General features: G+C 36.9%; 61 protein-coding genes and 1 riboswitch (1 of these 62 cut by a window edge). Of the genes, 17 read left to right on the top strand and 44 right to left on the bottom strand.

All coding sequences use genetic code 11. The annotated features are described in order from the left end of the window. The 7 genes from F1560_RS07550 to F1560_RS07520 form a co-directional block, all read right to left on the bottom strand. Positions 1–1144, bottom strand: partial view of a dihydrolipoamide acetyltransferase family protein gene (locus F1560_RS07550; protein ID WP_149474024.1) — the 5' portion only. 113 nt of this gene lie to the left of the window's left edge; 1144 of the gene's 1257 nt are visible here — the first part of the coding sequence; the start codon lies at positions 1142–1144; its stop codon lies off the left edge, out of view. Between the two features lie 20 nt (positions 1145–1164). Then, entirely contained in the window at positions 1165–2148 is a 984-nt protein-coding gene (locus F1560_RS07545) for an alpha-ketoacid dehydrogenase subunit beta (RefSeq protein WP_149474023.1), read from the bottom strand. A gap of 18 nt (positions 2149–2166) precedes the next feature. Then, a complete protein-coding gene (locus F1560_RS07540) occupies positions 2167–3162 on the bottom strand; it encodes a thiamine pyrophosphate-dependent dehydrogenase E1 component subunit alpha (RefSeq protein ID WP_149474022.1) in 996 nt (331 codons plus the stop codon). A gap of 110 nt (positions 3163–3272) precedes the next feature. After that, positions 3273–4694: a dihydrolipoyl dehydrogenase gene (gene lpdA, locus F1560_RS07535; protein ID WP_149474021.1), complete on the bottom strand. Its 1422-nt coding sequence runs from the start codon at positions 4692–4694 to the stop codon at positions 3273–3275. A gap of 15 nt (positions 4695–4709) precedes the next feature. Next, entirely contained in the window at positions 4710–5795 is a 1086-nt protein-coding gene (buk, locus tag F1560_RS07530) for a butyrate kinase (RefSeq protein ID WP_149474020.1), read from the bottom strand. A 159-nt stretch (positions 5796–5954) separates the two neighbouring features. Continuing rightward, positions 5955–7049, bottom strand: coding sequence for a Leu/Phe/Val dehydrogenase (locus tag F1560_RS07525; RefSeq protein ID WP_149474019.1), 1095 nt, complete (start codon positions 7047–7049; stop codon positions 5955–5957). A 175-nt stretch (positions 7050–7224) separates the two neighbouring features. Beyond that, a complete protein-coding gene (locus tag F1560_RS07520; RefSeq protein ID WP_149474018.1) occupies positions 7225–9276 on the bottom strand; it encodes a sigma-54 interaction domain-containing protein in 2052 nt (683 codons plus the stop codon). Positions 9277–9420: 144 nt separating this feature from the next. Between F1560_RS07520 and F1560_RS07515 the strand changes: the two genes are divergently transcribed. Further along, complete coding sequence (locus F1560_RS07515) at positions 9421–9663, top strand: DUF2627 family protein (RefSeq protein ID WP_149474017.1); 243 nt, start codon at positions 9421–9423, stop codon at positions 9661–9663. A gap of 109 nt (positions 9664–9772) precedes the next feature. Then, positions 9773–11119: an aspartate kinase gene (locus F1560_RS07510; protein WP_149474016.1), complete on the top strand. Its 1347-nt coding sequence runs from the start codon at positions 9773–9775 to the stop codon at positions 11117–11119. Positions 11120–11274: 155 nt separating this feature from the next. On the opposite strand, the gene spo0A is transcribed toward F1560_RS07510, so the two are convergent. From spo0A to F1560_RS07390, 24 genes are all read right to left on the bottom strand, one after another. Further along, on the bottom strand, positions 11275–12054 hold the full coding sequence (gene spo0A / locus F1560_RS07505) for a sporulation transcription factor Spo0A (RefSeq protein ID WP_149474015.1): 780 nt from the start codon (positions 12052–12054) through the stop codon (positions 11275–11277). A gap of 249 nt (positions 12055–12303) precedes the next feature. Next, positions 12304–13560 carry a SpoIVB peptidase gene (gene spoIVB, locus F1560_RS07500; RefSeq protein ID WP_149474084.1) on the bottom strand — a complete coding sequence of 419 codons (1257 nt, stop codon included), beginning with the start codon at positions 13558–13560 and terminating at the stop codon, positions 12304–12306. Positions 13561–13778: 218 nt separating this feature from the next. After that, positions 13779–15479: a DNA repair protein RecN gene (recN, locus tag F1560_RS07495; protein ID WP_149474014.1), complete on the bottom strand. Its 1701-nt coding sequence runs from the start codon at positions 15477–15479 to the stop codon at positions 13779–13781. A gap of 66 nt (positions 15480–15545) precedes the next feature. Next, complete coding sequence (gene ahrC, locus F1560_RS07490) at positions 15546–15995, bottom strand: transcriptional regulator AhrC/ArgR (protein ID WP_149474013.1); 450 nt, start codon at positions 15993–15995, stop codon at positions 15546–15548. Between the two features lie 118 nt (positions 15996–16113). Next, positions 16114–16935, bottom strand: coding sequence for a TlyA family RNA methyltransferase (locus F1560_RS07485; protein WP_149474012.1), 822 nt, complete (start codon positions 16933–16935; stop codon positions 16114–16116). Positions 16936–17033: 98 nt separating this feature from the next. Then, on the bottom strand, positions 17034–17918 hold the full coding sequence (locus tag F1560_RS07480; protein WP_149474011.1) for a polyprenyl synthetase family protein: 885 nt from the start codon (positions 17916–17918) through the stop codon (positions 17034–17036). 3 nt (positions 17919–17921) lie between these two features. Further along, a complete protein-coding gene (locus F1560_RS07475; RefSeq protein WP_149474010.1) occupies positions 17922–18152 on the bottom strand; it encodes an exodeoxyribonuclease VII small subunit in 231 nt (76 codons plus the stop codon). Beyond that, positions 18142–19497 (bottom strand): exodeoxyribonuclease VII large subunit, encoded by a 1356-nt coding sequence (gene xseA, locus F1560_RS07470; protein ID WP_149474009.1) that lies wholly within the window; start codon positions 19495–19497, stop codon positions 18142–18144. Before xseA ends, F1560_RS07475 begins: the two co-directional genes overlap by 11 nt. Continuing rightward, positions 19487–20347, bottom strand: coding sequence for a bifunctional methylenetetrahydrofolate dehydrogenase/methenyltetrahydrofolate cyclohydrolase FolD (folD, locus tag F1560_RS07465; protein WP_149474008.1), 861 nt, complete (start codon positions 20345–20347; stop codon positions 19487–19489). Before folD ends, xseA begins: the two co-directional genes overlap by 11 nt. Positions 20348–20363: 16 nt before the next feature. Next, positions 20364–20744, bottom strand: coding sequence for a transcription antitermination factor NusB (nusB, locus tag F1560_RS07460; protein ID WP_149474007.1), 381 nt, complete (start codon positions 20742–20744; stop codon positions 20364–20366). 136 nt (positions 20745–20880) lie between these two features. Continuing rightward, positions 20881–21276, bottom strand: a complete 396-nt coding sequence (locus tag F1560_RS07455) for an Asp23/Gls24 family envelope stress response protein (RefSeq protein ID WP_149474006.1) — start codon at positions 21274–21276, stop codon at positions 20881–20883. A gap of 24 nt (positions 21277–21300) precedes the next feature. Further along, complete coding sequence (accC, locus tag F1560_RS07450; protein WP_149474005.1) at positions 21301–22659, bottom strand: acetyl-CoA carboxylase biotin carboxylase subunit; 1359 nt, start codon at positions 22657–22659, stop codon at positions 21301–21303. A gap of 13 nt (positions 22660–22672) precedes the next feature. Next, positions 22673–23158, bottom strand: coding sequence for an acetyl-CoA carboxylase biotin carboxyl carrier protein (gene accB / locus F1560_RS07445; protein ID WP_149474004.1), 486 nt, complete (start codon positions 23156–23158; stop codon positions 22673–22675). A 390-nt stretch (positions 23159–23548) separates the two neighbouring features. Beyond that, positions 23549–24115, bottom strand: a complete 567-nt coding sequence (locus tag F1560_RS07440; protein WP_149474003.1) for a SpoIIIAH-like family protein — start codon at positions 24113–24115, stop codon at positions 23549–23551. Between the two features lie 11 nt (positions 24116–24126). Then, positions 24127–24753, bottom strand: coding sequence for a stage III sporulation protein AG (gene spoIIIAG, locus F1560_RS07435; RefSeq protein WP_149474002.1), 627 nt, complete (start codon positions 24751–24753; stop codon positions 24127–24129). Beyond that, a complete protein-coding gene (gene spoIIIAF, locus F1560_RS07430) occupies positions 24750–25382 on the bottom strand; it encodes a stage III sporulation protein AF (protein ID WP_149474001.1) in 633 nt (210 codons plus the stop codon). Before spoIIIAF ends, spoIIIAG begins: the two co-directional genes overlap by 4 nt. 11 nt (positions 25383–25393) lie before the next feature. Further along, positions 25394–26572: a stage III sporulation protein AE gene (spoIIIAE, locus tag F1560_RS07425; RefSeq protein WP_149474000.1), complete on the bottom strand. Its 1179-nt coding sequence runs from the start codon at positions 26570–26572 to the stop codon at positions 25394–25396. Positions 26573–26608: 36 nt separating this feature from the next. Then, positions 26609–27001, bottom strand: a complete 393-nt coding sequence (gene spoIIIAD, locus F1560_RS07420; RefSeq protein WP_149473999.1) for a stage III sporulation protein AD — start codon at positions 26999–27001, stop codon at positions 26609–26611. Positions 27002–27036: 35 nt separating this feature from the next. After that, complete coding sequence (gene spoIIIAC, locus F1560_RS07415) at positions 27037–27237, bottom strand: stage III sporulation protein AC (RefSeq protein WP_095306968.1); 201 nt, start codon at positions 27235–27237, stop codon at positions 27037–27039. A gap of 22 nt (positions 27238–27259) precedes the next feature. Continuing rightward, positions 27260–27772, bottom strand: a complete 513-nt coding sequence (gene spoIIIAB, locus F1560_RS07410; RefSeq protein WP_149473998.1) for a stage III sporulation protein SpoIIIAB — start codon at positions 27770–27772, stop codon at positions 27260–27262. After that, positions 27717–28694, bottom strand: coding sequence for a stage III sporulation protein AA (gene spoIIIAA / locus F1560_RS07405; RefSeq protein ID WP_149473997.1), 978 nt, complete (start codon positions 28692–28694; stop codon positions 27717–27719). The genes spoIIIAB and spoIIIAA overlap by 56 nt, the downstream gene beginning before the upstream one ends. Positions 28695–28922: 228 nt before the next feature. Beyond that, positions 28923–29480, bottom strand: a complete 558-nt coding sequence (efp, locus tag F1560_RS07400) for an elongation factor P (protein WP_149473996.1) — start codon at positions 29478–29480, stop codon at positions 28923–28925. A gap of 23 nt (positions 29481–29503) precedes the next feature. Then, entirely contained in the window at positions 29504–30565 is a 1062-nt protein-coding gene (locus F1560_RS07395) for a M24 family metallopeptidase (protein WP_149473995.1), read from the bottom strand. A gap of 107 nt (positions 30566–30672) precedes the next feature. Next, positions 30673–31182 (bottom strand): YqhR family membrane protein, encoded by a 510-nt coding sequence (locus tag F1560_RS07390; protein ID WP_149473994.1) that lies wholly within the window; start codon positions 31180–31182, stop codon positions 30673–30675. A gap of 289 nt (positions 31183–31471) precedes the next feature. Between F1560_RS07390 and F1560_RS07385 the strand changes: the two genes are divergently transcribed. Next, positions 31472–31849, top strand: a complete 378-nt coding sequence (locus tag F1560_RS07385; RefSeq protein WP_149473993.1) for an SA1362 family protein — start codon at positions 31472–31474, stop codon at positions 31847–31849. 99 nt (positions 31850–31948) lie between these two features. Here the strand turns inward: F1560_RS07385 and F1560_RS07380 are convergent, their stop codons facing one another. The 3 genes from F1560_RS07380 to F1560_RS07370 form a co-directional block, all read right to left on the bottom strand. Beyond that, the gene (locus tag F1560_RS07380; protein ID WP_149473992.1) at positions 31949–32842 is read right to left on the bottom strand and encodes a patatin-like phospholipase family protein; all 894 of its coding nucleotides are present in this window, start codon (positions 32840–32842) and stop codon (positions 31949–31951) included. Positions 32843–33105: 263 nt separating this feature from the next. Continuing rightward, entirely contained in the window at positions 33106–33528 is a 423-nt protein-coding gene (gene mntR / locus F1560_RS07375) for a transcriptional regulator MntR (RefSeq protein ID WP_095306978.1), read from the bottom strand. Positions 33529–33679: 151 nt separating this feature from the next. After that, a complete protein-coding gene (locus F1560_RS07370; RefSeq protein ID WP_149473991.1) occupies positions 33680–36241 on the bottom strand; it encodes a vitamin B12-dependent ribonucleotide reductase in 2562 nt (853 codons plus the stop codon). Positions 36242–36598: 357 nt separating this feature from the next. Here F1560_RS07370 and F1560_RS07365 point away from each other — a divergent pair, with 357 nt between their 5' ends. Continuing rightward, the gene (locus F1560_RS07365) at positions 36599–36976 is read left to right on the top strand and encodes a rhodanese-like domain-containing protein (RefSeq protein ID WP_149473990.1); all 378 of its coding nucleotides are present in this window, start codon (positions 36599–36601) and stop codon (positions 36974–36976) included. Between the two features lie 41 nt (positions 36977–37017). Here F1560_RS07365 and gcvPB read toward each other — a convergent pair whose 3' ends face one another. From gcvPB to gcvT, 3 genes are read right to left on the bottom strand one after another with little or no spacing between them, the layout of a single operon-like run. Beyond that, a complete protein-coding gene (gcvPB, locus tag F1560_RS07360; RefSeq protein ID WP_149473989.1) occupies positions 37018–38475 on the bottom strand; it encodes an aminomethyl-transferring glycine dehydrogenase subunit GcvPB in 1458 nt (485 codons plus the stop codon). Then, on the bottom strand, positions 38468–39817 hold the full coding sequence (gene gcvPA, locus F1560_RS07355; RefSeq protein WP_149473988.1) for an aminomethyl-transferring glycine dehydrogenase subunit GcvPA: 1350 nt from the start codon (positions 39815–39817) through the stop codon (positions 38468–38470). The genes gcvPB and gcvPA overlap by 8 nt, the downstream gene beginning before the upstream one ends. Before the next feature lie 13 nt (positions 39818–39830). Then, positions 39831–40946: a glycine cleavage system aminomethyltransferase GcvT gene (gcvT, locus tag F1560_RS07350; RefSeq protein ID WP_149473987.1), complete on the bottom strand. Its 1116-nt coding sequence runs from the start codon at positions 40944–40946 to the stop codon at positions 39831–39833. Between the two features lie 179 nt (positions 40947–41125). Continuing rightward, a riboswitch (glycine riboswitch) is annotated at positions 41126–41214 on the bottom strand. 137 nt (positions 41215–41351) lie between these two features. Here gcvT and F1560_RS07345 point away from each other — a divergent pair. Together F1560_RS07345 and F1560_RS07340 are read left to right on the top strand one after the other, a co-directional pair. Further along, positions 41352–43019, top strand: a complete 1668-nt coding sequence (locus F1560_RS07345) for a DEAD/DEAH box helicase (protein WP_149473986.1) — start codon at positions 41352–41354, stop codon at positions 43017–43019. Further along, positions 43006–43785, top strand: coding sequence for a YqhG family protein (locus F1560_RS07340; protein ID WP_149473985.1), 780 nt, complete (start codon positions 43006–43008; stop codon positions 43783–43785). The genes F1560_RS07345 and F1560_RS07340 overlap by 14 nt, the downstream gene beginning before the upstream one ends. Positions 43786–43808: 23 nt before the next feature. Here F1560_RS07340 and F1560_RS07335 read toward each other — a convergent pair whose 3' ends face one another. Beyond that, positions 43809–43994, bottom strand: coding sequence for a YqzE family protein (locus F1560_RS07335; RefSeq protein ID WP_149473984.1), 186 nt, complete (start codon positions 43992–43994; stop codon positions 43809–43811). 142 nt (positions 43995–44136) lie between these two features. Here F1560_RS07335 and comGA point away from each other — a divergent pair, with 142 nt between their 5' ends. The 9 genes from comGA (at position 44137) to F1560_RS07290 (ending at position 49089) form a co-directional block, all read left to right on the top strand. Next, positions 44137–45144: a competence type IV pilus ATPase ComGA gene (gene comGA, locus F1560_RS07330; RefSeq protein ID WP_149473983.1), complete on the top strand. Its 1008-nt coding sequence runs from the start codon at positions 44137–44139 to the stop codon at positions 45142–45144. After that, positions 45110–46159: a competence type IV pilus assembly protein ComGB gene (gene comGB / locus F1560_RS07325; RefSeq protein ID WP_149473982.1), complete on the top strand. Its 1050-nt coding sequence runs from the start codon at positions 45110–45112 to the stop codon at positions 46157–46159. The genes comGA and comGB overlap by 35 nt, the downstream gene beginning before the upstream one ends. A 15-nt stretch (positions 46160–46174) precedes the next feature. Continuing rightward, a complete protein-coding gene (gene comGC / locus F1560_RS07320) occupies positions 46175–46486 on the top strand; it encodes a competence type IV pilus major pilin ComGC (RefSeq protein ID WP_149473981.1) in 312 nt (103 codons plus the stop codon). Then, positions 46470–46907 carry a competence type IV pilus minor pilin ComGD gene (gene comGD, locus F1560_RS07315; protein WP_187773657.1) on the top strand — a complete coding sequence of 146 codons (438 nt, stop codon included), beginning with the start codon at positions 46470–46472 and terminating at the stop codon, positions 46905–46907. The genes comGC and comGD overlap by 17 nt, the downstream gene beginning before the upstream one ends. Further along, on the top strand, positions 46894–47238 hold the full coding sequence (locus F1560_RS07310; RefSeq protein WP_187773656.1) for a type II secretion system protein: 345 nt from the start codon (positions 46894–46896) through the stop codon (positions 47236–47238). The genes comGD and F1560_RS07310 overlap by 14 nt, the downstream gene beginning before the upstream one ends. Beyond that, positions 47186–47635, top strand: a complete 450-nt coding sequence (gene comGF, locus F1560_RS07305) for a competence type IV pilus minor pilin ComGF (protein ID WP_149473978.1) — start codon at positions 47186–47188, stop codon at positions 47633–47635. Before F1560_RS07310 ends, comGF begins: the two co-directional genes overlap by 53 nt. After that, a complete protein-coding gene (locus F1560_RS07300) occupies positions 47610–47981 on the top strand; it encodes a hypothetical protein (RefSeq protein ID WP_149473977.1) in 372 nt (123 codons plus the stop codon). Before comGF ends, F1560_RS07300 begins: the two co-directional genes overlap by 26 nt. Before the next feature lie 92 nt (positions 47982–48073). Continuing rightward, positions 48074–48772, top strand: coding sequence for a helix-turn-helix transcriptional regulator (locus tag F1560_RS07295; RefSeq protein WP_149473976.1), 699 nt, complete (start codon positions 48074–48076; stop codon positions 48770–48772). A gap of 74 nt (positions 48773–48846) precedes the next feature. Beyond that, the gene (locus F1560_RS07290) at positions 48847–49089 is read left to right on the top strand and encodes a DUF2626 domain-containing protein (RefSeq protein WP_149473975.1); all 243 of its coding nucleotides are present in this window, start codon (positions 48847–48849) and stop codon (positions 49087–49089) included. A gap of 77 nt (positions 49090–49166) precedes the next feature. On the opposite strand, the gene F1560_RS07285 is transcribed toward F1560_RS07290, so the two are convergent. Further along, on the bottom strand, positions 49167–49949 hold the full coding sequence (locus F1560_RS07285; RefSeq protein ID WP_338112807.1) for an MBL fold metallo-hydrolase: 783 nt from the start codon (positions 49947–49949) through the stop codon (positions 49167–49169). Positions 49950–50158: 209 nt separating this feature from the next. Between F1560_RS07285 and F1560_RS07280 the strand changes: the two genes are divergently transcribed. Beyond that, positions 50159–50332 (top strand): DUF2759 family protein, encoded by a 174-nt coding sequence (locus F1560_RS07280; protein WP_149473974.1) that lies wholly within the window; start codon positions 50159–50161, stop codon positions 50330–50332. A gap of 201 nt (positions 50333–50533) precedes the next feature. Here the strand turns inward: F1560_RS07280 and F1560_RS07275 are convergent, their stop codons facing one another. From F1560_RS07275 to F1560_RS07265, 3 genes are all read right to left on the bottom strand, one after another. Beyond that, on the bottom strand, positions 50534–52468 hold the full coding sequence (locus tag F1560_RS07275; RefSeq protein WP_149473973.1) for an LTA synthase family protein: 1935 nt from the start codon (positions 52466–52468) through the stop codon (positions 50534–50536). 402 nt (positions 52469–52870) lie between these two features. Continuing rightward, a complete protein-coding gene (locus F1560_RS07270) occupies positions 52871–53842 on the bottom strand; it encodes an ROK family glucokinase (RefSeq protein ID WP_149473972.1) in 972 nt (323 codons plus the stop codon). 3 nt (positions 53843–53845) lie between these two features. Beyond that, positions 53846–54052 carry a YqgQ family protein gene (locus F1560_RS07265; RefSeq protein WP_149473971.1) on the bottom strand — a complete coding sequence of 69 codons (207 nt, stop codon included), beginning with the start codon at positions 54050–54052 and terminating at the stop codon, positions 53846–53848. A gap of 202 nt (positions 54053–54254) precedes the next feature. On the opposite strand from F1560_RS07265, the gene F1560_RS07260 reads away from it, so the two are divergent. Next, on the top strand, positions 54255–55106 hold the full coding sequence (locus F1560_RS07260; RefSeq protein ID WP_149473970.1) for a hypothetical protein: 852 nt from the start codon (positions 54255–54257) through the stop codon (positions 55104–55106). Positions 55107–55145: 39 nt separating this feature from the next. Here F1560_RS07260 and F1560_RS07255 read toward each other — a convergent pair whose 3' ends face one another. Beyond that, complete coding sequence (locus tag F1560_RS07255; RefSeq protein ID WP_149473969.1) at positions 55146–56693, bottom strand: rhomboid family intramembrane serine protease; 1548 nt, start codon at positions 56691–56693, stop codon at positions 55146–55148. A gap of 422 nt (positions 56694–57115) precedes the next feature. Next, positions 57116–57671, bottom strand: a 556-nt coding sequence (locus F1560_RS07245) for a 5-formyltetrahydrofolate cyclo-ligase (protein ID WP_246811916.1), incomplete at its 5' end; no start/stop codon positions are given.

The raw sequence follows: 57671 nt of genomic DNA, 5'->3' as shown, positions 1-57671 counted from the left end.
GGTTTACCATATCACGCGCTGCAAACATATCATTGATTATAACTGGACGCTTCACAATCGATTCTACCTGTAAGATAGCCGCCTGTGGGTGGTTAATAACGCCCATCGAAGAAATCGATCCAAATGAACCAGTATTGTTAACGGTAAACGTACCTCCTTGCATATCTGCTGCGGTTAATTTACCGTTCCGCGCTTTCATTGCAAGTTCATAGATATCTCTAGCAATCGCCTTGATTGTTTTTTCATCTGCATGTTTAATAACTGGCACAAAAAGCTCATTCTCTTTTGCAACCGCAATTGAAAGGTGAATATCCTTTTTCTGAATAATTTTATCCCCAGCCCACATGCTGTTTAATTGTGGATATTCCTTCAAGCCCTGCGCAACTGCTTTCACAAAAAAGGCAAAATAAGTTAAGCTAAATCCTTCCTCTTTTTTGAAAGAGTCCTTCACAGCATTACGATATTTCACGAGTTCACTAACATCTACCTCAACCGTCATCCAAGCATGAGGAATCTCCTGTTTAGATTTGACCATATTGTCAGCAATCACTTTACGAACACCTTTGACTGGAATTTCAAGATCACCAGCTTGGGTTGCTACGAATTTTTCATTCGGTGTTTCGACGCTCTTGCTGGATGAACGCTGAATCGTCTCCTTATTTTCAGCTGTAGTCGTAGCTTTTGGAATTTCACCAGAAGCAATTATTTTTTCGATGTCTTTTCTTGTAATTCTTCCTCCGCGACCGGATCCTGTTACTTGATCTAATTCAATATCGTTTTCCTGCGCTAATCGTAGCACTGCAGGAGAGTAACGTTTTTTCATCGATTCATCTACTTCAGTTGATTTGGATGGCTCTGCCTCCGTCGATTTATTTTCACTCGCTTCGTTGCTACTAGCAACTCCCTCTGTATCGATATAACAAATTAGTTCCCCAACAGCAACCGTATCGCCCTCGTTCGCAGTAAGCTCCTTAACTACACCTGTAAAGGAGGATGGGACCTCTGCATTTACTTTATCTGTCATTACTTCAGCAATTGGATCATACTTGTTTACTTGATCTCCAACTTTAATGAGCCATGTACTAATTGTTCCTTCCGTTACACTTTCGCCGAGCTGAGGCATTGTAATTTTTTCTGTAGCCACGTTTCATCCCTCCTTCTTCATTAATATTCTGCTAAATCACGCATTGCTTTTTCTACTTTATCCGGGTTCATCATAAAATATTTTTCCATAGTTGGCGCATATGGCATCGATGGTACGTCTGGCCCTGCTAGTCGATTTATTGGTGCATCTAAATCAAAAAGACAATGTTCGGCGATAATCGCTGCAACCTCTCCAATGATACTACCTTCTTTATTATCTTCCGTAATAAGTAAAACTTTTCCAGTTTTTTTAGCCGCTTCAATAATTGCCTCTTGGTCAAGCGGATAGATCGTTCGCAAGTCAAGAATATGCGCATTAATACCATCTTCAGCTAGCTTTTCTGCTGCCTGTAAAGCAAAATGTACGCATAAACCATAGGTAATGACTGTAATATCTTCTCCTTCACGCTTTACGTCCGCTTTGCCAATCGGAAGCACATAGTCATCTTCAGGAACTTCACCCTTTAGTAAACGATAAGCTCGTTTATGTTCAAAAAATAGAACAGGATCGTTATCGCGAATAGCCGCTTTTAAAAGTCCTTTCACATCATAAGGAGTGGAAGGCATTACAATTTTAAGTCCTGGCTGATTCGCAAATATAGCTTCAACCGATTGCGAGTGATAGAGCGCTCCGTGGACACCTCCGCCGTAGGGAGCGCGGATTGTCATTGGTACACTCCAGTCATTATTTGATCGATAGCGCATCTTTGCTGCTTCAGAAATAATTTGGTTTACAGCAGGCATAATAAAATCAGCGAATTGCATTTCTGCAACAGGTCGCATTCCATACATGGCCGCTCCAATCCCAACACCTGCAATAGCTGATTCTGCTAAAGGAGTATCTAAAACGCGAGCTTCACCAAATGTTTCATATAAACCGTCAGTTGCTCGAAAGACGCCTCCTTTTTTGCCGACATCCTCACCTAGAATAAAAACCTTCTTATCGCGCTGCATTTCTTCTCTTAATGCAGTTGTTACTGCTTGAATATAAGACATTACTGGCATATTTGGTTCCCCTCCCTACTACTTTTCTTCATAAACATATTTAAGTGTATCTTCTGCTTGTGCATAAGCCGCATTTTCAGCAAAATCAGTAGCTTCATTTATGATTTTGGTGATCTCATCATTCAAACGTTGTTCAACCGAGTCCGTCAGTATCTCATTTTCTTTTAAGTAGCTTGCAAACGTAATAACGGAATCATTTTTCTTAGCCTCTTCCACTTCGCCTTTCTCACGATACGTACGATCATCGTCATCACTTGAATGTGCAGTTAGACGATAGCAGACAGCTTCAATTAATGAAGGACCTTCACCACGAGTTGCACGATCGCGAGCTTCTTTTATTACTTGATATACAGCTAAAGGATCGTTGCCATCAACGGTTACTCCAGGCATCCCATAGCCCTGTGCTCGATCTGCAATGTTATTACTTGCAACCTGGCGATCATATGGTACTGAAATGGCATACTTATTATTCTCGACCATCGTAATGACCGGCAATTTATGCACGCCAGCAAAGTTCAACCCTTCATGAAAATCACCTTGGTTAGAGGAGCCTTCTCCTAACGTAACAAAGCTGACAAAATCTTTCTTTTCCATTTTCGCAGCAAGAGCGACTCCTACGGCATGTGGTACTTGAGTCGTAACAGGAGAAGATCCTGATAAAATCCGATTTTTCTTTTGGCCGAAATGCCCCGGCATTTGTCTTCCACCAGAATTAGGGTCATCTGCTTTAGCAAATGCTGATAACATTAATTCCTTTGCAGTCATTCCAAATGCAAGGACAACACCCATGTCTCGATAATATGGTGCAATATAGTCTTCTTTTCTATTTAAAGCAAAAGCTGCACCAACCTGTGCTGCTTCTTGTCCTTGGCAAGAAATTACAAATGGGATCTTTCCAGAACGGTTTAATAGCCACATGCGTTCATCTAATTTTCTTGCTAAGAGCATTGTTTTATACATTTCCAAAACTTGTTCATCCGTTAAATCTAGTTCCTGATGTCTTTTTTTTGTCATCCTTTTTCCCTCCCTATTTTTCTGGTAATCATTCTGCTATTAACAGTCAAACTTACAGGATGTATGTTGATTAAATTCTCGCTACTCATAAATCGAGAACTAGGTTCTTGTTACCCGTGAATCTGTTCACCTTCTACAGCAAGTGCTGCTTCACCAATAATTTCTGATAATGCTGGATGCGGATGAACCGCTTGAGATAATTCCCATGGTGTAGCGTCCAGGACTTTAGCAAGACCAGCCTCTGAAATTAAATCTGTAACATGAGGACCAATCATATGAATTCCTAAAATGTCATCTGACTTTTTATCAGCGACAATTTTCACGAATCCGTCTGATTCTCCAAATACTAACGCCTTTCCAATTGCCTTGAATGGGAATTTCCCGATTTTAACATCATACCCATTTTCTTTTGCTACTCTTTCAGTTAGTCCAACACTTGCAATTTCCGGACTTGAATAAACACAAGTCGGAATATTTCTATAGTTAAGTGGGTATGTTTGCTTTCCTGCCATGTGTTCAATAGCGACAATTCCTTCACGAGAAGCAACATGTGCGAGTTGCATCCCTCCGATAACATCGCCAATAGCATAAATATGTGATTCTTTTGTTTGGAAGTAATCATTCGTTTGAATAAAGCCATTGTCGAGCATAATATCTGTATTTTCAATTCCTATATTTGTCGTATTGGCTTCTCTTCCAACCGAGACAAGCATCTTATCAGCTTGGAGTGACTGTTTGTTATTGTCTATTTCTACATCGATAGAAACGCCTTGATCGGTATGTAAAGTCTCTGTTAGTATGTTTGCCCCTTTAAGAAACGTAATGCCTTTTTTCGTAAGAAGTCGTTCAGCCTCTTTTGCTATTGCTTCGTCCTCTGTTGGTAGAATTTGATTCAGATACTCAATTACCGTAACCTGAACACCAAAATCTGAGAGCATCGATGCCCATTCAATACCAATCACACCTGCACCTACAATAAGAATAGATTCTGGTAAGCTTTCCATTTGCAGTGCTTCATCTGAGCTCATAACGAAATGACCATCAATTGTAAGGCCTGGTAATGTCTTAGGCTTCGAACCTGTAGCAATTAATACGTTTTTCGGAACGATCATTGTGTTTTCTTCACCACTTTCATGCTCAATAGAGATGGTGCCTGGCATTGGTGAAAAAATGCTTGGTCCAAGTATACGTCCGAATCCAGTAATAACATCGATTTTTCCCTTTTTCATTAAACCTTGTACGCCTTGATGCAATGTGTCAACAATAGACTGCTTTCTTTCCTGTACTTTTATAAAATTTAACGCTGTATGTTCAGTTTCTACGCCAAACAGACTTGCTTCAAGTGTTTGTTTATATACTTCTGCACTGCGTAATAATGCTTTGGAAGGAATACAACCTCGGTGAAGACACGTGCCGCCAAGCTCACCCTTTTCAACAATTGCTACTTGCATTCCAAGCTGCGAGGCTCTAATTGCTGCAACATAACCTCCTGTTCCACCACCCAAAACAACTAAATCATATTCTTTTGTCATTTTAAAATCACTCCTTTACTCAGGCTTCGTATAGATCTTGAGTTGTTCTTCTTCTCTTAGTACACGTAACACACCTTCATTTAATGCCTGTAATTCATTTTCGCCCGGGATTATAATTGTATCTGCAATCCAATTGACTCTTTTTGTAATTGATTCGATAAAGGTTTCTCGATAAGCATGCTTCCCGGTGAATATAATAGCATGAACTTCTCCGCGCAAAACCGTACTCATCGCTCCAATTTCTTTGGCAATCTGATATGCCATTGCTTCAAATACCTCTATTGCTTTTATTTCACCTTGTTCAATTCTATGTTCTACTTCTCGGATATCCTTCGTTTCTAGATGAGCCATTAGGCCACCTTGACCAACTATTTTTTTCTTCATCGTTTCGTAGTTGTATGTTCCGGAAAAACAGAGCTCAACTAAGCCACCTACCGGGGTACTACCTGCTCGATTCCAAGAAAAAGGACCTTCTCCATCTAGTCCATTGTTCACATCGATAACCATACCCTTACGATGTGCTCCAATGGTAATCCCTTCTCCGACATGAGCAACAATTAAATTGATATCCTCATACTTCAAATCTATACTTGTAGCAGCTTTTCTTGCCGCTGCCTTATGATTCAATGCATGAAAGATACTTTTCCTTGGAATTTCTGGAATACCGGAGTATCTTGCAACATCATCAAGTTCATCGACAACGACAGGGTCAACAATATAGGCATCAATATTTAACCCGGATGCAATCTCAAAAGCAATTATTCCCCCTAGGTTTGATGGGTGCTCACCGTTATAACCAGTTTTTAAGTCGTATAACATGGCTGCATTTACTTGATACGTACCACCTTCAATTGGTCTTAGAAGGCCACCACGCCCACATACTGCATCGATTCTAGAAATGTTTATACCTACATAGTTTAGCTGTTCGAGAATATCCTGCGTACGAAGCTTCGATTGACCCGTAACGCGATAATGAGCTTCTAATTCCGCCTGTTCATGTACGATGGTTTTCTCTACTATGCATATTTCGTTATCGAAGACCCCTACTTTAGTTGACGTGGTTCCAGGATTTACAACTAATATTCGATACGTCTCTTGCAAAACCGGTCACCTCATTTTAAAAAATGTAGCGTTCGTTAAAGGGATTCTTAGAAGTATTCCTTTGTTTTCTTAGAACCCCCTTAGATGTTGGAGTACATTTCTTTTTCTACATGTTTTTTCAAGAATTGATTTTAATTTTTTAACGAACAATTAAAGCACTTATCTTCTACTTAATATGTGATGTCCATTCCTTAAAAATTGACTCCTGGAATTTTGGAACGATTCAATTCTTTCCTCTGCCATACGATCAGCTGCCAAATAGGTAGGGATATTGTCACGCTTCGAAATTTCAAACACACGCTCGAGATTATCATAAATGGTCTCTACTCTTTTCATTGCACGTTCCGCATTATAACCCATGAGTTCATCGGCTACATTGATTACACCACCAGCATTGATTACGTAGTCTGGAGCATAGACAATGCCTTTTTCATGAATGAGGTCGCCATGTTCCGTCGATTTTAGTTGATTATTTGCAGAGCCAGCAATTACTTTCGCTTTTAATCTTGGAATTGTATCGTCGTTAATTGTTGCTCCTAACGCACAAGGTGTGTAAATATCACATGCAACATCATAAATATCATTAGGATCCACAGCTTTAGCTCCAAAGGCCTCAACCGCTCGATTTACTGCCTCTTTATTAATATCTGTTACAACTAGCTGTGCGCCGTCCTTATGCAAATACTCACAGAGCGCGTAGGCAACATTTCCAATACCTTGTACAGCAATTGTTTTACCTTCTAACGATTCATCTCCAAATGCTTCTTTTGCTGATGCTTTGATTCCTTTATAAACACCATAAGCAGTAACAGGTGATGGGTTTCCTGATGCACCTGAGTAGGATGAAGTTCCAGTCACAAAATCGGTTTCTAAATGAATGAGATCCATATCTTGTACAGTAGTCCCTACATCCTCAGCAGTTATATATCGTCCATTTAATCCTTGTATATAACGACCGAAAGCTCGGAACATTTCTGGGTTTTTGTCTGTTCGTGGATCACCGATAATAACTGTTTTTCCTCCTCCTAGATCAAGTCCTGCTGCAGCATTTTTATAGGTCATTCCTCTTGCTAAACGAAGCGCATCTTCAACCGCTTCGTCTTCAGAATTGTATTTCCACATTCTTGTTCCACCCAATGCAGGACCTAATGTCGTATCGTGAATAGCAATAATAGCTTTCAATCCTGAATTTTTATCGTGACAAAAAACCAATTGCTCATAATCGTATTCTTCTAAATAAGTAAAGATCTCCATGTGAATTCCTCCTACATTATCTAAATTAAGCGCTAACTCGTTAATTGTTTCTATTATTTCATCACTAATATTTAGCAAAAACCATGCCAATTATCACTTCATAAAAAAGCTTTCAAACCAACAAATGTAAGTCTGCAACTTTTTTAACCCTGCAAAATATTGCATGCTCAATTATTCATTCTAGGTTATATTTCTTCATCTTATAATATAAATTTCGAATCGATACATTTAATGCCTTGGCTGTTTTTGTTTTATTGCATTGATTCTGTTCATAGACTTTGGAAATATATGCTTTTTCAAAGTGATTAATTGCTTCCTGTAAAGTACTTTCATCTTCAATTCTTTCATGTACAGATGATTTTACCGGTATAGACAAAGCTTGTAATGCCGGTATGTACTTCTTATCAATTATCTCTTCATTCATGTCCATAAATATCATCGCACGGCCAATAACATTTTCTAACTCGCGTACATTCCCAGGCCAATGATATTGCTTTAATTTATTCAGTGCCTCTGTTGATATAGATTGTACATTACGACCATAGTCTTGATTTATTTTCTGAATAATATGCTGGATAAGATCTGGTAAATCACTAAGTCTTTCCTTAACAGAAGGGATAAAGATAGGAAGCCGATTTAGTCGATAATACAGATCTTCTCGAAATGTATTAATCATGATTGCTTTTTCAAGGTTCACATTCGTTGCAGTGATTACTCGTACATCAATTGAAATCGGCTTTGTTCCGCCGACTCGAACAATTTCATTTTCTTGTAATACACGCAAGAGCTTAGCCTGCATGGACAACGATAATTCCCCGATTTCATCGAGAAAAACACTTCCATGATTTGCTTCTTCAAAGAGCCCCTTTTTCCCGCCTTTGATTGCGCCTGTGAAGGCTCCTTCTTCATAACCAAATAATTCACTTTCCAGAAGTGACTCTGCGATAGCTGCACAATTTACTCGGATAAACTTATTATGTTTTCGATCACTCTCATTATGAATTGCATGGGCAAATAATTCTTTACCAGTACCTGAATCGCCTCTTAACAGGACAATTGCAGGCGTTTTCGCTCCAACCTTCGCTTGCTCAAGAGCAAGCTTCATTTCGGGTGAGCTTCCAATAATATCATCAAATGTATAGCGAGCTTCCAAGTTTCGAATAATTTGCCTTGCATGCTTTAATTCCTTTGTTAATGCTTGTATTTCTGATACATCATGCAAGACACCTACACTGCCTTTAATAACTCCATTCACGATAATCGGTGCGACATTCACGAGGACTTCCTTCTTGCTTGGTCCTACTTTCATATGCACACCTCGTACAGCCCTACGCGTTTGAAGTACTTTCAAATGCATACTTTCACCCTCGGAAATATCAACCGTTGCAGGCTTTCCGATTACATCTTTTTCCTTCAACCCTGTAATTCGTGTATACGCAGGGTTAATAATAAGACCATTTCCATTCTCGTCAACGACACTAATTGCTTCATCGGATGATTTGATAATTGCTTCTAGCATCGTTTTGATCTCGTTTAAGTCCGTATTTTCCTCGGCTAGTTTCATGACTTCTGTAATATCTTTAAATACTGCAAAAGCTCCGATTAGTTCACCTGTTTCATTTATAATGGGAATCCGTGTTGTGATAATCTTTTTCCCATTTGGTAATGTAAGTTTTTGGTTCACTTCTTTACGTTGTGTTTGCAAGACGTGAGGTAGTCTTGATTCTGTAATGAGCTCTTTGATATGAGTCCCAATATACTGTTTTCTTGATTTCCCAATTATCTTTTCAGCACTTCTATTGATAAACTGGATGTCCTCTTGCTTGTTAATGACGATCATACCATCATGTATATGATTTAGGATGAGCTCTTGGTTTTTGGATTGGTACTTCACCTTATCCATTAACGCTTCTTTTTCATAGAGCAGTTCAGATATGATATAAGCAACAGATCCTGGGATTACAACAGTTCTTCTCGGTCTCATTTCAATTATTTGTTCAAGAATTTGTTCATCACCAGTTGCTTCAATGATGATGTCAATATCATTATGTATCCATAACTCCCAGTCCATACTTACAGGAATGTTTGCTTGACGTGCTAATTTTAAACCATTTGCATCTTCGTTAATATCAACAACTGCAACGATTTCCATCGACTCTGTTGCATGAAGTAAATGGAAGAGTGCGCTTCCCCCTTTACCAGCCCCAACAATTAACACACGTTTCATGCCATCCCACCTTGCATTATTTTGCATATGTATATCATACGTTAGCCTGCATCTTTTGGCAAATCTTGAATAATTTCTATTTTTGTCTGCTTTTGTTATACTTAGTAATATCTAATATATAGAAAGAATTGAAGGGGAACATACATGAGTCGATTTTTTGCATTACTGTTACTTTTTATACCTGGTGTAATTGCAGCAATTGGAATTAAATTAATGCGCGATACAATATTTGACGATTTCTATTCCTACTTCTTCTATCCTGGGATACAATTTACAATTGGACTTCTCCTCTTTATTTTTGGTCTGCTTTTTTTGGGAGGATTTATCATCTATCGAGATAGAAAAAGACAAAAGATTAAACAGAAAGATAAAAATAAAGCGCTTTAGAAAAAAAGATGGAGAAATTCCGTCTTTTTTTTATATATTTACACGATTTTAACGAATAAGTATGGTATATTAGTAAGAAAATTAAGTTTCTGTTTAGGGGGATCCGATCATGAATGTAGCAAAATTCGGCGGTAGTTCCGTTGCAAATGCCGAACAATTACGAAAAGTTGGGGATATTATTAAAAGTGATCCCAAGCGAAAATTTATTGTCGTATCAGCACCGGGGAAAAGGTTTAAAGATGATACAAAAGTGACTGATATGTTAATTCAACTTGGTACTGCTTATCATAACCAACAAAGTTATAATGATTTTCTAGTAGCTGTATTAGCACGGTTCAAAGAAATTATTAATGATTTGGGGCTTGACTCATCATTAATAGGTGAAATCGAAAATAATATAAATGCAGCTCTAAGGGTAGAAGGCACGCTTGAAAGTAAAATGGATGCGATTAAGGCAATTGGTGAAGATAGTTCCGCGAAAATATTAAGCGCCTATCTCAATCAAAATAATATTCCAGCTCAATATTTGAATCCAAAGGATGCAGGTATATTGGTTAGCGATGAACCAGGGAATGCACAGATTTTACCGGAAAGCTTTGAACTTCTCTATAAGCTGCGGGAAAAAAATGGCATATTAGTTATACCAGGATTCTTCGGCTATTCAAAGACTGGGAATTTAGTAACCTTCTCTAGAGGGGGATCAGATATTACCGGTTCCATCGTTGCAGCAGGAGTGAAAGCAGCACTTTATGAAAATTTCACGGATGTTGATTCCGTCTATTCTGTTAATCCTAATATCGTCGACAATCCAAAAGAAATTACGACACTTACTTATAAAGAAATGCGTGAATTATCCTATGCTGGATTTTCCGTATTCCACGATGAGGCATTAATTCCGGCATTTCGTGAAAAAATTCCGGTTTGTATTAAAAATACAAATAATCCAGATGCCCCTGGAACATTTATTGTTGCTGAAAAAGAGACAAGTGAAAAATGTGTCGTTGGAATTGCCAGTGATACAGGCTTCTGTAGTTTATACGTAAGTAAGTATTTAATGAACCGTGAAGTAGGTTTTGGACGTAGATTACTTAATATTTTTGAGGACGAAGGAATTTCCTTTGAGCATGCTCCATCGGGCATCGATGACATGTCGGTTATATTTAGAGTGAATAAATTTACAAAAGATAAAGAGAAAATTGTTGTTGAGCGGATCAAAAACGAATTAAAAGTAGATACAGTAAGCATACATAGAGATTTGGCAGTGATTATGGTCGTTGGAGAAGGTCTCGTAAACACGGTAGGCGTGGCTGGAAAAGCTGCTTCTGCATTCTCTAAGGCTAATGTGAATATTGAAATGATAAACCAAGGCTCATCAGAAGTGTCGATGATGTTCGGGATCAAAGATACCGATATTGATGCTGCCATTCGTTCGCTCTATCAAACATTTTTTGAATAGTAAAAGAAAGAATAATACTGCAGTGAATGCGGTATTATTCTTTCTTTTTACATAAAAGTTATTTTCTTTGCAGCCAAAAGAATGGTCGATTACTGGCTTACAATAAATAGATATGTATTATTGAACCAGCCTATCAACAACACTTTCCCAGCCCTTTAACTCACTTTATTCTCCAAACGTAAACGGTCAGCAACCATCGCGATGAACTCTGAATTCGTAGGCTTTGCTTTTGAAATATTAATGGTATATCCGAATAAGGCCGAAATGGAATCGATATTCCCTCTACTCCATGCTACTTCGATTGCATGGCGAATTGCTCGTTCTACCCGTGATGCCGTCGTGTTGAACTTCTTCGCAATGTCAGGATATAATACTTTTGTGATAGAACCTAGTAACTCGATATCATTATACACCATCGTAATTGCTTCCCTTAAGTACATATATCCTTTAATATGTGCTGGTACACCAATTTCATGAATAATGTTCGTAATATTAGCTTCTAAATCCTGTTTTTTTCGATCTCTTTTTGTCGGTTTATTCGTTGCAAGGCTTAATGGTGAATTTCCTTGAACTTGACGAATTTGATCTGCTAAATTATCCATATCAAAAGGCTTTAAAATAAAATAGGAGGCCCCTAAATCAACTGCTTTTTTCATTACTTCTTCCTGTCCAAAAGCTGTAAGCATAATAACATTTGGCCGATTTCCTAGCTCCATCGTTCTTAATGTATTTAGTACCGCTAACCCGTCGATATGCGGCATAATGATATCCAATATGAGTACATCAGGTTCCAAATTCTCCATCATCGCGATACAATCTCTGCCATTATATGCAGTTCCAATAACTTCAATATCATCTTGTTCGTCAAAATAGTCCTCCATCAACTGAATGAGCTCTCTGTTGTCATCAACTAAACACACTGAAATTTTATCCAAATTAATGTTCCTCCTTATTTCTATTATCCTCTTTTACATATTCTACAAAAAGTTGAAATATCCTCTTTTTATTTGAAAAACTTTAACTTTTTTTAATTTATCTATAATTATCTTTATTTTACTCAAAAATACGATAAGATTCGATCTAAAATGACATTTTATTGCTAATTTGTCGAAAAATATTAACTAATAATAACTTTAGTATAATATAAAAAAGCTTGTAATGGAATATCCCATCACAAGCTTTTTTTATGCTGCTTTTTCTTTTGGTTTCGCCTCAATAATACCTGCATCTTGTAACATCCATTCGATATGAACGCCATATCCCGATGTTGGGTCATTTACAAAAACATGTGTTACAGCGCCAATGATTTTATCGTTTTGGATAATTGGACTACCACTCATACCTTGTACTATCCCACCGGTACTTTTCAATAGTTTGGGATCCGTAATTTGTATGACCATTCCTTTCGTTGCTGGAAACTTCTGAGGAACACTGCTAACAATCTCGATATCGAATTCCTCTATTTTCTCATCTTTAACTACGGTAAGGATTTTTGCTGGTCCTTCTTTAACTTCATTAGAAGATGCTACTGGTAATGGCTTGTTATACTTTTCGTGTGTAATTACTTCATCTAAAACCCCAAAAATACCGTATGGGGAATTTTTTGTAATGGTTCCTATTCGATCGTGTTCTGCTGAGAATTTAGCTTGTTTTTCTCCCGGAATCCCGTTATTTCCTTTTTCAATGGAAGTAACGGAGGAATTTACAATGGTACCATTATCGATCTCAATTGGTTTTTTTGTATCCATATCCGATATAATATGTCCAAGTGCACCATATTTTTTAGATATTGGATCATAAAATGACATCGTACCAATTCCTGCTGCTGAGTCGCGAATGTACAATCCAATTTTGTATTGATTGTCTTGATTATCTAAAACCGGCTGTAAAGAAGTATCCATTGTTTCTTTGCCACGTTTAAGCGTTATTTCAAGGCTTTTTTCACTTTTTCCGGCATTTTCTACATACGATTTTATGTCACTCATTTCCTTAATCGGCTCTCCGTTAATTTTCAATATGACATCTCCAACATTTATTTCTGCATCCTCTCCAGGAGATGTGGTACCATCATGACCTTTCACGAGATGGTGACCAACTACAAGTACACCAAGCGTTTGTAGCTTTACACCAATCGATTGCCCACCAGGGTATACTTGAATATCATTTAGAGCGGAACTATTTACCTGTTTTGTTGATAAAGCCGCTGTTTGTAACAACTCTGGACGAATTGGAGAACTATACGTAAGGGAGTTTTTTTCTGTTTTAGAAAGTCCGATTGTTTCTTGTTGATTAAATGCTGCAACTGCGTTCTGCTCTTCTGCATTCTTTTGACCTGGAACAAAAATAGAAAAAACAGTGAGTACAACCAAAAGAATATTGCATAGCCAGAACTGGGTTTGATTATTTTTCAATCGTGTCACTCTCCTCCTCCCAACCCACATCAAATCTTGGTTCGTAATCCTAATTTGAGCTGTAAGCGTGCTTTTTAAACTGGTGAAACCTAAGAGAAATGTGTATCATTACCTATTACTAAAAAGGGAAATCATGTATAAGTGTCTTTTCAAAGGGGATATTTAAAACCCGACTTGTTATTATTGCTAAAAAAGGCAAACAAAAAAACCGGTTTCTTTTATTTTCCGGTTTTTCAAGAATTTTATCCTTATAATTTTGATTTAAATGCAGATGCGAGCTCAAGCATTTCTTTTGCATGATCTTTCGCAGTTTCAGTTAATTTCGTTCCAGTAATCATACGGCTTAATTCCTCGATTTGTTCTGTTGCAGATAGTTCCTTAACGTTCGTTGCTGTTCGATTAGCTTTTTCCTTTTTCGCAATAAATTTATGTGTATCTGCCATAGCTGCTACCTGCGGAAGATGTGTAATGCATAGAACCTGAGAATTATTTGAGATTTGATAAATTTTTTCAGCGATTGCCTGTGCAACCCGACCACTTACTCCAGTATCTACTTCATCAAAAATAACACTTGTAACTCCTTGGTGCTTGGAGAATATGTTCTTTAATGCAAGCATAATACGAGAAAGCTCTCCACCAGAAGCTACCTTCGTTAAGTCCTTTAATGGTTCACCACGATTGGTTGAAATGAGGAAGCGAACACGATCAAATCCATTTTTGTGAAGTTTAACCTTTGTAGTACTTGCATCATCAAAAGCAATTGCAAATGTAGCTTTTTCTAGGTAAAGTCCTTTCATTTCTGCATGGATATCTTTTGTTAAACAATCAGCAGCTTTTTTTCTAATCTCATGGAGATGTTGAGCCTCAAGCATTGCATCTTTTTCGGTACCTTCAATCTGTTCAAGCAAAACGCTGAGGTGAGAATCCTTGTTTGTTATTTGTTCTATTTCTTCTTCTATTGTTGCCATATATTTTATAATTTCATTTACCGTATTGCCATATTTCCGTTTGAGTCTATTTATTTCATCTAATCTTGATTCGATTTCATTTAATCGCTCTGGATCAAATTGAAGTGTATCAATATGATTGCGCAGTTCATACGTCAGCTCTTCCAATGCAAAGTAATGATTGGAAAACTCCTCTGATTTCTCCGCGATAAAGTCATCATATTTACTATTTTCCTGCATACTAAGCTGTACTTGATTGAGCCAGTCTAGTCCTCTCTGTTCACCGTATAACGCGCGATAAGCATCATGTAATGCAGTGTGAATTCGCTCATAATTTGCGAGTGACTTTCTTTCTTCTTCCAGATGAATATCCTCGTCTGGACTAAGCTCTGCCTGTTCAAGCTCTTTCATCTGAAATTCTAATAAATCCAAACGGTGAGCTGTTTCTTGCTCATTATCATTTAATTTTTTATATCTATTTTTTAAACGAACTAACTTATCATAATGCTCCGAATATGCTTCTTTTGCTTTTGCTATCAAGAGCGGTTCATATAAATCTAAAAAATCCAAATGGTTCTCTGCATCCATTAATGATTGTGTTTCATGTTGACTATGGATATCGATTAGCGTTTTTCCAAACTCGCGTAGTATTGCGAGTGTGACTAACTTGCTATTTACACGACAAATACTTTTTCCAGACTCTGTAATAACGCGTTGCAATACCACTTGACTATCAGATATTTCAATTCCATATTGATTTCCAACAGCATATATTGGATGGGATTTATCTTCAACTGTAAATAAACCTTCAATTTCAGCTTTTTTGGCTTGATGCCTTACATATTCTACAGAACCACGTCCGCCTGCTAATAACTGGATAGCATCTATTATTATCGATTTTCCTGCACCAGTTTCACCAGTCAATACGGTAAGACCTTCATTAAACGTTATGGAAATTTGTTCGATGATTGCAAAATCACGAATAGATAGCTCTGTAAGCATGGTTCATTGCCCCCAATATCGGAAAATATTCTCTCTTTATTAATTTCATTGAAATAAAAGTCGCCATTAAAGCATATCAATAAATCGGTCTTTTATTTCTTCCGCCTGTTCTGGTGTTCTACAAATAATTAAGCATGTATCATCTCCGCAAATTGTCCCCATTATTTCTTCCCAGTCCAAATTGTCAATAAGAACACCGACAGCATGTGCATTTCCTGGTAATGTACGGAGAACAATAAAATGACTAGCATGCTCTATTTTTACAAATGCATCGATAATTAAACGTTTCAGTTTTTCTAGTGGATTGAATCGTTGGTCCGCAGGCAAACTGTATTTGTATCGATTGCTCGCAGTTGGAACTTTTACAAGATGCAGTTCCTTAATGTCTCTTGAAACCGTTGCTTGCGTAACATTGTATCCCGCTGCTTTTAATTGTGCTACCAACTCATCCTGTGTATCAATTTCATTCTCCGTAATAAGTTCTCGTATCTTAATATGTCGTTGAACTTTACTCATCGTACAGCACCTCCTTTTTACGTAACTCTGTATTCCTACGAATCGAATTCTTTAACCAATGATACATTTGTCAATTTATGCTGCGAAAAATTGATTAGTTTTCTTTTCCTTCATTTTATCAATTGTTAGGATACAGGATTTGGTGCGCATTTTCTACTGTTTTGTCAATTGAGATTGGTGCGTAATTTTCAGTTTCGGTCTCCTTCTTCCAACCGAAATGGGCCAAGAATTCAATATTCCCTTCTCCACCAGTAATTGGCGAATAGGTCAAGTTAAGTGCTTGGTATCCTTCATTCTTAGCAAAGTTGATTATTTGTGTTAAAACTTCCCGATGCACCAGAGGATCACGAACGATTCCTTTTTTCCCTACTTGTTCTTTTTTCGCTTCAAATTGTGGTTTTATTAATGCAATAACATCACTGTTTTCCGCTAACAACCCGCTAAGAACAGGAAAAATCAGCCTTAAGGAAATAAATGACACATCAATCGATGCTAGGTTAGGTGTACCATTTTTCAACATATCTGCAGTTACATGGCGAAAATTCGTTCGCTCCATGACCACAACACGTTTATCGCTTCTTAGCTTCCAGTCAAGTTGATTATAACCGACATCAATAGCATAGCTTAACCTCGCTCCCTTTTGCAGAGCACAATCGGTAAAGCCGCCAGTAGAGGAACCAATATCAATAAAAATACGATCGTTTGCGTCTATTGAAAAATAGCTTAATGCTTTTTCTAACTTCAATCCCCCGCGACCGACGTAAGGTAGCGCTTTTCCTTTGACAGTCAAGGGGATATTGATATCAACCTTCATGCCTGGCTTGTCCAGACGATGTTGCTCTGAAAAAACCTGTCCAGCCATGATCACACGCTTGGATTTGTCCAAGTTTTCAATTAGTTCTTTTTCAACTAATAATTCATCCAGCCTTTTTTTAGCCATTTCTAAAATCCTTTACTAGTAACTATTTTGTTTCATTCATTATTTAGCATTTAAATAGAGGACGACGAATAAATTCGTAGCGTCCTTCTATGGTTGACTTAATGATCTCTATTACTGAAATAATCCGTTAGATCCATCAAAACTGAATTCACTGCTCCAGCTTTTTCTAATGCATCTTTTGCTTTTTCAACATAAACTTCTTTTTGTTTCATTGCACCATCAATACCAAGTAATTTAGGATACGTACTCTTTTGATTATCCTCATCACTTCCAACTGGCTTCCCGAGTTTTTCCTCATCACCCGTCACATCTAGAATATCGTCTTGAACTTGAAAAATAAGCCCGAGATAATAAGCGAATGTTGTTAGATGCTCCAGCTGTTCATCAGTTGCTTTACCTAACATTGCTCCAGCTAGAATAGCAGATCGAACGAGTTCACCAGTTTTCAATGCATGAATTCGTTCCATTTCCTCCAGAGAAATAGGACGCCCTTCTGCTCCCATGTCAAGAATTTGTCCACCTACCATCCCTGCTGGACCACTACATACTGCTAGCATTTGGATTAGACTAACCTTTTCTTCGGCTGTAAGTAGTGAATCATTTGCAATAATCTCAAAGCTGTAGGTTAATAATGCATCGCCAGCTAGAATCGCGGTTGCCTCATCGAATACCTTATGATTCGTTGGTTTACCGCGTCTGAAATCATCATCATCCATTGCTGGAAGGTCATCATGAATCAACGAATACGTATGAATCATTTCCAATGCAGTTGCTGTAGATAGCACTTTCTCTATTTGTTGTCCATAAGCCTCATAACTGGCAAGCATAAGAATGGGACGTAATCTTTTACCGCCAGCTTCTAAGGAATATAACATGGATTCTTTTAATCGCGGATGCGTGTTTAGACTACGTAAGTAACGATTAAATTCATCTTGGATCATGTCTTTATACTTCGTTATATACTCCGAAAGGTTCGCATTCACTTGTTATTCTTCCTCCTGTAGATCGAACGGCTCCAATTCACCTTGTTCATTCATTATTTGTGTCATCTTTTCCTGAACCTGCTTTAACTTATCGCCACATATTTTAGATAAATTCATACCATCCTGATAATAATTGATCGCTTTTTCTAGAGGGACATCTCCCTCTTCTAGCTTCGACACAATTGCTTCGAGCTTATCCATCGCTTCTTCAAAAGATATTTCTTCATTTTTCATCTGTAGATCCCTCCTCAACCTCTATTACTTTACAATTTAACTGACCGTCCTGCAGGCGAACCATAATGTTGTCATTCTCCCGAACGCGATTGACAGATTTAATCATTTCGCCATTTGTTGTGTACGGTAAAGCAAATCCACGCTTCAATATTTCCAATGGGTTAACTAAGGATAATTTTTCGATTGTATTTATCAATTTTATTTCATGTTGTTTGATCGTTTGTGCCATAAAATAGTGTTGCTGTTTTAAAGCTTTGTCCAAGCTAGATTTAGCCTCCGCCAGTTGCTTTTGGGGGTGCTGTGTATGCAGTCTTTTAAAAAGATAACGAAATGCTTGGTCTTGCTCTTTACTTTGCTTTTTTATTGTACGCTGTAACTGCTCTAGCTGATTATCCAATTCCTGTTCCTTTTGTTTAATCAGTTGTTCTGGATAACGAAAAGCATAGGATTGTAAAATTCTTGCAAGATATTGTTGATGATTAACAATATCTCGTTGCATGTCTCTTATTAAGATTTTTCGAAGGGTATTGATCCGTTCCATTAGTTCCGCTTGCGATGGAACTGCAAGCTCGGCAGCACCTGTTGGTGTTGGAGCACGTAAGTCTGAAACAAAATCACTTATTGTAGTATCTGTTTCATGTCCTACGGCAGAAATAATTGGTATTTTCGATGCAAAGATCGCACGTACTACGATTTCTTCATTGAAGCTCCATAACTCCTCAATCGAGCCACCACCCCTGCCAACAATCAATGTATCAAAATGACCTTTTTCGTTTGCCGTTTCAATCGCATTTTTAATTGAAGTTGCTGCGCTTGGACCTTGTACAAGCACTGGAAGTACAGTAATTGCGCAGCGTGGATATCGACGTTTAACGGTCGTTATAATATCTCTTACCGCAGCACCTGTTGGTGATGTAATAACACCGATATGCTCTGGAAAGGATGGTACTTGTTTTTTATGAATCGGATCAAAAAGACCTTCTTTATGTAGTTTTTCTTTCAATTGTTCGAACGCTAAATAAAGTGCTCCAATACCATCGGGCTCCATTTGCCCGATGTAAAGCTGATATTGTCCGTATGCTTCATATACACTGAGCTCCCCTTTAATCAGAACGTTCATTCCATTTTCTGGCTGGAACTTCATGTTACGATTATTACCAGCGAACATCACAGCTTGTATTTTAGCTTGATCATCTTTAATTGTCATGTACATATGACCACGACTATGATGCTTAAAATTAGAAATTTCACCACGCAACCATATATTTCGTAAATGTGGGTCCGTATCCATTTTTCGCTTCAGATATTTTGTCAGTGCTGTGACTGTCAAATAGTTATCCTTCAATGTTGGACAGTCCCTTTGCAGCTTTAATCGTGTTTTTTAATAACATCGTAATTGTCATTGGTCCAACACCTCTTGGAACTGGAGTGATATAGGATGCTTTTTCCTTTGCACTTTCAAAATCCACATCACCAGTTAACGAACCGTTCTCTAAACGGTTAATCCCAACATCAATGACTACTGCTCCCTCTTTAATGTAGTCAGCAGTGATGGCATGCGCCCTTCCAATAGCGGCGATTAGAATATCTGCATTTGCTGCGAGTTCTTGAAGATTTTTTGTTCGTGAATGGCAATACGTAACTGTTGCATTTTCATTGAGCAGAAGTTGTCCCACCGGTTTACCTACAATGTTGCTACGTCCAATTACAACAGCATGCTTACCTTCAATTTTAATATTTTTTGATTTTAACATGGTAATAATGCCGTATGGTGTGCACGGAAGAAAGGTATCCTCACCAGCCATCATTTTTCCAATGTTAATTGGATGAAAGCCATCTACATCCTTATCTGGGTGTATTGCTTCAATCACTTTCTTTTCTCTAATTTGCTCTGGAAGTGGAAGCTGTACAAGGATACCATGGACTGAGGTATCTTCATTTAGCTCCTGAATCAATTGCAGCAATTCTGTTTCCGTAGTCGATGCAGGCAATTCAACTATGGAAGATGAGATGCCCGTTTCGGCAGCAGCCTTCTCTTTTCCTTTTACATACGATTTAGACGCAGGGTTATTTCCAATTAAAACAACCGTTAAATGAGGTATCAACCCTTTTTCCTTTAGAGCCTCTACCTCTGCTTTCATTTCTAGCTTTAATTCTGTTGATAAGTCTTTCCCATTGATAATTTCTGCTGTCATCCTTCCCCATCCTTTCTTAACCTACAATTTTTGATAAAACACCATTAATAAATTTACCTGATTTATCATCACCATATGTATTACCTAATTCTACCGCTTCATTGATGGATACATTGTTTGGTATATCTTCCATATAACGCAGTTCATAAGTAGCAATTCGTAAAATGGTTCGCTCTACAGAAGCAACCCGATTCAATGTCCAATTCTCAAGGTTCTCTGAAATAATCGAATCAATAGTAGATTTTTGCGCAGTAACGCCTTCTACTAATGCTTTCAAAAAAGCATCACGCTCTTCGCTTTCTAAAAACTCCTCGATAGCTTGATTTGGATCATTGTCATTTATATCTAACTGAAAAAGCAATTGGAACGCTTTTTCTCTAGCGGTATGTCGTTTCATCGTTCATAACTCCTTTATATGTGTCCGCAATTTATTATATCTCTTACAAATAATAACATGATTGATTGGTCAATGCTAGAATGTATGGAATAAATAAAGCACAGGCCTGGTAGCCTAGGCCTGTGCATGCTATCAATTATTCTTGTGCTTCTAATTCTTCTCTGCCACTCATTTGAACACCAACTACATGAACATTAATCTCTTTTAGCTCGAGTGCAGTCATGTTTGTTAATGTCTGTCTAATATTGGTTTGAAGCTTCTGTGCAACTTGCGGAATAGATACACCAAAGTTTAATATAACGTACACATCAATGGTAACTCCATCCTCTAACAGCTCCACTTTAATCCCTTTATTGTGCGCTTTTTTGCCAAACCGTTCAACTACACCAGTAGCAAAATTACCTCGCATTGCATGGACGCCATCTACCTCTGTAGCAGCAATTCCCGCAATAACCTCTATAACCTCAGGAGCAATTTCTACTTTCCCCAAAGCAGTATTGTCACTTACATTTAACAATGGTTGTTCACTCATGTTATCACTCCTAATTAGAAATAATTACTTTTCGTTTTCAAGTATAGGATGTTCTTCTAGGAAGTTCGTATTGAAATCCCCGTGTTTAAACACATCATTGCTCATAATTAAACGATGAAACGGAATCGTTGTGTGGACACCCTCGATTACAAATTCATCCAATGCACGCTTCATACGCTTAACTGCTTCTTCCCTTGTTGGGGCATGCGTAATCAATTTAGCGATCATGGAGTCATAATATGGAGGTATGTTATATCCAGAATAAGCCGCAGAATCAATCCGAACTCCTAGTCCACCAGGTGGTAAGTACATGTTAATCTCCCCAGCTGAAGGCATGAAGTTCTTAAATGGATTCTCTGCATTAATACGACATTCAATCGACCAACCGTTAAATTCGATATCCGCTTGTTCAAACGATAGCTCTTCCCCGTTTGCAATTCGAATTTGTTCTTTAATTAAATCAACGCCGGTAACCATTTCCGTAACTGGATGCTCTACTTGAATACGCGTATTCATTTCCATAAAGTAAAATTGTTTACTCGTACGATCAAAAATAAATTCAATCGTACCTGCACCAACATAGTTAACAGCTTTAGCTGCATTTACCGATGCTGCCCCCATTCTCTCTCTTATATCTGGAGTTATTGCTGGAGATGGTGTCTCTTCGATTAGTTTCTGCAATCTTCTTTGAATCGTACAGTCTCGTTCACCGAGATGCACCGTATTACCAAACGTATCTGCTATAACCTGGATTTCCACATGGCGGAAATCTTCAATGAATTTCTCAATATACACACCAGGGTTTCCGAATGCCGTTTCTGCTTCTTTTTGTGTTACTTGAATACCCTTTATAAGGTCTTCTTCCGTTCGTGCAACCCGGATACCTTTACCACCACCACCTGCAGTAGCTTTAATAATAACTGGATAGCCAATTTCAGCTGCAATTTCTTTAGCTTGTGCTTCATTTTCAATAATTCCATCCGAACCAGGAACGATTGGCACATCCGCACGCTTCATCGTTTCTCTTGCAACATCTTTTATTCCCATTTTTTGAATTGCTTCCGGAGATGGTCCAACAAAGATAATATTGCACTCCCTGCAGATTTCAGCAAAATCAGCATTCTCAGCTAAAAATCCATACCCAGGATGGATTGCGTCTACATTGGTCATTGTTGCGACACTTATAATATTTGTGAAGTTCAAATAGCTGTCTTTGCTTAATTTCGGCCCAACACAATAAGCCTCATCTGCTAGTTGAACGTGTAATGATTCTTTATCTGCTTCAGAGTATATAGCAACCGTTTCAATATCAAGTTCTTTACAAGCTCGGATAATGCGGACTGCAATCTCTCCTCTGTTAGCAATTAATAACTTCTTAATCAATTGCGACATCCCCTTACTTCTTCTTTACTCTGAATAATGGTTGACCGTATTCAACTAGTTCACCATTTTCAACAAGTACTTCTACGATTTCACCGGAGATTTCCGCTTCAATCTCATTAAATAATTTCATTGCTTCTACAATACATACGATCGTATTTGCTTCTACAGAACTCCCTTTTGTAGCAAATGGATCACTTTCTGGTGAAGAAGCAGCATAGAACGTTCCAACCATTGGAGATACAATTTCATGATCATAATTTGCTGTGTTTGTAGCAGCTGGTTGAACTTCTGGATTCACTGGTTGTTCTACTACTTGAGCTTGGGGTTTTTCTTGTACAGGTTTAGCTTGCTGGATAGCAGCATCGGAAACGATAGCTACGTTCTCATTACCTGCTTTCTTTAAAGATATACTTGCACCTTCTACTTCATAAGTAAATTCCGTAATGGAAGATTGATCGATTAGTTGAATAATCTCACGAATTTCTTGTACTTTTAACATGTTTGGCACTCCTCTTATTTTCAAGTTCATTTGCTAATTATTTGTACAATATCAAGCATTTAATATTAGGTACTAATAATTCCTCCTAACATTTTACGATAAAACATTGTAAAACATCAAGCCTTGGTTATATTTAAGTACATTTTAATAGCTACTCTACGTTTAATTATAGCAGTATTGCTGTAGCAATGCGAATTGAAAGAAGCGATAAAGTTACGAACCCTACTTCAATTGTTGACTGAGATAAGCACATAATTATAAAAAGGGAATTACTTAAAGTTGAAATTTAATAAATAAAATAAAGAAATCCAGACATAGGATTACGTCTGGATTTTACGAGTTATGAAAGAATAATTCAATGGTTCTGCTGTTGTGAATTCCTGATTGTTTTTATTTCCCTGTTGGTTGAAAGTTTACTTCTGTCTTTACTTCTTCTCCAAATTCATCACGTACCATTTGCATAATGTTTACAACTTCTGTAGCTGTCAATTCATCGACCTTCACATGTACATGTACCTTTTCTGAATCTGTGCGGACAAGAACATCCTCATAGCCCGTTGCACCAACAATTTGTTCTTCAAGTATAGCCTCTTTAGCATCTAGATTTTCTAATACATCGATTTCATTAAGTGCTTCCTCTTTTTCTTCTGCATTGGCGCTAGCTGACGCAACTACATCTGTAAGACGACTTATTCTCTTGCTACGGTCATCTTGTACTTCCATACGAATTGTTGCAAATAATTCATCTTGACCAAGGTTTGTAATATCATCAACCTCTGCATCTTCTGTCCCTTCTATATTTCCAACATCCGTTGTGGTAGAAGCTTCCTCACTAGCTGGTTGTCCATCTTCTATATATGCTAAATCATCACCATTTGGGGAAAGCATATAATAGACACTTAGCACAATCATTAAACTTAACATAGTCAAGAGCCATACCGTTTGTTTTTTTAACATACTATTTCCTCCTAGTTTTTTGGCATCACAGAAATTTTATGGGTTGGAACATCAAGAACGCGTGAAACTGCTTCAACAATTTGATTTTTGACAGAGGGCTGATCAGCTCCTTTTGCTACTACAAACACCCCCCTCACCTCAGGTTGCTTTGTTTGAACTAATAATGGCATTTCTTGATCACCTTTTCGTATTGTTACCACTTGACTGTCTTCTGTATTGTCTTCAATCTTCCTCGTTCCGCCATTTCGATCAGACTCATCGGTAATCTGCTGACCTTTCGTAGTATTTTTTTCATAAATTTGTTCACTCGTAGCATTCAGATTAACCATAACCTCTGCTTCTGTTACAAGTTGAATTTTATTAAGCATTGCAGCTAATTCTTGTCCTAAACGTTCTTCCACATGACTTATATCGGAAGAAGACATTTCTGCTGCATCATCGGCATTCGCTATGTTCTCCGTTTCTCCTTGTGGCTGAATATCAAGGTCAGGCTCGTCCTCTGATGAAAAAATATTACTGACAATAATTAGGAATACCCCTGTCAACCCTAAAATGATAAGATATCCAACTTTCTTTGATGGAGGCTTGTCTCCCTCCGTTTTTTTTGGTCGAAAGAAATTGTCTAAGTTCGATTTCATGATGTCCCTCCCTCCCAATAAATAGATACTTTCTTATCTGTTAACTCCCATACATCCATTAGCGATGCTGTAATTTCTGCTCCAACTTCTTCTTTTTCCTCTACACTTTCTTGATCATTATGCTGAGAATCAATGACTATTTCTTCAACTGTATCCACCGCTCCCTCCTCGTTCTCTAATTCCTTTATATAAACAATGACTTCTACTAAATCCTCGAAGGATAGATTTTCCACTTCTTCTTCAAATGTAAAGTCGATGCTCGTAATCTCCACTTGGAATTCCTCCTTCAAGGGGCCCTCAGCTATATTTTTCAGTTGGACAGTCATTTGTTCTAAAATATATGCATGTTGACTGTTTTGTATCTCTTTTTTTTGAAATTCTATTTGATTTTCTATATTTTCATCTTGCCGATAAGCTTGATCCAGCTGGTCAATAGACGTTTCGACAGCTTGTTCAATATCTGCATCAAATAAGTAGAATACGGGCTTTAGAAGGATCAGAATTAATATGAGTCCGACTGCCAACTTGACATACTTTTTCATCGAATCTACTGGAATAAGTAAATCAATGATTGCAGCAAGAATGATAAATAAAATAATCTGAGTTACCCATTGTATAATTACATCCATCGAACATCACCTTATCTCAGCAGGATAGTTATATTACTAGCAGAAACGATAATAACAATGGCCAATAAAAACATTAAGGACACAGCTAGTAAGCATGCAAGAATATATAAAATGTAATTGCTAATTGTATTCAAAGCTGTAATGACTGGACCGCCTCCTATTGGCTGTAGTGCTGCAGCAGCTATTTTATAGATCAATGCGACTGCCGCTATTTTTAATGCTGGAAAAAGTACTATTAGTAAAATAATCAATAATCCAGCCATACCAACAGCATTTTTCAGTACAAGCGATGCACTTAATATCGTATCTGCAGCATCTGTAAATGTTCTCCCGACTACAGGAATGAAATTTCCGGTAACAAACTTAGCCGTTTTCATTGCTAAACCGTCCTGAATAGCCGCTGCTGTACCTTGAACAGATATCACTCCTAAAAAAATGGTTAAAAATATGCCTAAAGCTCCAAGTCCAACCGTTTTAAATAGATTTGCCAGATGCGTCACCTTGTAGTTTTCACTTAAACTACTGACTATTAGTAGCATGGCCGAAAGAAACAGCAACGGTAGAATAAACGTCGAAACTAAAATTCCACTGAAATTAATAAGAAAAATGATAATTGGATGAAAGAAAGAAACGGCAATCACATTTCCAAAGCTAGCCATCATCCCTAACACAAGCGGAAGTAAAGCAATCATGAATCCTTTCATCATGTCGATTGCTTCTTGTGTATAAGATACAGCAACATAGAAGCTGTTTAGCGCAATAAAAATAAGTACCAAATAGATGACAAAATAAGCAATTTTACTGACTGCATTTCGCTCAAAGGCACTGTGCATCGTTTGTAGTATTACAGAAAACAAGGTGAGCATTATTAAGGTTCCTAATAGCTTGCCATTTGCAATTAGTTCATGAAATAAGTATTCGATAAATGCAACAATTGTATTTTTTATCGAAAAGGAATCTTGATTTTTGACAAATTCATAGATACTCGTTTTTTCAATCTCAGGTAAATAACCGCCGTAATCCTCAACTAGCTGCTCCCAATAGCTCCCTACACCATCAAGAGAGATCTCTTGAAGAATACTATCATCCATATTTATGTCATTAGCTGTAGCCGCAGAAACAGTAGCTTGTCCACTCAAGAAAAAAACAGTTCCGAGTAGAAATAGGATTATTATTTTATATGATTTCATTCACCCCGTTTGCTCCCTTCAACCAGTACAGATTATTTATACGGATGGTAAAAAGCTAATAATCGCCTCAATTACTGCGGTTATGATTGGAACTGCAAGTAATAAGATGAAAATTTTCCCCGAAAGCTCAATGTAATGCGCAACAGAACCAAGCCCTGCGTCTTTTGTTAAATTCGCACCTAATTCTGCAATATAAGATATACCAATAATTTTTAAAATTGTTTCCAAGTAAAGTCCTTCGATATTTGCCTTTTGCCCTAACGACTGAATGGTTTGGAATATTACACTAATTTGATGAATGACCGCAAGAAAAATAATAATTCCTGTAATAAGAATAAGGAAAAAAGCAAAGGACTTATTAACATCTTTTAAAACAATATATAAAATGCTAGCTACTACGCCTAATATAGCAATCTGCAGGATATCCATTTCTTTTAGCTCCTAAAAGAGGTTGTCTATACGTACTAAAACAAAAATACAGATTTAATTTGCTGAAACAGATCAGAGAGCCCATTGATTACAATAACAAGCACAATAATAAACCCGAGTAGTGTGGCAAATTGAGCAATTTCTTCTTTACCCATTTGCTTCAAAATCGTGTGAATCAATGCTACGATTATTCCTATTCCAGCTATCTGGAAGAGAATGGATGCATCTGTGAACATAAAAATGCTCCTTTCTTTCATTTCAAATGAGTAGCAACACAATAAATACCCCACTTAATACACCTAAGCTCTTTGCAACTTTTCCATATTTACGATCGTTATCAATGGCTTCTTCTAGCTCTCTGTCTAAATGAACAATGGTCAACTGAATATGCTTTTGCTGTTGATTTATATCATGCTGACCAAGAGTTCTACCGAATTGCTTTAATATTTCTTTTTCATTTTCATGCATACTTGATTTTCTAATTAGCTCATCTACTTGGCTCTCCCAAACTGCAAAAAAGTCGACTGCTTCTCCCTGCATTTCCTTCCCTAGAGAAGCAAAGAATCCTCGTAATGGATTTGGTATTTTTTTAGAAACCGATAGAAATGCATCGAATAGAGCCACTTGGCTATAGATGATTTCAGCCTCGAGAATTTGTAAAGCACTTTTCAATTGACGAATATGCTTTGGTCGTTTCGTTAACCTATAGCTCCATTCAAATCCTGCCAAGGTGGCTGTGCCTATTAAAAGCAGTGCTCCAATCCACTTCATCTGTCACACCCCTTGATTTCTCAAACAAATTATTTTCATTCTGGTCGAGCACTTGGCTAATGCGACCAGGGCTTGTATCTCTTTTTAATACAATAAATCGTTCGAAAATATGCTGATTGAAAATCGGTTTCAAAGAGGGACGTCTTTTTAATTCGTTTACACTCCCACCATGTATCGAACAGATTACAGTAACACCTGTGTTAACCGCTTCCATCAACGCATCAATATCCTTTTGGTTCCCTATTTCATCAACGACCATCACATCTGGTGACATTGATCGAACAAGCATCATCATTCCATCAGCCTTTGGACATGCATCCATTACATCTGTCCGTAACCCTAGATTGTGCTGCGGAATTCCTTTAATCGAGGCACCTATTTCGGAGCGCTCATCAACAACTCCGACCTTCTTCGGCGTAATCTCTCTTGAACCATTGGAAATCAAACGAGTTAAATCTCGAATCAATGTCGTTTTTCCTGTCTGTGGAGGTCCGATGATTAATGTATTCAAATAGTTCCCCCTGTATATATGCGGGATAATTGGTAAGGCAACTCCAGGCTTTTCTTTAGCAATGCGGATATTAAAGAAAGTTATATCCTGTATTGCTTTTACATGGCTTCCGGTAGTCGTTACTTTCCCGGCAATCCCAACCCGATGTCCTCCCTCGATTGTGATATAACCCTCCCGCAATTCGTCCTCCAACCGATATAAAGAAAACTGACTGAGCTGATTAATTAAATAAGTAGCCTCTTTCATTTGAGGTGTAAGGTTTTTTACCCATTCTGTCGTGTCATCAAAAATTAACTCAATTGGGCGATTTAATCGCACACGGATTTCCTGTAGCATTTGCCATCTGTTTTTAACTTCAAGTTGGATAGCTTGTCTCATATCATTTGGAAACAAACACATAATCTCGTCCATCTAATTCCCCACTTTATTTGGAAGCTGCTTTATAGTAAATGTATGTCGGATTAGATAATTTATGACCCAAGCTGCTTCATCGTTCTTATAAAAGTCAGAAAACATGGAATGTGTTGATGATGTATTGCTATTTCCTTTTTAGATAATCTTGCAAAAACAACAAAAAGCTGCCTTACAGAGAATTGAATACCTCTGTAAGGCAGCTTTTTCAAAGAAGAACTTATACGATTATGCTCTTGATACGTATTTTCCATCTGATGTATTGATAACTAAAACATCACCTTGGTTTACGAAAAATGGTACTTGAACCGAGTGGCCAGTTTCTAACTTAGCTGGTTTTGAACCACCACTTGCAGTATCTCCCTTAATCCCAGGTTCCGTTTCAATAACTTCCAATTCAACGTTGTTAGGAAGATCAACCCCAAGCACTTCGCCTTCATAACTGATTACGTGTACTTCCATGTTTTCTTTCATAAATTTTAATTGTTCTTCAATCTGACTTGTCTGAAGTTCAATTTGCTCATATGTGTTGGTATCCATAAAGGCATGAGCATCACCAGATGCATATAAATACTGCATTTTTTTATTTTCAATATGGGCTTTACCAACCTTTTCTCCACCACGGAATGTTTTTTCCTGGATATTGCCGTTTCTTAAATTACGTAGTTTAGAGCGTACAAATGCAGCGCCTTTTCCTGGCTTTACGTGTTGAAATTCTAATACCTGCCAGATGCCATTGTCTACTTCAATTGTTAAACCTGTTTTAAAATCATTCACTGAAATCATTTTATTTCCTCCTTTATGTATCCCTAGAGTTGTATCAATTCTTTTGGAGCAAAGGTTAGTCTCTCGTTTCCAGATTCTGTTAGCACAATATCGTCCTCAATTCTACAGCCACCAACTCCAGGCACATAGATTCCAGGTTCAACCGTAACTACCATCCCTTTTTCCAGAACTTTATCCGAGCGATAGGATAATCCAGGCCCCTCATGAACTTCTAGACCTAAGCCGTGCCCTGTAGAATGTCCAAAGTTTTCACCATAGCCCTTTTCTGTAATAAAGTCTCTCGTTAGGGCATCTGCTTCTTTACCTGTTATTCCCGGTTTAATTCCATTTACTCCACGAAGATTTGCCTCTAATACTATATCATATATTTCTCGTAATTCGCTTGAAATTTTTCCAACTGCAACAGTTCTCGTGATATCCGAGCAGTAGCCTTCATATAATGCACCATAATCTAATGTAACTAATTCACCTGACTGGATTTCTTTATTTGAGGCAACACCATGTGGCAATGCTGAACGAAATCCTGACGCTACAATAGTATCAAAGCTAGAAGATGTCGCACCTTGTTTACGCATATAAAATTCAAGCTCATTCGAAATATCGATTTCTTTTACACCCGGTTTAATAAACTTTTGTATATGCACAAACGCATCGTCTACAATTTTAGCTGCCTTTTTCATCGTATTTAGCTCTTCATTTGTTTTAATTAAACGAAGTTCCTCCACTAATCCACTAACAGGAATTAGTTCCGCATGAAAGTTGTTTTTGTAATTTTCATATTGTGTAAATGTCACATAATCCTGTTCAAAGCCAAGCCGTTTAATTTGCATATGGTTTAGTTGATCTGTGATTTCCCCTTCAATAAGCTGCTTATGCTCAATCACCTTAAACTCTTTTGCTTGTTCATTTGCTTGCTCCGTATAACGAAAATCAGTTATCAATCTGGCGTCATCAAGAGATACCAATGCAATACCTGCTGTACCCGTAAAACCGGTAACATATCTTCGGTTGATTGGACTCGTAATTAGAATCGCATCAAGCTTATTTTTTTCCAGTGCTTTTCGTAGTTTATTCAGTTTTTCCATCGTTTCTCCCTCTCAATCGTTTAACGGTTACAATTTGTTATTTTTGTACAATTAAGTCTAACATAAATCGCTTCATTTGAGTATTTTTACTTCTATGTCCAATAAAGCTATTCCTGTGATTGCTTCCTTAATTGTACCTTTAAATCATAATAGTCAAAGGAAATCGAAAATCCGATAAATGTTCCGTAAAGAATGAATAAACTAATGGTCGATAAATTGGTATAAAACGTACTATCTGTTATATTCGGCACATTCGTAAAAATTGGTTGTACAAGGACAAAGATGATTCCCCACAGAATGATTCCATATACAACTCCCATCCACATCGAATAAATCTTTTTAAATACACAATGATAAATTAAAGCTGCAACCATGGAAAGCAGTCCGACAATAAGTATCGTGATAAGATCTCCGAGCCATGTATCTACCCATTTAGCGTCAATCCACGAGTTTAGTACAAAAGATTTAGGTGATATTTCACTAAAATTAAAATAATATAAAATACACCAAGCACAGCCTAAAGCTATACCTCCGACCAATCCAGTAAAAAGGGATCTAGACATTAATGAAAATTGTTCTTCTGAATTAGATGTGTGTGATTGTTTCTCCGCCTTCATTGTTATTACACCTCCAAATATTATTATGACCAAACACCTGCAAACAAATCATTACAAACAAATACCGTTTGAAAATATTAGGCTAGTTGTAAACAATTTTTTCGAGTAAAATAGAATTAGGTAAACATATCCTATACTGAATATTTTTGTGTGAATTAGGAAACAATTTCTAACAGGAAACATATATTAATTTAATTTGTAAAAAAAGGATATAAACGTGCACTTTAGTGGTATATACAATAGTAAAAGACTATTATTATATTACAAGACTGTGGAAGGAGGAATTTTTATGGGCCGTAGTAAATTTTCTATTGTTGTTTACCTGATCATTGGGTTAGCAGTTATCGGTTTAATTTCACAGCTTTTCGGAAATACAATTAACTTCCTAACAAACATCTTAATCATGATTGGTATTGGGGTGGCTGTATTCGCTCTGCTTTATTATTTTGTACTTAACAAAAGGAATCCTTCTAATTCCGATGACATGAAAAAGTACAAAAAGGCAGTGAAGCAATCAAAGTCAAAGTACAAACAACCTTCATCTCCTACCGTAGCCAAACAGACAAAGCCAGTTGTTACACAAAAGAAAAAGCGAAGTAAACGTGCTACTCATTTAAAAGTAATTGAAGGAAATAAAGCAAAACGAAAAGACCGAGCTTCTTTATAGCCGGTCTTTTTTTAATAATTAGCAATTATAAAATGTAAGTAACCTACTCCCAAACAAGTTGCTGAAGCCTTAAAGATTTACATGACAATTGAGGAATCTTTAGGTCGACCATCGCTTTAAAAATTGATCGGCGTTCTCTTTGCCACTTTGGATTAATTCTTTTTTTGCTTTTTCTGAAATATGGAAGTTAACTGCACCTGTACTGGCAACGGGAACAAACAGAATATTTTTTTCATCGTTTTTAGAGACATACCTGGCATCATGCGCTTGCTTCATAGTAGAGAATAATGCTTGATACATATCTAGGGCGTTTTTAATATCCCTTGGTCCGATTCCCTTTTCCGTTGCGTCCGTCAATTTAATTCCTAGTACGGGCCTCTTTTTTGTATCGTCTCCATTGTCAAATATCCATAATGGAAAGTTACTTAAAAGTCCACCATCAACTATAATGCTTTTCTTTTTATACATGCCAGGCATCTTTTTTGGCATAAAGAAAAACGGAAATCCTGCACTCATTCGAACAGCTTTTGCAACTGGGAAATAATTGGCCTCAATTCCATACACGCGTTCTAAATCATCGGGTATGACAATAAGCTTTCCTAAAGAAAGGTCGCTAACAACAACCTTAAAGTAACCGTCTTTTATATCATGGAATGTGCGAATGTTCTTTCTAGCTAAAAGTTCCTCTAGCCAACTTTCCAGTTTATTACCTTTATTAATCCCGAGCTGGCTATACAAGAAAAACCACTTAGTAAAAGGCAGTAGCCTCGTTAGAAGTGGCGGATCAATAAATTCTGTTAAGTCAAGTTCATGAATAAACGCTTCAATCTCGTTTATTTCATATCCAGCAGTTACTAATGACCCGACAATTGCACCTGCAGAAGTTCCTGCTACTCGCACTAGTTGAAGTTGTTGTTCTTTCATACTTTCGAGTACTCCGACATAAGCAAACGCTTTTACTCCCCCACCAGAAAACACTGCATCAATCTTCATCCGCACTCTCCCCACGTTTATTTTTTCATGAAGTCCACTGTCCTAACATCGTAAGGTGAAACGAAAGGGTAATCTCTTTATATATATAAGCGAAAACGCTTAGAATAGAACAATGTCGGTTAGATTGCCGTGGCGTATAGAGATCTTAAATCTACATGAGCACCCCATAGTCGCAGTGAGTCCAAGAGGAATACGTTCAATCATTATTTACTTCTCATATAAAAAACCATACAGCTCTTTCGTGAGCTGTATGGTTTTGGTGTTTATTCTTTTACACTCTCCGCTTGAACTTTTTTTAATTCTTCCTGTCTTGCGGAATCTGTTTTAAAGTAATTGACAAGATCTCCAATTCGATCGATTGAATTCCAGCTTAGGTGATGCTCAATACCTTCTACATCATTGTAAATATTATCTTTTTCTACCCCGATGATTTCTAGAAACTCTTCTAGAAGCTCATGTCTAAATACTAAACGCTTTCCAATTTTTTTCCCTTTCGCAGTCAGTACAAAACCTCTATATTTTTCATAGTTTAAGTATTCGTCTTTATCTAATTTTTGTACCATTTTTGTAACAGAAGATGGATGCACTTCTAATGCTTCCGCAATATCGGATACACGGGCATATCCCTTCGTTTCAATTAAGTTATATATTTGTTCGATATAATCTTCCATACTTGGAGTAGGCATGTTAGATCTCCTCGTTTCAAGAATATTTTTTGTTTAGGGCAAAACTGTTTCTCTACTATGAGGATACAGGAAAAGACAAATTAACACAAGTTATATTATTTTAGATGGGAAAACAAAGAAGAAGAGCCAATGCTGACTCTTCTTCTAACGATTACAGACCACATTTTAATTGTGCACCACAGCTTGTGCATGTGTTGCATCCACCGATTTCTTCTACACTTCCCTTTCTACACACCGGACAAGTGTCACCAATTTCTGAACCAATCGTAACGTTTGTTCGTTCTAACTCCTGAATCGTGTCCATTAAAACAACTTTCGGTTTTTCAGTATCCGTAAATAGTTCAGTTTGTTCACCTACCGTGTTTTCTTCTGCTTTCAATGTAAGTACTTGAGAATCACGACTTCCATCTACATATACCGTTCCACCTTTTGCTCTACCATTGTAAAGTCTTTGATAAACATTTTCTACTTGATCAACCGTGTACCCTTTCGGTGCATTTACTGTTTTTGATATCGAGCTATCTACCCAACGCTGTATGACACACTGGGTATCTGCATGCGCTTCAGGTGAAAGGTCCATTGCAGTCACAAACCAATGTGGCAGATTATCTGGATCTGAATTTGGATTGCTATCTAAATACTCTTGTACGATGTCTGCTTTTACTTCTATAAACTTCCCAAGTCTTCCGCTTCTGAAATACGAGAAGGAGAAGTATGGCTCTAATCCTGTTGAAACACCCACCATTGTACCTGTGCTGCCAGTAGGAGCAACAGTCAATAAATGTGAATTCCTAATACCATACGTTAGTATAGCTTCTCGAATCGATTCAGGCATTTTTTTCATATAACCTGTACTTATAAATGCTTTTCTAAGATCCAAAGTTTCTTCCTCTGTTTCTCCAATTAAAAATGGAAAACTACCTTTTTCTTTAGCAATTTCAATGGATGTTTCATATGCAGTTGTTGCAATTGTTTCGAACACTTTATCTACTAGCTCATTGCCTTCAACTGAGCCGTAAGCTGTTTCGCAGTAAATTAATAAATCGTGCATCCCCATTACACCAAGTCCTACACGACGTTCTCCGAGTGCTTGTTTTTTATTTTCTTCTAGAAAATAAGGAGTTGCGTCAATAACATTGTCCTGCATTCTTACGCCTGTTTTTACAGTTTGTTTTAATTTTTCATAGTCAACTGTTTTTGTTTCTTTATTGACCATTTCAGCTAGATTTACAGCTGCTAAATTACACACACTATATGGTGCAAGGGGTTGCTCACCACATGGGTTCGTTGCTACTACTTGATGTCCATATGCTTTGGCGTTCGTCATGTCGTTTGCATTGTCGACGAAAAATATTCCAGGTTCTGCGGAATACGTTGCACACACATTAATCAAGTTCCATAATTCTTTTGCTTTTATCCTACGATAGGTACGTACACCATACCCCATCGCTTCCCATTTACGGACATCGCCAACTTCATGCCATTTTTCATTATAAAAAGCCATTTCTTCTTTAGTATAATTTTCTACATCTGGAAAGCGCAGTTCATACATATCGTCATTTTCAACGGCTTCCATAAATTCTTTTGTAATACATACGGAGATATTTGCACCTGTCAGAAATTCAGGGTTGTGAACAGAGTATGTTCCCCCTGCACTGAGTTTATCATCTGCTTCACGAATTGCAGCCTCAGTGAAACCACCAAGACCAGGCATTGTTTTATAATTTACGACACTCTGATAAAGATCAAATTCTGTTTCTGTTAAAGGTGCAAATTTCAGTTTTTCTTCTGCCAGCCGTTTGATTTGTTCATCGTCGGTATTTTCAATCAGATAACGGAGAATTCTTGGGTTCTGCATTTTAGAAATAATAAACTCAATAATATCAGGGTGAGAATCTACTAACATAATCATTTGAGCGCCTCTGCGGGATCCACCTTGTTCCACAAGATGTGTCAGCTTTGCGATATCATCAAGCCATGAAACAGACCCAGAAGATTTCCCATTCACACCTCTTGCTAATGCGTTTCTTGGACGTAAGGTTGAACCGTTCGTTCCAACTCCGCCCCCACGAGACATAATTTCCATTACTTGCTTTCTATGATCAGAAATCCCTTCCCTTGAGTCTTTTACATAAGGCATCACATAACAGTTAAAGTAAGTTACATCTGTATCTGCCCCTGCTCCGTATAAGACACGTCCTGCCGGAATGAAGTTTAATTCCGCAAGCTCTTGATTAAATGTCTCAAACCAATATTGCTCTTTTTCTTCAGTCTTTTCTACATTCGCTAATCCAGCTGCATTTCGTTTTGCGATTTGTTCATAATATACTTCTAATGGTTTTTCGATTACGTCAAGAGATCGTTCAATAATCCCCGTCGCTGCTTCTTGTTCATCATCAAGCACGGAGATAAATTCTGTGTCCACTTGAACACTCGCTTTATTTTCCTGCCAATTAATTGCTTTAACAAATCCTAGACCCCTCGCCGGAAATTTCGGATCAGCTTTCACTGTTAAAACGACAAAATCTCCAGTTTTCAAGGTTTTCTTTTCTGTATCCTTAAACGCATACCGATCGAGCATGACCAAGCGAGAAACACCCTTATGGGTCAATTTCATATCTGGTGTAATCGGGTGTACAGGAGGAAATAGTTCTATATCTTTGTTTAGTGCTTCCACATCAATCCTGTTTGTTTCCTTTGTCATAATCGACATTTAATCTCTCCTTTAAACCTTTCTTTACAAAATTCAACGTTACTACAATACCACAAAACAAGCCTAAGTTAAACGATATATAGTGTTAATTTTTTAAATACGTACTATATATGGGCAAAATTCATGTGTAATTCATTTTGTCAAGTATGAATTAGGAAAGTTTAAATTGAATAATCTGCTAGAAGGAAATAATCTTCGCTACATGAAATTCGATGACCTTTTAAGCAATTATTTTATGTTACAAACAACAAATCGCGTACTTTTTTTTAATGATAGAGAAAAACTTTGAAAAATACCGTATCAACCCATATAATAGAATAGATAATGAACATTTTTTGGACAGACGGGGGAAGTAAAATGGAGTTTTTAATTATTGCCGTAGTTGTCTTGCTTGCAGTTGGTTTATTCCGCTATTATAGACAACGTAACTATTTGAAAGTACTAACGGAAGATCAATTCCGAGAAGGATATCGGAAAGCTCAATTAATAGATGTGAGAGAGCCTCAAGAATTTGACAGAGGTCATATTCTTGGAGCAAGAAATATTCCTGTAAGTCAAATGCGTCAGCGTTTAATTGAAATGCGTAAAGATAAGCCTGTGTATCTTTATTGTCAAAGTGGTACTCGTTCTGCAAGAGCAGCACAATTACTTCACAAAAAAGGCTTTCAGGATATTTACCATTTAAAAGGCGGTTTCAAGAAATGGACCGGTAAAATTAAATCTAAAAACCAATAAAAATAAGCCCTGAGATTCCTCGGGCTTATTTTTATTTAACGTTATTTATAAAATCTTAAAATAGGTTTTCTTGCTGCTGTAGTTTCATCCATTCGTTTCACGATTGTATTATGTGGTGCTTCCTGTACAATTTCAGGATTATTTTCTGTTTCCTCAGCAATTCGAAGCATCGCATCAATAAATCCATCTAATGTTTCCTTCGACTCTGTCTCTGTCGGCTCAATCATCAAGCCTTCCTCCACATTCAAAGGGAAATAAATGGTAGGTGGATGGTAATTAAAGTCGAGTAGTCGTTTGGCAATATCCAATGTTCGTACCCCTAATTTCTTCTGTCTACTTCCGGACAGCACAAATTCATGTTTGCAATGCTGATTGTACGGTAATTCATATGCTTTTTCCAATTTACGCATCATATAATTTGCATTCAACACAGCATATTCACTTACCTTCTTCAGACCTTCTGCTCCCATTGTTCGAATATACGTATAGGCACGGAGGTTAATTCCAAAGTTTCCATAGTATGGCTTAACACGACCGATTGATTGAGGTCTATCATATTCGAATACATATTGATCCTCTTTTTTCGTAATAATCGGTTTAGGTAGGAAAGGTTCGAGCTCTTTAGATACACCAACAGGTCCAGATCCTGGTCCACCACCACCATGCGGGCCAGTAAAGGTTTTATGAAGATTTAAATGTACAGCATCAAATCCCATATCACCTGGACGTGTATAACCCATAATCGCATTTAAATTCGCACCATCATAATATAATTTCCCGCCTGCAGCGTGAACAATTTCTGCCATTTCCATAATTTCTGTTTCAAATAATCCAAGCGTATTTGGATTCGTTAGCATAAGTGAAGCAGTATCATCTCCAACAACGCGTTTTAAGTCTTCTAAATCTACAATTCCTTTTTCGTTTGACTTTACTGTTACCGCATCGAATCCGGCAACTGCAGCTGATGCTGGATTTGTACCATGGGCAGAATCCGGAACAATAACTTTTGTTCGATTGAAATCACCATTCGCTTCATGAAATGCGCGAATCATCATTAATGCAGTCCATTCTCCGTGAGCACCTGCGGCTGATTGTAAAGAAACTTCATGCATGCCAGTAATTTCTTTTAAAGATGATTGTAAGTCATAGAGCATCTCCATTGCCCCTTGAACCGTCTTTGGATCTTGATATGGGTGAATATGACTGAATCCTTCCAAACGTGCAACATCTTCATTGATTTTTGGATTATATTTCATCGTACAGGAGCCCAGCGGATAGAATCCAGAGTCCACCCCATAGTTTCGGTTGGAAAGTCCTGTATAATGACGCATGATTTCCAGTTCACTTACCTCTGGTAACTCTGGTGGAGTTTTTCTTACATATACGTCATCCAGTTCAGCATCGAAATCAAGCTCAGGCACATCCAAGTCCGGTAGGCTATAGCTCGTTCTTCCTTCTTTACTACGTTCAAATATTAATGGAAACTCTTGATTAGCCATTGATATCCCCCAATTCCTTAACAAACGTATCGATTTCTTCTTTTGTACGAATTTCTGTTACAGCAATTAACATATGTCCCGTTAATTCAGGATAATGGCGTTCCAAATCGTATCCGCCAATAATTCCTTTTTCAAAAAGCTTATCATTTATAGCTGGTACTGATTCAGAAAACTTCACAACAAATTCATTAAAGCTTGAATTTTCATATACAACCTCTAATCCAGCTGCATTACATTGCGCAATTGCATATCGAGCTTTTTGCATATTCAAAGTTGCCATTTTCCGCAATCCATGCTTACCAATAGAACTCATTGCAACAGAACTAGCAAGTGCATTCAACGCTTGGTTAGAACAAATATTCGACGTCGCTTTATCACGACGAATATGCTGCTCCCTCGCCTGCAATGTTAATACAAATCCTCGAACACCATCTTCATCCTTTGTTTGTCCAACTAAACGTCCAGGGACTTTTCGCATTAATTTTTCGGTTGTTGCAAAGTATCCACAGTGAGGTCCACCGAATTGTCCAGCAATCCCGAATACTTGCGTGTCACCAACGACGATATCTGCACCGAATTCACCTGGAGGTGTTAAGTACCCAAGAGCTAATGGGTTACTGGAAACGATAAACATGGTCTTCTTTTGTTGTTTAATTAATTCCTCCACCTTGTGTAAAGGTTCAATTTGTCCGAAGAAGTTCGGGTATTGTATTACCACACCAGCAATCGTATCATCCAACTCTTGTTCTAAATGCTCCAGATCTGTTAAACCATTTTTCAAGCCAATTTCTACAATTTCTACATTTTGTCCTCTTGCGTATGTCTCAATAACAGCACGTGATTCCGGATGCACGGCCTGAGAAACGAGCACCTTTTTCCGTCTTGTTTGTGCTGCGCTTAAATTAACCGCTTCAGCTAAAGAGGTTCCCCCATCATACATGGAAGAGTTAGCAACAGGCATGCCAGTAAGTTCAGAAATCATCGTTTGGAACTCAAAAATTGCTTGCAATTCACCTTGGGAAATTTCTGGCTGGTACGGTGTATATGCTGTATAAAATTCAGATCTAGAAATAACATGATCCACAACCGATGGAATAAAATGATCGTATACACCAGCTCCAAGGAAGGATGTATATTGTCTTAAACTAGCATTTTTATTAGCCATTTCTGTTAGTTCTTTTTTTAATTCGTACTCATTCGCTGGCTTCTTTAAATTCAATTCTCCTTGAAAACGTACACTGCTTGGAATGTCTGAAAAAAGCTCATCTGTTGATGAAACTCCGATCGTTTGCAGCATTTCTTTTTTATCGGTTTCAGTCATTGGTAAATAACGAAATTCCATTACGATGTCCTCCCTATTTATCTCGTTTATAAAATGGTGTTTTTACGATAACTGCTTTTAACTTGCGTTTTCGAACTTGGACTTCTAATTCTGTACCTTCATCCGTAAACCTGGTATCAATAAGTGCTAATCCGATATTTTTGTTTAAAGTTGGTGATTGTGTACCCGATGTTACAAACCCAATTTCATCATCTTCTTTTAACACGGTATACCCATGACGCGGAATTCCTTTATCGATCATTTCAATTCCTACTAATTTCCTTGCAGTTCCACTTTCTACTTGTTCTTTTAAAACCGTTTTTCCAATAAAGTCTGCTTCTTTATTCACTTTTACAGCAAATGAAAGCCCTGCTTCAATTGGACTGATACCCTTTGATAATTCCTGACCATACAATGCAAGACCTGCTTCAAAACGAAGGGTATCTCGGGCACCAAGCCCAATTGGCTCGAGACCTTTGTCTTTACCAATTTCAAGTAGTCGATTCCACAGCGCTGGTCCCTCTGATTTGTCAATATAGATTTCAAATCCATCTTCCCCCGTATAGCCGGTACGTGAAACGATTGCAGTATGTTCCGAATTTTCAAACGAAACATTTGCATCAAAACGGAAAAACTTTATTTCCGAAAGATTTGTTTCTGTAAGTTGTTGCAGAATTTCTTCTGAATTTGGACCCTGTAATGCAAATTGCACATAATCAGCAGAAACATTTGTAATCGTTAAGGCCTCTTCAGAATACGTATTATGTTGAAGCAACCATTCGAAATCTTTCTCTGTATTTGCCGCATTAACTACTAACAAATAATCGTCCTCTGCTAGCATATAAATAATTAAATCATCGACTGTCCCACCATTTTCATAGCACATAATGGTATATTGTGCACGATTTGGAACTAGCTTGGAGACGTCATTTGTTACGACATGTTGCAGGAATTCTAAGCTTTTTGGACCTTTTACTGCGATTTCCCCCATATGAGAAACATCAAATAATCCTGCCTTTGTTCTAGTTGCTTCATGTTCCTGTTTAATCCCGGTAAATTGTACTGGTAAATCCCAGCCGCCAAAATCAATTGTTTTTGCCCCATATTTTTCATATTCTGAAAAGATAGGTGTTTGCTTCAACTCGCTCATACCATCCACTCCTCCTAATAGTTGTTGAAAAAGTGCACAAAAATAGAGATTCCTTCCTTACTGAAGAAATCTCTGTCCTTAAACCAGAAAGTTGCATACTTATAAACACATTCGATGAATCTTATAAGTATTTGCTTCGTGGGTGGTTTACTAAGCTTAGTAAACACTCTCCAGAGTTGCGTCCTACAAGAGTCTTTTTTGCCTGAGAGATTCGCTCTTAACTTGCTCCTTCGGCGTTACATAATGTAAGCTCTCCCCTTGTATTCATCCGCTAATTAAATATTTATATTTGGTTATACTATGTATCAGTATCTAAGGAACTCTATTTCACTTTGAATTATAACATATCAAAAAGAAAAATTATAGTGAAATCCAAATTTTAATAACGGGATGTGTGATTAACATATGGATTCTATTGAACTACAAAAAGATTCTGCCTTTATCAATGATTTAGAGTCAGTCATTAACAAGGACGGACCTTTCTCCGGTTGGGAACTCTTTTCGATGGCATATCAAGCGGAGTTAACAACAAGCTCACCTTCCTTTAATGGTTTACGTGCACTTGATTATCTACCACATGTTGACTTTTTAGATCACCAAGTCGAAGTTGCTGAACAAGCAATTGAAATGATGCATGGACGGGCAATATTAGCAGATGAGGTTGGATTAGGGAAAACAATTGAGGCTGGACTTATTTTAAAAGAATACATGATTCGCGGATTAGTAAAAAATGCGCTTATTCTCGTTCCTGCATCCCTTGTTAATCAGTGGGTGAAAGAATTGAATGAAAAATTTTATATCCCAGCTGTCGCACATCGGAAGAATTATAGTTGGAAAGATAATCCGATTATCATCTCTTCACTCGATACAGCAAAGCGTTCTCCAAACCAAGAAGAAATAATCGATACGGAGTATGACTTTATTCTAGTTGATGAGGCGCATAAACTAAAAAATCATAAAACGAAAAACTATCAATTTGTACGTTCGATTAAGAAGAGATATTGCTTGCTTTTAACGGCTACACCTGTACAGAACCGATTGATTGAGATTTTTAATTTGATTACAATACTTCGCCCTGGTCATTTAGGGAATTATGATTCCTTTATCGAAAAATATGGTAAAGATCGACGTAAATTGGAACAAGATCCTTATTTAAAACAATTGATTCAAAAAGTGATGATTCGAAATACAAGAAAAGCAACAAAGCTTACCGAATCCAAACGGAAAATTGAAACCTTATGGATTGACTTTCCAGAAACGGCTCGTGAAGTATACGATGACCTTGTTAATACTCCAATTGCGTTCTCGACATTTTCGAAGATTACGTACCTGCGTGAAATATGTTCATCAAGAGAAGCCTGTTACATGTCATTATCTAAAATTAGTGAGCGTGATAATCATGCAGCAGTATTAAAGCCGCTACTTACCAAAATTGAGGAGCTGCCACACCATGTAAAAGCTGAAAAAGTTGTGGAACTGATAAAATCTATAGGAGATGAGAAAGTCATTGTCTTTACAGAGTACCGGGCGACACAATATTATTTACAATGGTATTTACAGCAACACGGTATTTCATCGGTCCCTTTCCGTGGTGGATTTAAACGCGGCAAGAAGGACTGGATGAAACAACTGTTTAAAGATCATGCACAGGTTTTGATTGCTACTGAGGCTGGTGGTGAAGGAATTAACCTTCAGTTTTGTAGCCACCTAATTAATTATGACCTTCCATGGAATCCAATGCGACTTGAACAGCGGATTGGACGCATTCATCGTTTTGGACAAGAAAAGGATGTGCATATCTATAATCTGGTTATTCGTAACACGATTGAAGAGCATATATTGAAGCTTCTATATGAAAAGATAAACCTATTCGAAAAAGTAATTGGAAACCTAGATGATATTCTAGCTGAGCTGAATATTTCAAGTATCGAATCAGAGATGGAGTCCATCTATAACGAATCCACCTCTGCTGGTGAGGTACGAATCAAACTAAATAATCTTTCTTCCATTATTCAAGGAGCAAAAAATGATCCTATGGTGGAAACAGAGGAGAGACTTTATGGCAATCACTAATCTAAACCAATTTTTAACGGATTACTTTTCTGCGAAGGATTGCGAAATTATTTCCAATCATGACGGTGTGATACAAATACAATTAAATGAACAGATGGATCGCGAGTTAATGAACCGGCCGTTTTACTGGCACTACATTAAAAAAATTGGCCGTACTGGAGATCCAATGCAGCTTACGCTCATTACAAATCCACAAAAACGGGATGAACAAGGTGAGTGGATTCATTTTGGCAGCCCTCGCCTGCAGCAAATTATGAATCATTTAAAAGAAAAAGAAAAATTTACAAAGCTATTTCAATCGATGGACGTAACTGAAAAGACCGCTTTACATCCTTGGTTAGTTATTAATTTTAAAATTAGCTATCAAGGTCAGCATAAGAAGGATGAAATTATTTCTATCGGTTTACATTTAGTCAACGGGATGATGAAATTAGATATGATGAATCTGTTAACGAAGTTTTCATTACAAACAACCATTTCCGATTATTGTTTTACACTGTCTCCAATGATTAAAATAAAAAGCGGTTACTTGCGAATGGAAGCAGTTCTGTCAAACTATATTGAAGAGCAAGAACATACGTGGGCTAAGAAATCTTCAGAGCTGTTAGAGGAAGAAATTCAAACGCTGAAGCATTTTTACCAAGGAGACGAAGAAAGTGAGCAGATGCAAAAAGAACAAGAAGCATTAATGAAACGATATCAACCGAACATAGCTATGAACGTAATCAATGGCGGTATCGTGTATTTGCAGCAAGATGCGTTATAAAAAATAAAGAATAGCAGGTAAATTTATCTGCTATTCTCCTTCTGAAACATAATTTTTAATGTAAATGGAAGCATGCCAAGCCATCGAGTTGCATAGAAAGAATCCTGCTGCTTGTGCGCTTCTTTTCGCTTCTTTCTTTCCTCTGATGGTAAATCTAAATACGAAACAACCTGTTCGGTCATAAATTTCAAGTAATCGTTCCCTGACATCATAGCCACCCCTATTACCTGTCTTACGCTTATCATTTGCAAATATAAAAATTATATACAAAAATTTTTATAAAAAAGAAGGGATTTATCAAAACGCGTCGAATAAAGTATATTGTTGCAAAGTAAAAGGAGGTGAACACCATTGAATCCTACTGCAACATTATCAGACAACCTGCTCAATACCTCGATCAAGGAGGACGCTTCAGACATTCACTTCTATCCATTTAACAACTACACGGACATTTATTTCCGTATCCAAGGAAAACGAGTTAAGCATAGCCGAATTAAACTTAAACAATATGAACAACTACTCACCTACTACAAATTTATCTCTGGAATGGATATTGGTGAATCAAGAAAGCCTCAAAATGGCACCATCCAACATAGAACTACATCCAATTTATTTTCATTACGATTATCGACACTCCCTCTCCATCAAACGGAAAGTTTGGCAATTCGAATCCTTCCACAAGAAACAAAACGTACACTTGAACAACTTTTTCTTTTTAAAAGCCAACTAAATAAAATGAAGGAATGGATGTCAAATCGTGCTGGAATCATCCTCCTAACCGGGCCAACTGGAAGCGGCAAGACCACAGCATTATACGCCTTGCTGGAATCCATCTTAAAGGAAAAATCGTATCAAACAATAACCTTAGAAGACCCCATTGAAAAAAACATGGATAATATTTTACAAGTACAAGTAAATGAAAAAGCAGGTATTACGTATCAGACAGGCTTAAAAGCAGCGTTACGTCATGACCCAGATATTATTATGGTAGGTGAAATCCGTGATAAACATACGGCTAAATTTGCATTTGAAGCATCACTAACAGGACACCTGGTTCTAAGTACATTACATGCAAAAAATGCTATGGGAACGATTCATCGCTTAGTCGACATGGGGATCAAACGAAGTGATATGAAACAATCGCTTATTGCAGTTGCCGCACTTCAATTACTTCCATTGCAGATGAAAGGTGAATTCACTAGAAGAGCAGCAATTCTTGAACTACTCGAAGGTACATTATTAGAAAATACCATTGAAGGGAAACCGTTAACAGAACTTGATACATTTCATTCATTTGAGTATTTAAGAAAGAAGGCTTTTGCATATGGTTTCATATCTAAAAAGGTTTATCATTCGTAGGAAAACGCTAGGCAGCGCCGTTCAACTTCGATTTCTCCGATTATTACATCGTTTATTAACCAATGGCTATCAGTTGCTGGATGCGATTGAAACGATCCAATGGAATAAGGAATTAGTACAACCTGCCACCACCATTTTGAAGTCTCTTGAAGACGGTATGTCTATTGACAAAGCATTTGATCAAGCAAATTTCCATCCAATGATTACTGCTTATCTTTATTTTGTAAAAGGAAATGGAGACCTTGAAGGAAGCATCAAGAAGTGTGTAGCTATGTATGAATATCGAATAAAAAATACGACAAAATTTCAACAAGCAGCTAGATACCCGCTCATATTATTGTTTATCTTCGCTTTGCTTCTATACTTTATCAAACAAAGTGTCCTCCCTTCCTTTCAAGATATTTTCCAAACAAGTATGTCTGCTTCATCGACCGTCCACCTTTCCATTATTTTAATTGAAATGCTCAGCACCATTACTGCTGTTCTATTCATTGTTCTCGGAGTCATACTTCTGGTTTGGTTTCTGACAAAGGATAATTTGCCAATCGAAAAGCAATTAAAGATATATCGTGCGATCCCACTTTACCGCAGCTTTTTAAAGTTGCAGACATCTTTTTACTTCGCTACACATTTCAGCTCTCTACTTAAAACAGGAATGTCTTTCAAAGAAATACTGGACCAAATGACACAACAGAAAAAATTACCTATTATTTCCTACTATGCACAACAAATGACTTCAGAATTATCAAGAGGTGTCCACATCGCCAGTTTACTAACCGTTTTTTCTTTTCTCGAAGGACAACTGACAAATATATTCAGTAAAAATGCAGATGCGCAAGCACTAGAAAAAGACTTAAGTATGTATGCAGAGCTACTAATGGAGGAAATTCAGAGAAAAATTATGAAAATCATCACGTTGGTCCAACCTATATTTTTTACGATTTTGGCAGGATTCATCATTTTTATCTATATAACGTTGATGTGGCCAATGTTTCAGTTAATTAAAACAATCTAAAAGGAGTGTTTTTCTATGTTTCATAATAGTCGTGGTTTTACGTTGATCGAAATGCTAATCGTTCTATTGATTATCTCTGTGTTAATTATTCTTATTGTTCCCAATCTCGGGGATCGGAGCAGTGAGGTTCACAGCAAAGGTTGTGACGCTCTTGTATCAATTGTTCAAGGTCAAGTAGATGTTTATTATATGGAGAATAATTCGTATCCAAGTAATTTAGGTGTGTTAGTACCTATTTACCTAAACGAAGATCAACTTAGCTGTCCTAATGAAGAAGCACTAAACTACTCTGTAAATGGAAATAAAGGTATTGTATCAGCGCCTTAAGACCAACAATGGTTTTACAATGCTGGAAGTCCTCTTTGTTCTTGCTATCTTTTCAATTATTATCGTGATTTTCCCACCCTTTCAATTAGAATTTTTTGAAAAGAAAAAGGACAAACAGTTCTTGGAAACACTTGAAATCGATGTACTATACGTACAAAACATGTCCTATTTGACTGCAGGTGAGGATATTTTTATCCGTTTCTATAAAGATAATTATAAAGTCTTTCAGGACAGTAAAATAATTTTGGAGCGCGTTTATCCTACTGGATGGGCAGTTGACTATAGACAAAATAGCGATATTCGTTTTAATGGGAAAGGTACGTTTTTATATCCACGAACGATTCATATAACGACCACTTATACCGAATATCGTATCGTCTTTCAGTTTGGGAAAGGTAGGTTTTATATTGCAGAATCGTAATGGATTTTCATTAATAGAGGTATTAATTGCTTCAAGTATTGTGTTTACAACGATTGCTACATTTATGCCAATCATTTCTACACTTGATACAGAACAGAAAGTATTAAGTGATCGCCGAAAACTAGCTTACTTACTCCATGACGAATTGCAGGAATTTATTTGGAATTCGGATATGAAACTTCCTGTAACATTTACACAAACAATTGATTCTAGTATGGAAGTTCAATTTGAATTCCTGCTTGAAGACGAATTTATTAAAGGATGTGTGGAATGGAATAATGCGAAAAATACCAATGAACAGCTTTGCATTTACGGATTACCAGCATCCTGAAAAAGGATTCACGTTTGTAACGGTTTTATTGATGATTACCATTCTTTCCATCAGCTTACCTCTATTAGGGTACATGATTCAAAGTGTGAATTCAAAATCAAATTACAGTGAAATTTCAGTTCAGCAATTTTTTCAGTTCGTTCGAGATGACATTATTGACGCAACGAATATACAAGTAACAACTGGAAAACTGTATTTAATAAAACCGCACGAACAAATTACAGCGTCACTTGAATTGTATGGGTCACTTATTAGGAGGCAAGTCAACGGAAAAGGACATGAAATCTATTTAAGGGATGTTGAAGGTATTACCTTCACTCCCCTGCCCTACGGGGTTCAAGTTACAGTGATTACCACTTCGGGGGAGAAATATGAGAAAAAGTTCGCCAAATATTAGGAATGAACATGGAGTAATACTTCCATATGTACTTTTTATAACGGCATTGATTTGTATGATTATGATGACTACTGTTTATAGTTACCGGCATGATATTGAACTTACTGATAGACACATTCAACAAATAAAAATAGAGACCCTCTTTCAAATGGGATATGAAAAAGTAAAATCGGAAATAATAGATAAATATCATCCTCCTACAGTTAGCTATCAGTTTCCTAATGGTCACGTGAGCATTACTATCATTTCAATAGAAAATACAATGTATGAATTAACTTTTAATATTACAACAAACGATTATGATACGATTTATACGTTCACTAAAACACTTATAAAAGAAGATTAAGTTTGTACATTTTTTAACAAACTCTGTTTTTATCACTAATTAAGCATTTTTAATACTATAATAAAGGTATTAAAGCTACCGAGGTGATTTATGTGGACAATACACTCAAAGTTACAAATGTACTAAGTGACCCAACAAGGTACCATATTTATCAATATATTCTTAAAAGCCATAAAGACGTAAGTGTGCTTGAAATAGCTAATCATTTTGACATTCATTCTAATGTAGCAAGACTGCATTTATCGAAACTTGAAGAGATAAAGCTTGTTACAACTCATTTTAAGAGAACCGGAAAAGGCGGAAGACCAAGTAAAATGTACCGGCTATCAGAAGAGGTAATTGAATTAAGCTTCCCGTCAAGGGATTATAAGACCCTATCTTCCATTGCGTTAGAAGCATTGATGGAGCTTGGAGAAGTTGGTGAACAAGCGCTCTATACAATAGGTAAAAAACATGGTCATCAATATATAGAGGATCTTCAACTATTAAATTATAATAATCTTTCTACAAAGGAAAAGCTTCGCATTCTTGAGGGAGCAACGGAAGTATTGGGACTTTACCCCTCCTTTACTTATGATGAAGCAAATAACAATGTACGTCTTCTTGTGAATAACTGTCCTTTTAAGGAAATAGTTATGAAAAACCAAGCGGTTGTTTGTCATATGCACTATTTATTCTTAAAAGGTATGTTTGATGTATTATTTGAAGGATCAAGTCTTAAGTTTGAGGAAAATATGTTTACGAACAATTGTGGAAATTGCAGTTATCTAGCTGATCTTTCAATTGTTTAATGACATTCGTTTACAATACGCAATTCCTCATATATAATAACAATGAAAAGGCTACCTAAAAGGAGGGGGAAGACATGGATCGAATGTTTCGTGTTCTTGCCTTTTGGACAGGTATTTTTACAGTAATGTTTTATATCGGTGATATGACGAATACTGCGCTACTATTCCTGGCTCAAACGGCATTTTTCCTTACAGTAAGTTATTTAAAGTTATCTGAACGCATGTACATGTATTTATTTGGAGCGTATTGTACCATTTTCATGATTGGCTTTACGTGGTATTCCGAGTTTATTCTTGTGCCTGGCTTCGGACATTAAAAAAGCTGAAAACCCCTGCATTCTAATGAGATGCAGGGGTTTTTCCGTCTTGAACTTAACTATAACCGGTTATACTTTCATGCACGAACAAAGGGATTATTCTGCTTCTCTTCACCAATTGTCGTTTGTGGTCCATGCCCAGGATAAACCGTGAAAGATTCCTTCAATCGATATAATTTATGTTGGATAGTAGCTTCAATCTCTTTCATACTTCCACCTGGAAGATCTGTTCTACCAATCCCGTGGTAGAACAAAACATCACCACTAATAATAAATTCATGTTGATCAAATAGAAAACTGACACTACCAGGTGAATGACCAGGCGTATGAATAACTTCAAACGTAAAATCTCCTATTTGCATGGGCCCCATTTTCAAAGTGGATTCAGCTGGCTTCATTACGATTTCATTTCCTAATAGCTTATAAGATCCATTCATTTGCGGATCTGACAACCAAGAAAGCTCATTCTCGTGTATATAAACGTCTGCATCTACAACCTCTCGTATATCATCTAGTGCAGCAATATGATCAAAATGAGCATGTGTCAATAAGATTGCTTGAACCTGTAGTCCCTCTCGTTCTAAAAACGCTTTAATTTTATCAGCCTCTGCACCTGGATCGATTAGCAATGCATTCCCATTATCATAAACAATATAGCAATTTGTTCCAATAGGACCTAATGGCATTCCCTTTATCTGCATTAAAAAAACCTCCAATTCAATTGTATATGTATTCACTTTATAAAGTGAAACTTCATTTAGTGGGAGCTTCCCTTCTGCTCCACTAAATGTTAGTACCGCAAGGGTATAACCTAAATGCGCTTGAACAGCATCAGTAATTTGTGGGCTGTTTACCCCCATCTTCACGCGTTTTGGTCCCCTCACATTTAGAGCTGAGGGTATTACAGCCCGTTAATGCGTGAGAAAACGTTTTACAATTACTCGACAAAAACAATTTAATGTTTTAGAATAAATATTATACGGTCTTAGTTACATAATAATATAAAAACAATTCCTAATTCAATTTTTTAACATTAGGAACAAGAACGCTTCAAAGGAGGATAATAGTTGTGGGACATCTTATTTTAGCAATCGTATTATTATTCGTCGCATTACTTGCTGTAGTATCAGTTATTCGTCAACTAAAGTATAAAAATCTATTTGCTTTAGCATTTTCAGCTTTGACAGCATTAGCATTTGGGTTCTTCTCCATTGCAACAATTATATCAGAAATCGCTGGGTAATTTAATCAAACGATCATTAGAAGCAAAAAGTTAACTTTTCGGAGTTAACTTTTTTAGTTGTATAAAAAAAATTATGAACCTAAGATTTTGTCGCTTAAATATTTCCTCCAAGATATAAATGCGAAAACCCACTTTCTATATATCAAAGCAAAAAAATAGCCGACTACAGTATGACTACTATAGACGGCTATAAACTTTTAGTTACTTTACAGTTTCCTTATCGCCGAAATCAATAAAACGGAACAAGTCACCATAAATTAGGTTATCAGAATAAGATAACTCTGTTTCAACTTTTTCAGTTATTGGACTACATGCATTTACAGGACCTGTTTGAGTCCCTTCTTCCGCATTCGTATCCAATTCTTCACTGTCTTCTTCTACCGGTTCACCAGTTTCACGATCATAGCAAATACCGTAGGTAGAAACATAATCATCACTGATGAAATCTCCATTTCTTAATGCAATATATCCTTTTCTTTTATCAGAGAATACGTCGTTTCCGAAGTAAAGATCATCTTCTGCCTCAATACCCAACAGACTAAGAATCGTAGGTTTCATATCGATTTGACCAGTAACTTCAGACATTACCTTCCCATTTCCATCGCCAGGGATATGAATAAACATTGGTACACGTAGCAATTGCACTTGATCATAAGGTGTTATTTCATCTTGATCAAGGTACATACTCATGGCACGATTATGATTCGCACTAATTCCGATATGGTCTCCCATGATAATGATGATGGAATCTTCATAAATTCCAGCATCTTTCAGCTGTTCGAAGAAGTCTTCCAAAGCCTCATCCATATACCTTACAGTTGGGAAATAGTTATTCAGTGTGTTTGAATTTGAATCGTAGGGATCAATTGACTTATCTTCTTCGTCTAGCTCAAATGGAAAGTGATTCGTTAGCGTAATAAATTTCGTATAGAAAGGTTGTTCCATTGATTGTAAATATTTAATGGACTGTTCAAAGAATGGCTTATCCTTTAAACCCCAACCGACTGAGTTTTCATTCGTAATTTCATAGGCTACCTCATCATAAAAATGATCGATTTCCAAACTATCATACATTCCATCTCGGTTCCAAAAGCTTTTGTTATTTGCATGAAGAACGGAAGATGTATAGCCTTCCTCCTTAATTATCTCTGGTAAGGCATGATATTCATTTCCACCATGTGTGAAAAATACTGCACCTCTAGATAATGGGTAAAGTGAATTTTCGACTAAGAACTCAGAATCAGAAGTGTTTCCCTGACCTGTTTGTTCGTAAAAGTTCTCGAAGTAATACGTATCCTCATCTTCTGTCAAGCTATTTAAGAATGGTGTTACCTCTTCCCCATTTACCTCATTATTAATAACGAATTGTTGTAATGATTCGGCATTAATAAAGATCACATTCTTGCCTTCTGCAGCTCCAAACATATTTGATTTCCCAGTTACCTTTACATGCTCATTAATGTATTCCTGAATTTCTGGAATCTCATTACCATCTGCAAAAACACGCTGTGATTCTGTTTTTGAATGAACAACAAGGTCGTAAACATGGTAGTTGAACAATCCAATATTCTTCACTAAATATTCACGATCAAAAGCACGTGTAAATAGCTGTGGTCTTTCCATTTCCGCCAAGAAAAAGTTACCCGCTAGCAGCGCTAAAGACATTGCTAATGCAAACACTTTTCCGCTTTTCGGATAAGCTACCGATAATTTCGTTTCTTGTTTTTTACTTAAATACCAAATAAGAACTGCATCAGCAAAAAACAGAATATCATAAGGCATGATTAAGGTTAGAATACTTGAACCTAAGTCTGCCATATTACTTCCCATGAATAATTGTGGAATTGTAATAAAATCGGTAAATTGGCGATAGAATACAAGATTTGCAAAAACGACAAATGAACCTATCAAGGCTGTATACCTTATAAATTTCATTTGACGAGAACGCTTATTAAACCATACGCTAATCGCGAAAATAAGAAATGCTGATACAAACGGGTTAATAAATAATATTAACTCCTGCATTGAATTGTCCAATTCAATGTCAAACATAAATCGATATACAAAGTATGTTTTTAGCCCAAATAATAATGCTGCGATTATATATAAGGGGATTGTGGGTCGTTTAAACTTCATCTTGCTTCCTCCTAAAAAGTAAAACTCATTCCTATTGTATGCTATAACGAAGGAATGTTTTTGCTGTTCTGTAACCATTCAATTAAGTATGTGTAACATAGCTACAGAAAAAATTGTTTCCATTTCCTTTTTTTCTAATCTAGCACTTGCAAAGTATAAGAACCTGTTCAATTGTTTTTTAATGTTTCTCCTTTTAAAAATATCTTTTCTCGTCTAGCTTAAAAGGTGAAACATCACTACATCACTTGCACCCTTTTTCCCTTTATGATGGAACAGTAAACATTTGTTTACAAAGTTGGTACTATATAAGACGTGTATGTCCTATAAAAGGTTTCAACTATTTTACAATTAATTTATATTTGGTAGCTTACTATTCTAATAGAAATCACAAAAAAATCAAGTCTAACTATTGTCGTTATTCATCTGTTGCAATACTAAATACGCTCCACCTATTATACCCGCATCATTTCCAAGTTGCGCGACTTTAATTTCACAAGCATCCGCTACTCGTGGTAAAGCATATTTTTTAAAAGCTGTCCGAATCTCATCAACGAGCAGGTCTCCAGCTTTAGAAACACCGCCACCAATCAAGACGTTAGAAGGATTGACAACAACTCCAAGATCGGCAATTACTTGACCAAGTACATCTGCAGTCCTTTTTACAATGAGCTCTGCAATCACATCTCCCACCTTGGCCAAATCAAAGACGTCCTTTGCTGTAATCGCTTGATTTTTTTTATAAATTTCTGCAAGTTTACTATCAGGGTGGCTCATTATTTTATCCATAGCCTGACGTACAATTCCTGTTGCTGATGCTATTGTTTCTAGGCATCCATTATTGCCACAATTACATGGATAGCCTTCTTTTTCGATGCTTAGATGACCAAGCTCTCCAGCCATTCCATTTGTTCCATTAAGTATGGAGCCATTAACGATAATACCTCCACCTACTCCAGTGCCAAGTGTTAGTGCGATTAAATTCTTCGCTTGATCGCCAGCACCTGTCCAATTTTCACCTAAGACGGCAATATTAGCATCATTGGCAACAAACACAGGCAAACCAGATTTTTCTTTTAATTGATCCGCTAATGGGAAGTCTTTCCACCCAATATTCACCGCTACACTTACAACTCCTGAATCCATATCAATAAATCCTGGAGCTCCAACACCAACCCCTAAAAATGAGCTTATACTTAGATGTAATATGCTTAACTTGCTCTCAATAGAAGCCCAAATCTCATCGACTATGGTAACACCAGCATTTAATTTGTTCGTCGGAACTTCCCACTTCTCTTGGATCTCACCCTGTTGATTGATAATACCAATTTTTACAGATGTTCCACCAATATCTATCCCCAATAGTAATTTTTCCATGACTTACTCGCCCCTTTTGTCCATAATGAGCCGTTTTTCTTTTTTTAGTAACATTTTTGCTTGTTGATAATCCTTCATTTGCACGAATTTCAGCTGATATAATTCATCCAATTCCATTTCCATTAATTCAAGATCGCCTAACCGATCACCAGTATAGATGAATGTACCATAACGTTTTAATAATTGTTGTATGTCATAAACAGTTTTCATTTGAACCACCATTTATCATTATACCAAAGAAATGAAATTTGAGGAATTATATACCCATAAAATGTAATTTATACTTTCGTAACAACTTAACATTAATTCGTTGGATTGTTTCCAATCCTATAATTATGGATTCCTAAACATAAATATCCTTATATATTCATATTTTTTAAAGACAAGTCATGTACAAAAGGAATGACAAATAATGATAAAATGGAAATCATTACTAATTTTTGTGGCACTATTATCTATAGGAAGTATATTAGTACTGAGGTCAAATACACTTCCTACAGTTCGTTTTTTCCCTCTAGATGAACAAAGCTCCATCCAAGAAGCGAATACTTCGTTAACGTTACAGGCTGTAACCGGAGCGGACTCCTATGATATTGGATGGAATATAAATTCGTCCAGTGATAAAAGTATGTATCTTAGACAGGATGTATCACTGCTGTTTGATAATGGTATACTTCGTGGTGTACGTAGTAAGTGGGTTCAAAATACAGACCGAATCCAGATTGATGAAACCGTTACAAGTGAGGACTCAAGCCATTTCCAAAGTATTTCTTTTCATCATGGTGAGAATCATTCTGGCGGTGAAGTGATAAAAAGTGTACAGGCAATGACATATGATGAATTATATGTCATTGATTCTCCTGCTACACCCATTAAAGCTTTCAAACAACCCGTTACAACATTTGAATCCGAGTGGAAAGAATTGCTCGATCGTTCTTCAAAACAGCAATTACTCTTTCAATGGCATTTATTAATTCAATATTTTCAAATCGACCCAGAAAATTATCTAGCAATCCCACTTGTGGACTTGTATAAATACAACAATAAACCACTACCAAATATGTCTCAGCAAGAAACAAACGAATTAATAGGCAGGCTCTGGGAAGGCTTGTACAAAAATTATATTATCCCTGCCACTGAATCTTCTGAGAATCAGCTAGAAAGCTACATTCCACTTATTTTAATTGATAAACAGAATACACATTTATACGTTTTATTCGAATTAAATGGAGAACGAGAACAACTAATCCAACGTATCCCGTAAGCATTCCGTTCGTTAAAAAAAGCGCCTTAATTGGCGCTTTTATTCGGGTGATTCTCCTGTGATTTTTTTATAAGTATTTATAAATGACGCTTCATTTGGGTTTAACTCATATGCTTTCGTTATCATTTCTTTAGCCTTTTCGAGCTGACCGCTACTGTCATACAATAACGCTAAATTATAAAAGGCTTCAGGTAGTACAGGTTCATGTAATATACTCTGCTCTAAATCCTCGATTGCTAATTCCAGTTCATTTAATTCAATATATGCATATGATCGCTGGAATAAAATCAAACCTTGCATATCACCATCAATCTCTAACGCGTCCGTTGCTACAGGAACAACTTCTTCAAATTGATTATCCAATAATAATTGCTCTATTTGTATTAAATAATAGGACTGGTTATTCATATTGCTATTTAATCCAAAAATGACAAGACCTACTATCAGAATAGCGTAAGCAATAAAACCAATACATTGTGTCTTTATATTTTTCTTTTTAGGAAGATGTATCATTGCTGATGCTAGAAACCCTGCTAGAAGCCCACCAATATGTGCTCCCATGTCAATCTGTTCAATGGAAAACCCTAAAACGATATTAATGAGAAGTATAATTAGAATATTCGTTCCCATCGTTTGGAAGAAAATCCGCTTATAAATAATACCAAAGAATAGCAGCGCTCCAAACAATCCAAAAATTGCTCCAGAGGCACCAGCAGACACATTTGTTGTAAATGCAAAGCTTGCCAAGCCACCACCGATTCCGGCTAAGAAATATATAAATAGGAATCGCATTCTGCCAAAGATTCGTTCAATTGCTGTTCCTAAATAATAAACTGCGAGCATGTTCATTAATAGATGAAGGAAGCCAATATGGAGGAACATGGAACTAACAATTCGCCACCACTCCCCTTCGATAATACTGGGGTTATACTTAGCACCCATGTCAATAAGGGTGTCAATGGAAGTGCTGCCTCCATTCCTTTCAAGCAAAATAAATAAAAAAACATTAATAGCAATTAATAAATATGTAAAATATGGCTTACCAAATGAAAAGACATTTTCAACTTCCTTATGCTTATTCTCAAGCGCTTCTGTTAAGTACACCTTATAATTTTGTACGTCTTGCTCTTTTTGCTGTTCATCAACATCATCTGGAATCGTCATAAGCTGAACAGCTAAATCAGCTTGAAGCCTTTCCAGCTCTCCACGATATCCTTCATCATCTAAATAATACAATTTCATTTTTAATGGATTCTTCTCTTTTAACTGCATTGGTTTCTTTAAGCCTTCCCAGTCATCTACTGGAACATGAGAAGATATGTACACATTGTGTATTTCAATATGTTTACTAGCTAATAGCTTTTTCATCGCCTTTACTTTTTGGAACACGAGTGCAACATCGTGCTTCAAATGATTTTTCCAGTCAAAGCCTTTTTGTATAAGGCGGACTACTTGAGATCTTTTATTTCCATATTTTTTGAGCCATATTTCACTTGCATTATGGTCGATATGCAGAATATCAAATTGATGTTTGGATACGAGCTCGTATGCCGTATGATAAAGCTTATATTGGTCATCAAGATACATATATTCACCTTCCCCTTCCTAATCATATCAGAAGACCAACCATTTTTACAGAACCATGACATACAAAGATGGACCGACTGACAGTTAGGTTATCTCTATACTATATTGAAGTTTTCAATAAAAAAGAAGCTGCATTTACGCCGCCTCTCTTCTGTTACTTCACATATTTGGAACTGAAAATACATCCTGTAACATTTTCGATCGTAAACTTGGAATCTTCATAGACAATACCACCGCTTTTTTTCTAAAGAACCCGATCCTTAATAAAGCATTCATGATTTTGTAGCGCGATCGATAGAAAAACATCGTTGTAATTAACAGTATAAGTAAAGCTATTCCTGTTCGCAATGAATCCACCTACTTTTTAAATGGTATTCATAGTTGTTTTCCTAACCAGTTATATTATACATACATCATGATTCTTAGGCATGTATGATTTCCTTGTTCGTTATAACATATTGGACTGGTAGATCATATTTTTCTTTTGGGATCTGGTCTACTAGCTGATCACCGCTACATAAGGAAGCAGTTTTTTGATTAAAATCGACTAAAAATCGATCATAATAACCACCGCCAAAGCCGATTCGGTAACCGCTTCTATCAAATAATATTCCTGGGACTATTAAAAGGTCAATACCTTTTTTTTGAACGAACCTACTTTGATCCGGCTTTGGCTCAAGCAAATTAAAATATACAGCTTCAAGCTGATCAAAAGAGCTTATTTCATAAAAATCAAGTTGCTTATCGGCAGGTATACACTTTGGTACAACCATTCTCTTTTTTTGCTTCCAACCCGCTTCTATAATAGGCTCAGTTGCCCACTCAAAATTCTGAGCCATTGTTATACCAATTGTCTCTGCGTTCGTCCATAGTTCTGAAGATAGCAGTCTTTCCATTATTTCCATTTCAATTTGCTTCTTTTCATCAATCGGTAAGTTTTTTAAACGATTGATTGTTTCCTTCCTTAACTTCGTTTTG

The sequence above is a fragment of the Oceanobacillus polygoni genome (assembly GCF_008304605.1).
Classification (GTDB): Bacteria; Bacillota; Bacilli; order Bacillales; family Amphibacillaceae; genus Oceanobacillus; species Oceanobacillus polygoni.
Note: the sequence above shows the minus strand (reverse complement) of the source record. Positions and strands in the feature narration are given on the sequence as shown.

What these genes read in the sequence shown, in the direction of transcription:
- F1560_RS07370 (WP_149473991.1), bottom strand. Translation starts at nt 36,241, where the DNA reads ATGTCGATTATGACAAAGGAAACAAACAGGATTGATGTGGAAGCACTA.
- spoIIIAE (WP_149474000.1), bottom strand. Translation starts at nt 26,572, where the DNA reads ATGAAATCATATAAAATAATAATCCTATTTCTACTCGGAACTGTTTTT.
- F1560_RS07385 (WP_149473993.1), top strand. Translation starts at nt 31,472, where the DNA reads ATGGGCCGTAGTAAATTTTCTATTGTTGTTTACCTGATCATTGGGTTA.
- F1560_RS07390 (WP_149473994.1), bottom strand. Translation starts at nt 31,182, where the DNA reads ATGAAGGCGGAGAAACAATCACACACATCTAATTCAGAAGAACAATTT.
- efp (WP_149473996.1), bottom strand. Translation starts at nt 29,480, where the DNA reads ATGATTTCAGTGAATGATTTTAAAACAGGTTTAACAATTGAAGTAGAC.
- folD (WP_149474008.1), bottom strand. Translation starts at nt 20,347, where the DNA reads ATGACAGCAGAAATTATCAATGGGAAAGACTTATCAACAGAATTAAAG.
- spoIIIAD (WP_149473999.1), bottom strand. Translation starts at nt 27,001, where the DNA reads ATGGATATCCTGCAGATTGCTATATTAGGCGTAGTAGCTAGCATTTTA.
- spoIIIAC (WP_095306968.1), bottom strand. Translation starts at nt 27,237, where the DNA reads ATGTTCACAGATGCATCCATTCTCTTCCAGATAGCTGGAATAGGAATA.
- nusB (WP_149474007.1), bottom strand. Translation starts at nt 20,744, where the DNA reads ATGAAACGACATACCGCTAGAGAAAAAGCGTTCCAATTGCTTTTTCAG.
- F1560_RS07440 (WP_149474003.1), bottom strand. Translation starts at nt 24,115, where the DNA reads ATGTTAAAAAAACAAACGGTATGGCTCTTGACTATGTTAAGTTTAATG.
- F1560_RS07290 (WP_149473975.1), top strand. Translation starts at nt 48,847, where the DNA reads ATGGATCGAATGTTTCGTGTTCTTGCCTTTTGGACAGGTATTTTTACA.
- comGB (WP_149473982.1), top strand. Translation starts at nt 45,110, where the DNA reads ATGGTTTCATATCTAAAAAGGTTTATCATTCGTAGGAAAACGCTAGGC.
- spoIIIAB (WP_149473998.1), bottom strand. Translation starts at nt 27,772, where the DNA reads ATGAAGTGGATTGGAGCACTGCTTTTAATAGGCACAGCCACCTTGGCA.
- recN (WP_149474014.1), bottom strand. Translation starts at nt 15,479, where the DNA reads ATGCTTACAGAGCTATCTATTCGTGATTTTGCAATCATCGAACAAATT.
- F1560_RS07515 (WP_149474017.1), top strand. Translation starts at nt 9,421, where the DNA reads ATGAGTCGATTTTTTGCATTACTGTTACTTTTTATACCTGGTGTAATT.
- spoIVB (WP_149474084.1), bottom strand. Translation starts at nt 13,560, where the DNA reads ATGTGGGTTGGGAGGAGGAGAGTGACACGATTGAAAAATAATCAAACC.
- spoIIIAA (WP_149473997.1), bottom strand. Translation starts at nt 28,694, where the DNA reads ATGGACGAGATTATGTGTTTGTTTCCAAATGATATGAGACAAGCTATC.
- gcvPB (WP_149473989.1), bottom strand. Translation starts at nt 38,475, where the DNA reads ATGGCTAATCAAGAGTTTCCATTAATATTTGAACGTAGTAAAGAAGGA.
- comGC (WP_149473981.1), top strand. Translation starts at nt 46,175, where the DNA reads ATGTTTCATAATAGTCGTGGTTTTACGTTGATCGAAATGCTAATCGTT.
- F1560_RS07270 (WP_149473972.1), bottom strand. Translation starts at nt 53,842, where the DNA reads ATGGAAAAATTACTATTGGGGATAGATATTGGTGGAACATCTGTAAAA.
- ahrC (WP_149474013.1), bottom strand. Translation starts at nt 15,995, where the DNA reads ATGAGTAAAGTTCAACGACATATTAAGATACGAGAACTTATTACGGAG.
- lpdA (WP_149474021.1), bottom strand. Translation starts at nt 4,694, where the DNA reads ATGACAAAAGAATATGATTTAGTTGTTTTGGGTGGTGGAACAGGAGGT.
- F1560_RS07395 (WP_149473995.1), bottom strand. Translation starts at nt 30,565, where the DNA reads ATGGAAAAACTGAATAAACTACGAAAAGCACTGGAAAAAAATAAGCTT.
- F1560_RS07525 (WP_149474019.1), bottom strand. Translation starts at nt 7,049, where the DNA reads ATGGAGATCTTTACTTATTTAGAAGAATACGATTATGAGCAATTGGTT.
- F1560_RS07260 (WP_149473970.1), top strand. Translation starts at nt 54,255, where the DNA reads ATGATAAAATGGAAATCATTACTAATTTTTGTGGCACTATTATCTATA.
- F1560_RS07475 (WP_149474010.1), bottom strand. Translation starts at nt 18,152, where the DNA reads ATGAAAAATGAAGAAATATCTTTTGAAGAAGCGATGGATAAGCTCGAA.
- gcvPA (WP_149473988.1), bottom strand. Translation starts at nt 39,817, where the DNA reads ATGGAATTTCGTTATTTACCAATGACTGAAACCGATAAAAAAGAAATG.
- F1560_RS07510 (WP_149474016.1), top strand. Translation starts at nt 9,773, where the DNA reads ATGAATGTAGCAAAATTCGGCGGTAGTTCCGTTGCAAATGCCGAACAA.
- spoIIIAF (WP_149474001.1), bottom strand. Translation starts at nt 25,382, where the DNA reads ATGGATGTAATTATACAATGGGTAACTCAGATTATTTTATTTATCATT.
- accB (WP_149474004.1), bottom strand. Translation starts at nt 23,158, where the DNA reads ATGTTAAAAGTACAAGAAATTCGTGAGATTATTCAACTAATCGATCAA.
- F1560_RS07455 (WP_149474006.1), bottom strand. Translation starts at nt 21,276, where the DNA reads ATGAGTGAACAACCATTGTTAAATGTAAGTGACAATACTGCTTTGGGG.
- spoIIIAG (WP_149474002.1), bottom strand. Translation starts at nt 24,753, where the DNA reads ATGAAATCGAACTTAGACAATTTCTTTCGACCAAAAAAAACGGAGGGA.
- F1560_RS07345 (WP_149473986.1), top strand. Translation starts at nt 41,352, where the DNA reads ATGGATTCTATTGAACTACAAAAAGATTCTGCCTTTATCAATGATTTA.
- F1560_RS07380 (WP_149473992.1), bottom strand. Translation starts at nt 32,842, where the DNA reads ATGAAGATTGATGCAGTGTTTTCTGGTGGGGGAGTAAAAGCGTTTGCT.
- mntR (WP_095306978.1), bottom strand. Translation starts at nt 33,528, where the DNA reads ATGCCTACTCCAAGTATGGAAGATTATATCGAACAAATATATAACTTA.
- F1560_RS07275 (WP_149473973.1), bottom strand. Translation starts at nt 52,468, where the DNA reads ATGAAGTTTAAACGACCCACAATCCCCTTATATATAATCGCAGCATTA.
- F1560_RS07485 (WP_149474012.1), bottom strand. Translation starts at nt 16,935, where the DNA reads ATGGCTAAAAAAAGGCTGGATGAATTATTAGTTGAAAAAGAACTAATT.
- F1560_RS07300 (WP_149473977.1), top strand. Translation starts at nt 47,610, where the DNA reads ATGAGAAAAAGTTCGCCAAATATTAGGAATGAACATGGAGTAATACTT.
- F1560_RS07265 (WP_149473971.1), bottom strand. Translation starts at nt 54,052, where the DNA reads ATGAAAACTGTTTATGACATACAACAATTATTAAAACGTTATGGTACA.
- F1560_RS07340 (WP_149473985.1), top strand. Translation starts at nt 43,006, where the DNA reads ATGGCAATCACTAATCTAAACCAATTTTTAACGGATTACTTTTCTGCG.
- F1560_RS07285 (WP_338112807.1), bottom strand. Translation starts at nt 49,949, where the DNA reads ATGGGGGTAAACAGCCCACAAATTACTGATGCTGTTCAAGCGCATTTA.
- F1560_RS07520 (WP_149474018.1), bottom strand. Translation starts at nt 9,276, where the DNA reads ATGAAACGTGTGTTAATTGTTGGGGCTGGTAAAGGGGGAAGCGCACTC.
- F1560_RS07335 (WP_149473984.1), bottom strand. Translation starts at nt 43,994, where the DNA reads ATGTCAGGGAACGATTACTTGAAATTTATGACCGAACAGGTTGTTTCG.
- gcvT (WP_149473987.1), bottom strand. Translation starts at nt 40,946, where the DNA reads ATGAGCGAGTTGAAGCAAACACCTATCTTTTCAGAATATGAAAAATAT.
- F1560_RS07255 (WP_149473969.1), bottom strand. Translation starts at nt 56,693, where the DNA reads ATGTATCTTGATGACCAATATAAGCTTTATCATACGGCATACGAGCTC.
- F1560_RS07365 (WP_149473990.1), top strand. Translation starts at nt 36,599, where the DNA reads ATGGAGTTTTTAATTATTGCCGTAGTTGTCTTGCTTGCAGTTGGTTTA.
- comGF (WP_149473978.1), top strand. Translation starts at nt 47,186, where the DNA reads ATGCGAAAAATACCAATGAACAGCTTTGCATTTACGGATTACCAGCAT.
- F1560_RS07545 (WP_149474023.1), bottom strand. Translation starts at nt 2,148, where the DNA reads ATGCCAGTAATGTCTTATATTCAAGCAGTAACAACTGCATTAAGAGAA.
- F1560_RS07540 (WP_149474022.1), bottom strand. Translation starts at nt 3,162, where the DNA reads ATGACAAAAAAAAGACATCAGGAACTAGATTTAACGGATGAACAAGTT.